Source organism: Micromonospora sp. NPDC050397 (assembly GCF_044901685.1).
In the GTDB taxonomy this organism is placed as follows: domain Bacteria; phylum Actinomycetota; class Actinomycetes; order Mycobacteriales; family Micromonosporaceae; genus Micromonospora_G.
Genome location: NZ_JBJDPS010000011.1, coordinates 1 through 56,316, shown reverse-complemented (window position 1 = coordinate 56,316; position 56,316 = coordinate 1). Strand labels below are relative to the sequence as shown.

The following is a 56,316-nucleotide window of genomic DNA, read 5'->3' as shown; positions in this document are numbered from 1 at the left end:
CAGCGCCAGGTCCTTGTAGAACTGCGACCGGTCGTTGACCAGACCGCTGCGCAGTTCGTCGAAGACGGAGACGGGCAGCCCCTCGGGATTGTCCGGGGTCTGCAGCATCAGCGGCGGTACGGCGGAGATCAGGACCGCCTTCGCCACCCGTCCGGTGCCGTGGCGACCGATGTAGCGGGCCACCTCACCACCCCCGGTGGAGTGGCCGACCAGCGTGGCGTCGTTGAGGTCGAGTGCCTCGATGACGGCCGCGAGGTCGTCGGCGTACCCGTCCATGTTGTTGCCGTCCGAGGACTGGCTTGACCGTCCGTGCCCACGCCGGTCGTGCGCGACCACCCGGAAGCCGTTCTGCACCAGGAAGAGCAGTTGGCCGTCCCAGGCGTCGGCGCTGAGCGGCCAACCGTGGGAGAAGGTGACGACGGGGCCGGTGCCCCAGTCCTTGTAGTAGATCTCGGTGCCGTCCTGCGTCGTGATCGTGCCCATGGTCGCCGTCCCTATGCTCGAACGAGGTGCGCGACCCTCGGCGGGGGTTGATCCTCATCGCGCCGGCCGTACCCGACTCTAGAACCCCGTGACCTGCTCTGACCCGGCTTCACCGGAACGGACACCGCACGGGACGGTCGTCGCGGGCACCGCCGGGACGCCGACCGGGGGTGCCGCGTACGGCACCCCCGGGGCGATCAGTCCCGCCGGTAGTAGTGGGCGAGCGTGTCGTCGAACCGCCCACCGGCCCGGCAGCAGCGGCCGAAACCGCCGCCCGGAGCCACACGGACAGGGGTCCTTGCCACCCAGCTTCTCGACCAGCTCCTTGTCGACACCGACGACCCGGTGCCCCCGTTTGACCTGCGACTCGCTAGAGGGAACCCCCTGCGGCGCTTGCTGGTCGGCTCAAAAGGACGGCTCGGCGTCGTAGTCGTGGATCACGGTGATCGCCCCCTCACTGGTACGGCATCAGGCAATCGCACGCTAACCATCCACACGAGTTCCGGCGACCGGTTTTTCGGTCCCCGGTCGACGGCTGCGCCCGACCGACGGCGCCCGGGGAAGGGTCGTGGTCCCCGGGGATATATACCCGGTGTATATCCGGAGTGTATGGTGTCACCATGAGCGTACCGATGACCCTCCTTGGCCTGCTCGAACGCGAGCCCAGCCACGGCTACGACCTCAAGCGTGACTACGACACCTACTTCGGCCGGGGCAAGCCGCTGCCGTTCGGCCAGGTCTACTCCACCCTCAGTCGGCTGGCCCGGGACGGCAAGGTCGTGATCAGCGAGGTCGAGTCGGGGGTCGGTGGTGAGCGCAAGCGCTACGTGATCACGGAGACGGGCGCGACCGAGGTCGAGGCGTGGCTGGCCGAACCGGTCGAGGCCGAGCCGCACCTGCAGACCGTGCTGTTCTCGAAGGTCGTACTGGCCCTCATGCTCGGGCGCGACGCCGAGGCGTACCTCGACACGCAACGCGACGCCCACCTGCGGCGGATGCGGGAGCTGACCGAGATCAAGAGGTCCGGCGGCCTGGTCGACGCGCTCCTGGCCGACCACGGCATGTTCCACCTGGAGGCCGACCTGCGCTGGATCGACACCACGAGCGCCCGGCTCGACGCGCTCGCCTCGGCGGTGCGGTCGTGACCCGCGAATCCGGCGACGACCGCCACGTCATCGAGGCGCGGGACGTCGTCCTGTCGTTCGGCCAGACCCCGGCACTGCGCGGGGCCAGCATCGGCGTCGCGGCCGGGGAGATCGTCGCCATCATGGGCCCGAGCGGGTCGGGCAAGTCGACCCTGCTGCACTGCCTGGCCGGGATCCTGGTGCCCGACTCGGGAGAGATCCGGTTTGACGGGCGCCGGGTCGACACCATGACCGAGACCGAGCGCAGCAGCCTGCGCCGGGACCGCTTCGGCTTTGTCTTCCAGTTCGGTCAACTCGTGCCCGAGCTGACCGCCGAGGAGAACGTGGCGCTGCCGCTGCTGCTGGCCGGCGCGCGACGGGAGGGCGCGTTGCGCGAGGCCCGGCCCTGGTTCGGGCGGCTGGGCCTCGACGGGCTGGAGCGGCGCAGGTCCGGCGAACTCTCCGGCGGTCAGGCGCAACGGGTCGCGCTGGCCCGTGGCCTGGTCGCCCGGCCGAAGATCCTGTTCGCCGACGAACCGACCGGGTCACTGGACACGCTCACCGGCGAACAGGTGATGGACCTGCTCGTCGCGGGCGCCCGTGAGCAGGGCACCACCGTCGTCATCGTCACCCACGAGGCCCGGGTGGCCGCCTCCGCCGACCGGCACGTGCTGGTCCGCGACGGCAGGGTGACGTCGCTCGTACCGGACCGGGTGTCGTCGTGATCCGCCTCGGTCTGCGGCTCGCCCTGGCCACCGGGCGTGAGGCTGCCGTACGGCTCACCGTGATCACGGTCGCCGTGGCGCTCGGCGTCGGCCTGCTGCTCGCCACCGTGGCCGGCGTCAACGGGGTCGAGGCCCAGAACACCCGGTACGCCTGGCTGAGCACCACCGCCGACGCGCAGCCGGCGGGCACCACCGCCGACACCGAGCCGGCCGGCGCGGACGCCGCCGACCCGCTCTGGTGGCTGCTCCGGCAGGACTACTTCCACGGGTCGAGCATCGGTCGGGTCGACGTCGCCGCCACCGGTCCCCGGGCACCGGTCCCACCGGGAATACCCCGGCTGCCCGGCCCCGGGGAGTTCTACGCCTCGCCCGCGCTCGACGCGCTGCTGCGTACCACCCCGGCCGCCGAACTCGGCGACCGCTTCGCCGGGCGGCAACTCGGCACGATCGGCCTGGAGGCGTTGCCGTCGCCGGACTCGCTGCTCGCCGTCGTCGGCCGCACGCCCGACGCGCTTTCGAAGAATCCCGGCGCCGAACAGGTCGGCGCCATCGTCTCCGCCGACTGCGCCGACTGCGACCTGGGCGTACGCGGAGCGGGCATGACGCTGCTGCTCTCGGTGGTGGCGGCCGGGCTGATCTTTCCGGTGCTCATGTTCATCGGCACCGCGACCCGGCTGTCGGCGGCCCGCCGGGAGCAACGTTTCGCCGCGATGCGCCTGGTCGGCGCGACGCCCCGGCAGATCTCGGCGGTCGCCGCGGTCGAGTCGGCGGTCGCCGCGCTCGCCGGGACCGTACTCGGGTTCGGGGTGTTCCTGCTGCTCCGGCCGGTGCTCGCCGAGGTCCCCCTGACCGGCGAGCGGTTCTTCCGCGCCGACCTGTCGCTCGGACCGGTCGAAATCGCGCTGGTGGCGCTCGGTGTCCCGGTCGCGGCGGTAACGGTGTCGTGGCTGGCGTTGCGGCGGGTACGGATCTCGCCGCTCGGCGTCACCCGGCGGGTCACGCCCCGCCCGCCCCGGGCCTGGCGCCTGATCCCGCTCGTGCTCGGGATCGGGGAACTCCTCTACTTCGTCGGCCGGCGCCCGCAGACCGCCAACGGCCAGAGTGCGGCGTACCTGTCGGGAATCCTGCTGGTCATGGTCGGGCTGGTCGTCGCCGGACCGTGGCTGACCAAACTCGGCTCCCGGGTGATGGCACGACACGCGACCCGCCCCGCCATGCTCATCGCCGGGAGGCGGCTCGCGGACAACCCGCAGGCCGGCTTCCGGGCGGTCAGCGGGCTCATGCTCGCGCTCTTCGTCACCAGCGTGGCCACCGGCGTGATCACCACGATCGTCGCCGAGCGTGGCGCCCCGCGCGACGGCTCGGTCTTCGCCGCCTCGCTGTCCAAGACCTTCTGGCCGGAGGAACGGGTCGCCGGCCAGCCCGAGCCGTCGGTGGACGGGGTCCTGGACGAGCTGCGGTCGATTCCCGGGGTGCGGGGGGTGACCGTGGTCCACCAGAACCCGGAGGACGGGCGGTCCCAGGAGCCCGGGAGCTACCTGCCGGGGGTGATCTCGTGCGCGGAACTGACCCGCCTGGCGGTGTTCGGCGGTTGCCCGGCCGGCGCGGAGGTGGCCTCGGTCTACCCGGACCTGATCGGCCTGCGGGGACCGTCCGACGAGCCGACCACCTGGCCGGCGGCGGAGGTGGCCGTCGAAAGCCTGTCCGGGCTCCCGGCGGTGTCGCTGGTGGCCCGGACCGACGGGTCGGCCACGGCGATCGAACGGGCCCGGACCGCGATCGAACTCGCCGTCCCGGAGGGCCGGTTCCCGGCCACCACCGGCGAGTTCGAGGCGGACTTCACCCGGACCCTGGTGCAGTGGCAGCGACTCGCGGACGTGGTGGTCGTCGCCAGCCTCTGCATCGCCGGGTGCAGCCTGGCGGTCGCCGTGGTCGGTGGCCTCACCGAGCGTAAGCGGCCGTTCAGCATGCTGCGGCTGACCGGGGTACAGCTCGGCGTACTGCGCCGGGTGGTGGCCCTGGAGAGTACGGTCCCGCTCCTGGTCGTCGCCGTCCTGGCGACCGGTACGGGATTCCTCGCCGCCCACCTGTTCCTCACCTCGCAGATGGACTATTCGCTGCGGGCGCCCGGCGTCACGTACTACCTGATCGTGGTCGCCGGACTGGTCGCGTCGTTGGCGATCATCGGCTCGACCATGCCGCTGCTGGGCCGGATCACCGGTCCGGAGACCGCCCGCAACGAATAGCCGGACGGCGGCGGGGCCCGGACCGTTTCGGGCCCCGCCGCCGTGTCACCCTGTCTCGTCCAGGTGGTCGGCGTAGTGGTCGATCGCCCGCCGGTACGCCCGTACCCGCTCGTCCGCGCTGGTCGCCGCGACCACCTCGAGCAGGGTCCGGACCGCCTCGCCGGACTCGCCGACGTTGTGCAGCGCCATCGCGAGAAACGTACGCAGGGCCGCGTCGTCGGGGAACTCGGCCAGGCCACGCCGCAGCGTCGCCAGCGACTCCCGGTAGCGGCCCAACACCCGGTAGGTACTGCCGAGTCCCAGGTACGCCCCGTGCCGGTCCTCCACCGACAGCCCCGAGCCCCGCAACGCCCGCTGGTAGAACGGGACCGCCTCGGTCTCCAGGCCGGCGCTGTCGTGTGCCCACGCGGCCTGGTAGGCGAGCGCCCCGTCGTGCGGGTGCCGGTCGGTCAACCCCACCAGCAGCTCGCGCGCCGCCGGGGTCCCCTGCTCCCGGAGCCGTACCGCCCGCGCCAGCGTCACCCCGTCCTGGTCTGCCACGTCTGAGCACGCTGCCACACTCCGGCACGGTTTGACCACCTCGGGCGGGCGGTCGGCCCCGGAGCGGCTCGACCGGCCCGTGACATGATTGCCGCCATGGGACAGCAGCAGGACGTCGACGGATCCGACCGGCACAGCGGGTCTGACACCACCACCCACCGTGCCACCGGTGGGAGCGTCGACGCGCGGCTCGCCCTGGCGAACAACCCCACGACGCCCCAGATGACCCTCTACGAACTGGCCTCGGACCCGTCGCCGTTGGTTCGCAAGGCGGTCGCGGGCCGGACGGACGCACCCGCGCAGGCGCTGCGACCGCTCGCCCGGGACCACGACCGGCACGTCCGGGAGGCGGTGGCCCGCAACCCTTCGACCTCCGTCGGCAACCTGCTGCGGCTGGTCAAGGACGCCGACCGGTGGGTCCGCTGGGCGGTCGCCGGCAACCCGGCCTGCGACGCGTCGGTGCGCGCGGCGATGGCGGAGGCGCCGGACAAGGAACTGCGGGGCCTGCTCGCGGAGAGCCGGACGCTGGAGCCGGAACTCGCCGCCGCGCTGATCGACGACGTCTCCCCCGAGGTGCGGGAACGACTCGCGGCGCACACCCAGGACCCCGACGTGATCGCCGCCCTGCTGGCCGACCGGACCGCCCGCGTACGCAAGGGGCTTGCCCGCAACTCGCGGACCAACGCCGAGCAACGTGCCGTCCTGGCCCGGGACCCGGTGGTCGACATCCGGGCGACCCTGGTGCGGACGCTCGAACTCGACGAGGCCAATCTGGGAGAACTGGTCGACGACCGTTCGGTGCAGGTCCGGCTCGCGGTGGCGACCTCCGACCTCGTCCCGCCGCACATCCGGCGGATCATGGAGGACGATCCCGACGAGACGGTGGCGAACGCGGCCCGGGAGCACCACCGCGCACCCGCCGCGTCCGCCGTGGTACGCCCTCCCCGGATCGGTCAGCGCCGTCCCGCGACCGGCCGGGACCGGCCGGGCGGAAACCCTCGTCGGGGTCGCTGACCGGGTCACGCTCCTGACCGGTCACGGTTCCGAGTCGTCGGCGGCTACCGACACCGCACCCGGGCACCGTCCGGTCACGCTCCCGAGTCGTCGGCGGCGGCCAGTCGGGCGGCCCGGAGCCGGAGGTAGTGCTGCTCCGGCAGGCTGGTTGTCCGACCGGCCGCCGCACGGTAGTTCTGCACGGCCGCCTGCCGGTCACCGAGCATCTCGTACAGGTGTGCCCTGGCCGCGTACAGGCGGTGGTGTCCGGCCATTCTCGGGTCGGCGTCCAACGCGGTGAGCGCGTCGAGCCCGGCGGCCGGGCCGTGCACCATCGCGGTCGCCACGGACCGGTTGAGGCTGACCACCGGGCTGGCGAGGTGGCGTTCCAGCACCTCGTACAGGGCGAGGATCTGCGGCCAGTCGGTTTCCCCGGCGGTCGGCGCCTCGTCGTGCAGCGCGGCGATGGCGGCCTGGATCTGGTACGGACCCACCGGCCCCCGGGGCAGCGCGGCGGTGATCAACGCAACTCCCTCGGCGATGGCTGCCGCGTCCCAACGGCTGCGGTCCTGGTCGGCCAGTGAGACCAACTCCCCCGACGGCCCCGTCCGGGCCGGGCTACGCGCCTCGGTGAGCACCATCAGCGCGAGCAACCCGGTGACCTCGCTGTCGGCCGGCAGGATCGCGTGCACCGCTCGGGCCAGTCGGATCGCCTCGCCGGAGAGTTCGACCCGCCGCAGGTCGGAGCCGCCACTGCTGGTGTGTCCCTCGTTGAAGACCAGATAGAGAACGTGCAGTACGGCGTCGAGCCGGCGGGACCGGTCGTCGTCGCCCGGCATCCGGAACGGAATCCCGGAGGTTCTGATCCGCTGCTTCGCCCGACTGATCCGCTGCGCCATCGTCGCCTCCGGCACCATGAAGGCGTGGGCGATCTCGGCCGTGGTCAGACCACCGACCGCGCGCAGGGTCAGGGCGATCGCCGAGGCCGTCGACAGGGCCGGGTGGCAGCACATGAACAGCAGGATCAGCGTGTCGTCACGATCCGCCGTGACCTCGATGTCGGCCGGCGGCGCCAACTGCCGGTCGTCCGGCTCCCGCCGGGCCGCGAGGTCCTCCCGGTTACGCCGCGCCTGCTCGGCGCGTACCAGCTCGATCATCCTGCGGTACGCGACCTGGATCAGCCAGCCCCGTGGGTTGTCCGGCAGACCTTCCTTCGGCCACTGGGTCGCGGCGGCCAGCAGTCCCTCCTGCACCGCGTCCTCGGCCGTGGAGAAGTCGCCGAACCGGCGGGCGAGCACGCCGAGGACCTGCGGCGCCAGCTCGCGCAGCAGGTCCTCGACGTGTCGGTCGTCGGTCAGCGGTCAGATCTCCTGCGGCGGCGCCGACATGATCGGACGTACCTCGATCGGCATGTTCAGCGGGTGACCGCCGGGGCCGGGTGCGGTGGACAGGTACCCGGCGATCTCGACCGCCCGCTCCGGGGTCTCGCAGTCGACGATCCAGTAGCCGGCGAGGAACTCCTTTGTCTCGGCGAACGGGCCCTCGGTCACGACCGGCGCGCCACCGACGCTGGCCCGTACGATCCTGGCCTGGTCGGGCCCGGCCAGCCCCTGCCCGTCGACAAACTCCCCGTCGGCGGCGAGCTTGGCGTTCGCCTCCCCCATGAACCCGATGTGCGCCTGGATCTCCTCCGGGGTCCAGGTGTCGATCGACGGGAAGTCGGCGGTGGCGACACTGAACTGCATCAGCAACATGTACTTCACGTTCTGCTCCTCGAACCCGCGCCCATCGTCGGCGCTCTCGTGGTCAGGTAGAAGCACGCGCCGCCTTCTCGACATCCTCGTACAGGAAATTCCAAAAATCTTTTCCGGGCCGAAAGTGGGCGGCGGTGCCGATCGGCGTTTGGCACACTCGGCGGATGCCCCCGATCGATGATCTTGCCGCCGCACGGTACGCCCGGATGCGCTGGAACACCCCGCTCTCCGAGGAACACGCGGCGCTCCTCCTGCGACGCCTCGGCCTCCGGCCCGGTGTGCACGTGCTCGACCTGGGCTGTGGCTGGGGAGAGTTGCTGCTGCGCGCGGTCGCCACCGACGACACGGGCCGCACGACCGGCGTGGGCGTCGACACGGACGCCGCCGCTCTCGCCCGTGGTCGGGACCTCGCGGAGCGACGGTTGCTCGACGGGCGGGTCAGCTTCGTGGAACAGGAGGCCGGCACCTGGCGGGAACCGGGTGACCGGGTGCTCTGCCTCGGTGCCGCCCACGCGCTCGGCGGCACCGCCGCCGCCCTCGACCGGCTGACCGAACTGGTCCGGCCGGGCGGGCGTCTCCTCTTCGGGGACGCCTTCTGGGAGCGTCCGCCCGGTCCGGCGGCCGTGGAGATCTTCGGCGACGAACTGTCGAACCTGTCCGGACTCGTCGAGCGGATCCGCGGAGCGGGTTGGCGGGTGCTCCACTTCAGCACCACCGACCAGCGAGAATGGGACGACTTCGAGTCCACCTGGCTGGCCGGACGGCAGGAGTGGCTGCTGGCGAATCCCGGCGACCCACGTGCCCCCGAGGTACGCGAGCAACTCGACGACCGGCTACGCCAGTACGTCGACGTCTACCGTGGCGTGCTCGGACTCGGCTATTTTGTACTCGCCCGCTCAGCCGGCTGACGCCACGTCGACCTCACCTCGCCGGCTTCGCGGCGTTGACTTCGCGGCGTTGACTTCGCCGCTTTTGGTGATGACGAGAAGGACAACGGCCCGTCAGCGAGAGATGAACCGGCGGCGACACCCAAATCGAAATCACCGAGCCGTATCGTTTCCGTAGCTTCCTCCAAACCCGAGCCAACTCCCCTTGGCCCGATCGGAAGGAACCGGCGATGCTGCTACGCGACGCGCTGCACCGGCAACGGCTCGGGCTCACCCTGCTGACCGGCGCGGAAGCGCTGGAACGCCCGGTCAGCCGGGTCTGCGTGACCGACCTGCCCGACCCTCGGCGGTACCTCTCCGGTGGCGAGATCGTGCTGACCGGGCTGGTCTGGAGACGCGATTCCACCGACTCGGAGACCTTTGTGGCGGCGTGCGCCGAGGCGGCGGTGACCGCGATCGGCGCCGCTGACGTGGTGTCCGGGTCCATCCCGGACGACTTGGTCGAAGCCTGTCGGCGGCACCGGATGCCACTGTTCGAGGTGCCGGTCGAGGTGTCGTTCCGGGACATCGTCGACGAGGTCAACCCGTCACTCTGGGCGCAACGGGCCAACGGTCTGGCCACCGTGCTCGGCCGGCACCGGGGGTTGGTCGCGGCGATGGCCGCCGGTGCCCGGCTGGTCGACCTGCTGCCGCCGGCCGCCGCCGAGCTGGGCGTCGACTGCTGGGTGCTGACCCCGACCGGCCGGCTCGTCGCCGGCACCACCGGCATGGCCCCGGCGGACCGCGGCGCACTGGCCCGGATGTTCCTCGCCGCCGGCCGGCTGCCGCTCCGGACCACCGTGGACGGTCGCCCCGTGCTGGTCTCCGGCGTACCTGGTCGCCCGGAGCACCCGCTCACCGCCTGGCTGCTCGCCTGCACGCCGTCCGACCGAGCCCGTTTCGCCGGACCCACGCGGGCCGAGGCTGATGCCGATGCCGGCACGCCGTCCGACCGCGCCCCGTTCACCAGACCCACACGGGCCGAGACCGGCGCCGGCACGCCGCCCGACCAACCTCTGCTCGCCCCACCCACACGGGCCGAGACCGGCGCCCGCACGCCGCCCGACCAACCCCTGTTCACCGAGCCCGCGCGGGTCGGCGCCGAGACCGACGGCGGCTGGCCGAGCACGGCGCAGGCGAGCGGGGTGGCTGACGCGGCGGCCGAGCTGGCCGGTCTGGTCGCGCTGGAGCGCGCCCGGGTGGACGAGGGGCTGCGGATCGAGCGGCGGCTGGCCGATCAACTCGGTGCCGCCCTGGCCGGGAGCGAACAGGTCGACCTGCGGAGCCGTCTGCTCTCCTGTGGGCTGCCACCGGAGGCGACCTTCCTGGTGCTGGCGGTCAATCTGACCGGCCCGCGTACGCCACCGGAGCTGCTCGTGACGGTCTGCGCCGAACTGGTCGGGGCGGCGGCGGAACGCTTCGCGGTGACCGACGCGGGTCTGCCGGACACCGTACTCGCGGTGCTGGCCGTCCCGCCGGAGGGCGGATCAGCCGCCGTCGAGACGATCCGCGCCGGAGTGGACGGGTACGACCCGGGGCTGGGCAACGGACGGCTGGCGGTCGGAGTGAGCGGACCGGCGACGGGACCGGGCGCGTTGGGTGGCGCGGCCGAGGAGGCGCGGCACGCGTTGCGTACCGCCCTTGCCGGAGGTGAGCGGACCAGCGTGGTCGGTGCCGACGAACTCGCCTCGCACCTGCTACTGCTCGCCGGTGTACCGGCCGACACCCGCCGGGCGTTCCAGCGGCGGTTACTCGCCCCGCTGCTGGCGTACGACCGTACGCACAACGCCAACCTGCTCCGTACCCTCGACTCGTTCCTCGCCTGCGGCGGATCGTGGACGCGCTGTGCCGCCCTGCTGCACCTGCACGTCAACACGTTGCGCTACCGGATCGGCCGGATCGAACAGCTCACCGGGCGGGACCTGTCCCGGTTCGAGGACCGGGTCGACTTCTTCCTCGCCCTCCGCCTCCCCCGCTGAGGGGTAAGGAAGGGCCCCTTATTAACGCATAGCGTTAATAAGGGGCCCTTCCTTACCCCGGTGGGCGTGGATGCGGCCGTGGGTTTGGGAGAGGCGGTCGCCGTTGCCGCCCCAGCGGGTGGCCACGATCTCGGCGGCGATGCTGACCGCGGTCTCCTCCGGCGTACGGGCACCGAGGTCGAGCCCGATCGGAGAGGCGAGCCGGGCCAGCGCCCCGTCGCCCACTCCCGCCTCGCGCAGCCGGGCCAGCCGATCGGTGTGGGTACGCCGGGAGCCCATCGCGCCCACGTAGGCCACCGGCAGGTCGAGTGCCACCCGCAGCACCGGCACGTCGAACTTGGAATCGTGGGTCAGTACGCAGACCACGGTGCGCTCGTCCAGCCGGCCGGCGCCGGCCTCGGCGGCCAGGTAGCGGTGCGGCCAGTCGACCACCACCTCGTCGGCGTCGGGAAACCGGCGGGCGGTGGCGAAGACCGGCCGGGCGTCGCAGACCGTCACCCGGTAGCCGAGGAAGGTGCCGATCCGAGCCACCGCCGCGGCGAAGTCGATCGCCCCGAAGACGATCATTCGGGCCGGCGGGGCGTACGCGTTGAGCAGCAGGGTCAGCCCACTGCCCCGGCGTTGCCCGTCGGTGCCGTAGTGCAGCAGCCCGGTACGGCCGGCGGCGAGCAGCCCGCGCCCGTCGTCGCTGGCCGCGTCGTCGAGCCGCCGGGAGCCGAGCGAGCCGGTACGCCGGTCCGGCCAGAGCACCATCCGCCGGCCGAGCCGTCCGGGCGGCCCGGCCACGCAGGTGAGCACGGCCACCGGGGTCCGGCCGCTGATCGCCGCCGCCACCTCGGCGAGATCCGGGAAGCTGTCCCGGTCGACCCGCTCCACGAAGATCTCGATGCTGCCGCCGCAGGTGAGCCCCACGGCGTACGCGTCGTCGTCGGCCACGCCGTAGCGCTGTGACCTGGGCGGGCCACCGACGATCACCTCCTGGCACAGGTCGTAGACGGCGGCCTCGACACAGCCGCCGGAGACGCTACCGACGGCGGTGCCGTCCGGGCCGACCAGCATGGTCGCGCCGGGCTGACGGGGAGCGCTGCGCCAGGTGGCGGTGACGGTGGCCAGGGCTACCGGTGCGTCCGCGCGCCACCAGCGGACCAGGTCGTCCATCACCTCACGCACGGCACCGTCGCCTCTCGCATGCCACCGCCGCCCGACGCAGAGCGCTGGTGTGACTCAGCCACCGCTCGCCGCCACGCTCGGATCGGGCGACCGCGCCGGCACGACGGGGGTACGCCGATGACGTGCGAGGTCGGCCGGGGTGTCGAGATCGGTGTCGTCGGCGATGTCCGCGCAGGGGACCACGCGTACCCGCTCGGCGTTGCGGCGCAGGTAGAGCCGCGCCCCGGCGTCGCCGTCGGCGAGCGTGGCCACCCCGTCCCAGTGCGCCCGGCCGAGCAGGACCGGGTGGTTACGCCGGTCGGCGTACCCGGCGACGGCGAGCGTCTCCGGAGCGGCCAGGGCGACCAGCCGACGGACGGCCTCGGCGGTGACGCCCGGCATGTCGACCAGGAGTACGAGCGTGGCCACGGCCGGGCTGTCCCGCAGGGCGCGCAGGCCGGCGCGGAGCGACGAGCCGAGTCCGGTGGCCCAGTCCGGGTTCTCCACCGGCACCACGCCGGTCAGGTCGGCCGCCTCCCGTACGGCGTCGGCACCGGCACCGAGCACCGCGAGTACGGGTCCGCAGCCGCCGCCACGGGCCGTCGCCACCGCGCGGTCGAGCAACAGGTGGCCGTCGAGTGTGACCAGCGCCTTGGGGCCGCCGTACCGCCGCCCGGCACCGGCGGCGAGGACCAGCGCGGCGACCGGCCGGGTCCCGTGTGTCGGCTCACATCCCACGCTTCGCAGACTAGTTCGACACCAAAGACCTGTCCGTTATTACCGATACGTCAAATATGAGAACTATATACATCATACTTTCGGCTAGCGTGTCGGTAGCTAAACAGGTTATGGTGGCTGCACTGATCGGCTCTTGGCGAAACCGAAAAGCTGACAGCGAACACCTGAACACGGCGAACAACAGCGAACAGCGACACAGCGAAAACCGAGCACCACGAGCGAACGATTGAGCAGAGCACTTGTCTTGTCCGCGGACGAGGTGCAGGGAGGACCACCATGACCGCGCCAACCACCACAGCGCAGGACACCGCTACCACCGCAGCCGCCGGGCCGGCGCCGAAGCTCGACCCGAACGCGCTGACCGACTCGGCCACCGACCTGCTCCTGGCGATGGCCGCACTACCGGCACACCACCCGTCCCGACCCGCGTTGCGCGATCGGGCGATCGAAGCCTGGCTGCCGCTGGCCAACCACCTCGCCCACCGCTACGGCGGACGCGGCGAACCCACTGACGACCTCGCCCAGACGGCCGCCGTCGGGCTCATCAAGGCCGTCGACAAGTACGACCCCAGCCGCGGCGTGGACTTCGCCGGCTACGCCATCCCCACCATCATCGGTGAGCTCAAGCGCCACTTCCGCGACCGCACCTGGGACATCCGGGTGCCGCGACGGCTCCAGGAACTACGGCTGAGCATCTCCGAGGCGAACAGCAGCCTGTTGCAGACCCTCGGCCGCTCGCCGACCGTCGCCGACATCGCGGCCCACCTGAAGGTGACCGAGGAAGAGGTCCTCGAAGGACTCGAGGGTGCCCGCGCCTACAACGCCGTGTCGCTGTCCACCCCGACCGGGGACGGCGAGCGCGCCACCGAACTCGGTGACATGCTCGGCGGTGAGGACCCCGACTTCGAACTCGCCGAGCTGCGCACGACCCTCGGCCCCGCCCTCGCCACCCTGGACGAGCGCGAGCAGAAGATCCTCACCCTGCGCTTCTACGGCAACCTCACCCAGTCCCAGATCGCCGAACAGATCGGCGTGTCCCAGATGCACGTCTCCCGACTGCTCGCCCGCGCGCTGACAAAACTGCGCGGACAGCTCAGCGAGACGTACTGATCCTTGGGGGAGGTTCCGGCGTTCCGCCGGATGTCAGGGGGCCGGGCCGGCGACGGCCCGGCCCCCTGGTGTCGTACCGATCGGTCATCCGCCGGCTGACCGATCGGCCGTCATCCCCCCGCCGGCCGCCACATCGGCCAGAACGGGGTGCCGTCCGGCAGCCGGAACGGCTCACCGGCCCGGTAGCCGTGGCGGGCGTACAGATCCCGGCTGTCCGCGCTGCTCGCGTCGAGGTACGCCGGCATTCCCCGCTCGTCCAGCCAGGTGTGCCGGTGCCGGAGCAGGGCCGAACCGAGCCCGGTGCGCTGCCGGTCCGGCGCGACGGCGAGGAAGGCGAGGTGGTGGTGCGGCTGGTGCGGATGGTTGGCCTCGAACAGCTCGTCGAGCAGCCGGAACCGGTCGGACCACTCGCCACACGCGGCCACCAGGCGCTTGTCGTAGTCCGTCGGGGGCGGCAGCGTTTCACCGACGGCCGGCAGCCAGACCGCGACCGCCCGCCGGTCGGCGGTGGTCTCGACCAGACCCCATTCGAGCGCGTGCTCGACCAGGATGTGGAAGTCCTCGGCCAGGATCCGGCGCCGGGCACGCACGTCCGGCACCAGCCAGGCACAGGCGGCCAGCGGCTGGAACGCCTCCGCGACCAGTTCACCCAGCACCCGCGCCTCGGCCGGCTCGGCCCGCTCGATTACCGGTGCGCTCATCGCCGTACCTCCGAGGCGACCGGGAGACGGTCCTGGGCGGCGGCCGGGGTCAGACCGCCGGTGGCGCTCTCCGGCCCGAGCCCGATCGTCCGGTAGACCTCCGGACGGCGACCGCGCAACACCACCGCCCAGATCACACCGAGGATCGCGGCGGCCGGGTAGACGGCCGGTAGCGCCCAGCGCAGGACCGAGTCGGGGGCGACGCCGAGCAGGATGGCGAAGTTGTCCAGCGCGATGATGACGATAGTGGCCAGGGCGACGGTGGCGAGCCCGGGTGCGAGCACCCGGTGCCACACGCTCTCGCCGGAGGGGTCGCGGGCGAAGAAGGCGATCACGGCGACCGAGGTCGTGGTGATCAGGAGCAGTACGCCGAACCCGCCGGCCGTGCCGCCCCAGTAGAAGAGCTGGACCAGCGGGTCCCAGCCGGCGACCGCGTAGGTCGCGATGACCAGCAGCCCGAGGACGCTCTGCGCGATCGAGGCGGCCCGGGGCGCACCGGTACGCGGCGCGGTCCGGCCGAAGACCGCCGGCAGCACCCGCTCCCGACCGAGCGCGAACGTGTACCGGGCGGTGGTGTTGTGGAACGAGATCATCGCGGCCAGCACCGAGGTCAGGAAGAGCACCTGGCCGATGCTGACGAAGGTGCCGCCGAGGTTGCCGTCGGCGAGCACGAAGATCAGCCCGACCTGCTCGGTCTGGGACGCCTCGACGATGTTGCCGGGGCCCGTGGCGACCGTCATCGCCCAGGCGCTGAGGGCGTAGAGGCCGGCGATGATCACGACCGAGAGGTAGGTCGCGACCGGGACGGTCCGCTTCGGGTCCTTGCTCTCCTCGCTGAACACCACCGCCGACTCGAACCCCGTGAAGCCGGTCGTGGCCAGCACCAGGATCGCCCCGACCCCGGGCACAAAGAGGTTCTCCGGGGCGAGTGTCTCCAGGCTGATCTGCCCGCCGGCCGGGCTGAGCAGGTCGGCCAGGTCGAAGGCGAGGATGATGGCGATCTCGGAGAGCAGCAGTACGGCCAGGACCAAGCCGTTGATGTCCACCCGCAGTACGCCCAGACCGGCGACCACCGCCCAGGCGACCAGGGCGATCACCCACCAGGTCGGGTTCTGCCAGCCGAAGAACTGTTCGAGCACGGGGGCCGCCGCCGCGCCGACCGCCCCGTAGAGCCCGACCTGTAGCGCGTTGTACGCGATCAGGGCGACCCAGGCCGCGCCGACCCCGGCCGGGCGCCCGAGCCCACGGGTGACGTACGCGTAGAACGCCCCCGCGTTGGCGGTGTGCCGGGCCATCGCGACGTAGCCGACCGAGAAGAGCGCCAGCACCGCCCCGATCAGCAGGAAGGCCAGCGGGATGCCGGTCACGCCGGTCACCGCGAAACCGGTGGTGACCACACCGGCCACCACGGTCAGCGGCGCGGCCGCCGAGAGCACGAAGAAGACGACGGAGGGGATACCGAGCCGGCCACTGGCCAGCGCGGACGAGACGTTGCTCGGACGGGGCGGTGCGGAGGGAGGGGCCATCGGTTCTGCTCCGGGGGGTGAGGGGAACAAGGTGGCCGGACCGGGTTCGCCCGGGGCGATCGGGTACGCCGGTCAGGGGCGACCGGAGAGGACGGCGGCCCCCACAGCCGCCTCGGTGTGCCGGGCCAGTTCGCGCATTGGTGGTGGTAGCCCGTCGACGAGCTGGTCGAGCCGCTGCCGAACCCCGGGTTCGATGCCCCAGAGGGCCTCGCGCAGCAGGTTCGTCGCGGCCAGCAGTGCGAGCAGCAGCACGTCCGCCAGGGGTGGCGGCTCGGCCCGCCCGAGTGCCGCCCGCAGCCGGGTGGCCGGCCAGGCGGCGGCGTTCATGTCGGCGGGTCGGTAGACGACGGTGGTACGCAACAGCCTCCTGGCCTCCTCCCGCCGTACGGTGCCGGCGCGGGCGAGCCGTTCGCCGACCGACTCGGCCGCGCTGTTGCCCAGGAAGAGCAACCAGGTGCGCACCGACCGGTGCTCCGGCTCCCCCACGAGCTGGTCGAGCACGGTGTGGGCCAGCGCGTCGTGCGGCGGTCGCCGGTCCACCACGGTGACCACGCCCGCGTCGATCACGATCTGGCGGGCCAGCAGCAGCTCGCCGAGCAGCCCGGCGGCCAGCCCCAACCCGGTCGCGGACGGGTGCAACCGGGACCTTCCCTTGGCGTCGTCGTGCGCGATCAGGAAGAACTCGTCAGCGAGCAGCACGACTCTCCCCTTTTTTGATCGATCGCCTGTGGACGGTCCACATCGGAGGGACGGGTCTTTGATCGACGCCGGAGAAAGAATGCACCGGGCGGCGGATGCAATGCAACTCCCGGATTCGATCGGTTTCACGACGGGCCACCCGGACGACCGGCGCCGACGTGCGAGACTCGGCCCCGTGACCGCCAGCCCGACCGTGCGTCGACGCCGTATCGCCCGCGAGCTCCGCCAGCTCCGTGAGGCCGGAGGGATGACCCTCGACCAGGCCGCCCGCCGACTGGACATGTCCAAGAGCAACCTGTCCCGGATCGAGAACGCGCAGATCGGGATCAAACCCCGGGACGTCCGGGCCGCCCTCGCGCTCTACCAGGTGACCGGCGAGGAGGCCGAGGCACTGATCGAGATCGCCCGGGGTGCGCAGCAGCGCGGCTGGTGGCAGAGCTACAGCGACGTACTGCCCGACTGGTTCGAGTTCTATGTCGGGCTGGAGGCCGAGGCCGCCTCGTTGCGGACGTACGAGGCCGAAGCGGTGCCGGGTCTGCTCCAGACGGAGGAGTACGCGCGGGCGATCTACCTGCTGACCGCCGGGGACAACGGGGTGGACCGCAAGGTGGCCGCCCGGCTGCAACGCCAGGCGCTGCTGCACCGCGATCCGTCGGTCGAGCTGTCGGTGGTCCTGAACGAGGCGGTGCTGCTCCGGGGGGTCGGCGGGCCGACGGTGATGAGCCGCCAACTGGACCACATGATTACCGTGAGTGAGTTACCGAACGTCACTCTCCAGGTACTTCCGTTCACCGCCGGCGGGCACCCCGCGATGACCACGCCGTACGTCATCCTCGGCTTCGCCGAGGCCGCCGACGGGTCCGTGGTTTACCTGGAAAACCTCACGATGGGGCTGGCTCTGGAGGAAGCCGATCATGTGCTCGGGTATACCCTGCTGCACGAGAAGCTGTGCCGGATGGCGCTGACTCCGGAGGAGTCGCGGACCCGTATCCGGGAGGCTTCTCGTAACTATATGTGATCAATCCGGTGGGTCATCGGGGGAGACGAGGGGTGCCAATGACGGGACTCGACCTGGCTAGGGCCGACTGGCGTACCAGCCGCCGCAGCAGCGGCAACGGCAACTGCGTCGAAGTGGCCATCCTCGACGGCGCGGTGGCGGTCCGGGACACCAAAGACCGGCCCGGACCGGTGCTGCTCTTCTGTCCCGCCGGCTGGACCGCCTTCGTCGCGGGCGCCGGGACCGGCTCCCTCACCCGAGCCGACTGAACCAACTGAACCGTCTTCGGGCGGCACCGGCGCCGGTGCGACACTGGCCCGGTGCTACCCGAGTCCGTCACCGACGACCTGCCCGTGCGCCACGTGCTGCCGGAGCTGCTCACCGCGCTGCGCGACAACCGCACGGCGGTGCTGGTGGCACCGCCCGGCACCGGCAAGACCACGCTGGTGCCGCTGGCGCTGACCGACGAGGTCGACGGCCGGATCGTGGTCGCCCAACCGCGCCGGATCGCCGCCCGCGCCGCCGCGCGGCGGATGGCCGCGATGCTGGGCGAGGCCGTCGGGGGCACCGTCGGCTATGCCGTACGCGGAGAGCGGCGGGTCGGCGCGCGGACCCGGATCGAGGTGGTCACCACCGGCCTGCTGGTGCAGCGCCTCCAGCACGACCCGGAGCTGGCCGGGGTGGGTGCGGTGCTGCTCGACGAGGCACACGAGCGCCACCTCGACTCCGACCTGGCACTCGCCTTCGCGGTCGAGGTACGCGCCGCGCTCCGCCCCGACCTCTGGCTGCTGGCGATGTCGGCGACGGCCGAGGCGGAGCGGCTGGCCGCCGTACTGGGCACCACCGCCGGCCGTCCGGCACCGGTGGTCGAGGCGTCGTCGGCCCTGCACCCGGTCGACGTGGTGTGGGCGGTGCCGGCCCGGCCGGTCGACCCGCCGCACGGGCTACGGGTCGATCCGCGCCTGCTGGACCACGTGGCGTCGACGGTTCGCCGGGCGTTGCGCGAGGTGGACGGCGACGTACTGGTCTTCCTGCCCGGTGCCGGCGAGATCGGCGGTGTCACCAGCCGCCTCTCCGGGTCGCGGGGCGAGGTCGACCTGGTGCCGCTGCACGGCCGCCAGTCCGGCGCGGAGCAGGACGCCGCGCTGCGTCCGGGCACCCGGCGACGGGTGGTGCTCGCCACCACCGTGGCCGAGACCAGCCTCACCGTGCCCGGGGTACGGGTGGTGGTGGACGCCGGGCTGAGCCGGGTGGCCCGTACCGACCTGGCCCGCGGCCTGGGTGCACTGGTCACGGTGCCGGTCTCCCGCGCGGCGGCCACCCAGCGGGCCGGACGGGCCGGGCGGGAGGCACCCGGCCGGGTCTACCGGTGCTGGCCGGAGGCGGTCCACGAGCGGTTGCCGGCGCAGCCGGAGCCGGAGATAGCAACCGCCGACCTGACCTCGTTCGCGCTCCAGCTCGCCTGTTGGGGTCGGCCGGACGGCACCGGCCTGACCCTGCCCGACCCACCGCCGGAGGCCGCCATGCAGGTCGCCCGGAGCACGCTCACCGCGTTGGGCGCGGTCGACGCGGACGGCCGGGTCACCACCCGGGGACGTTCCATCGCGGCGGTCGGTGCCCACCCCCGCCTGGCCCGCGCGCTGCTGGACGGGGCGGACACGCTCGGCGCCCAACGGGCCGCCGAGGTGGTGGCGCTGCTCTCCGAGGACTCCGTGGTGGGGCGCGACGACGACCTGGCGGCGGTTTGGCGGCGGCTGCGCGGCGGCGCCGACCCCGGCACGACCGCCCGCTGGCGGGCCGAGGTGAAGCGGCTGCGCTCCGCCGCCGATTCCCCGGAGACCGGCGACGCCCGGTCCGGGCGGGACGGCGACACCGGGAGCCGACGACTCACCGACGACCTCGCCGCCGGGCTGCTGGTCGGACTCGCCTACCCGGAACGGCTGGCCCGGGTACGGCAACGGGGCGGCACAACGTACCTGATGGCCGGCGGGACCGCCGCGGACCTGGCCGCCGGCTCGACCGTGACCGGCTCGACCTGGCTGGCGGTCGCGGTCGCGGACCGCGCGCCGGGTCGGCGGGGCGCCCAGATCCGCCTCGCCGCGGTGATCGACGAGGCGACCGCCCGGGAGGCGGGCGAGCCACTGCTCCGGCACGACCAGGAGGTGGCCTGGTCCGGCAACGACGTGCTGGCCCGGGACGTGGAGCGGTTGGGAGCACTGGTCCTGGCCGAACGCCCGCTGCTCGAACCGGATCAGGAACTGGTCACGGCGGCGCTGCTGGAAGGACTCCGGAAGGTCGGACTCGGCCTGCTCGACTGGACCGACGAGGCCGAGTCGACCCGGCTGCGGCTGGCTTTCTGCCGGCACGCGTTCGGCGACCCGTGGCCGGTGGTGGAGAACGAGGCGCTGGTGGCCGCCGTGCCGCAGTGGCTCGCGCCGGAGTTGGCCGGGGCGCGCCGACGGGCCGACCTGCGCCGGGTCAACCTGGCCTCGGCGCTGCGTCGGCTGGTGCCGTGGGCGGAGGCGGCCCGGCTGGACGAGCTGGCGCCGGAGCGGATCACCGTGCCGAGCGGGTCGCGGATCCGGGTCGACTACACCGACCCGGGAGCGCCGGTGCTGGCGGTGAAGTTGCAGGAGACCTTCGGCTGGCCGGACGTACCCCGGCTGGCCGACGGGCGGGTGCCGGTGCGGCTGAGCCTGCTCTCCCCCGCCGGGCGACCGGTCGCGGTCACCAGCGATCTGGCCTCGTTCTGGGAGACCGGCTATCCCCGGGTACGCAGCGAGCTGCGTGGCCGCTATCCCCGTCACCCGTGGCCGGACGACCCGCGTCGGGCCAAGCCGAGCGGACGGGTCAAACCACGGGGCACCTGAGCCGCCGTCACTCGTCCGGTCCTGTCACTCGTCCGGTCCTGTCACTCGATTGGTTCGTCACTCCTCCGGCTCGTCGACGACGTCGGCGATCACCACGGTGATGTTGTCCGGGCCGCCGGCCCGCAGTGCCAGGTCGACCAGTCGCTTCGCGCAGCCGTCCCGATCCGGGTACGTCGTCAGGGCCTCGGCCAGCGAGTCGGCGCGGACCACGTTGGACAGCCCGTCCGAGCAGAGCAGCCACCGGTCACCCGCCTCCGGCCGCGACGTCGAGTACGCGGGGTTCGCCGGCTCGCCCTGCAACGCCTGGGTGACCACGGCCCGGCGCGGGTGACTGCGTGCCTGCTCCGCGGTGATCATGCCCTCGTCGACCAGCAGTTGCACGAACGTGTCGTCCCGGGTGACCTGGGTGAGCGTTCCCGCCCGCAGCAGGTAGGCCCGCGAGTCCCCGATGTGGGCCAGGCCGAGGCTGGTGCCGGTGGCGGAGAAGAGCAGGGCGGTGAGGGTGGTGCCCATGCCCTGCCGGGTCGGTTCGACCTCGACCGCGGCGCGGATCCGTACGCTGGCCTCGCCGATCGCCTCACTCAGCGCCGCCAACAGTTCCCCGTCCCCGGTCGGCCGGTCCACCGGGGCGATCGTCTCGATCGCGATACGGCTGGCCAGGTCACCGGCGGCCATGCCGCCCATGCCGTCCGCGACGGCGACGAGCCAGGCGCCGGTGTGCACGGAATCCTGGTTCCCGCTCCGGATCAGTCCACGATCGGTCAGCGCCGCGGCACGCAGCTTGAGGGTCATGGCACGCAGCCTGCCAGGAAGGGGGCCACAATGTCTCTAGTAGATCACCCGAGCCAGCTCACAAAAGCCGTGAATTAACTTTGCGTAATCGATGCATCACTCGTACGTGTCGGCGACACCGCCTCTGATCGTCCGACCGGCACAGCGAGGATCCGCCTCCACCGGCTGCCGGCGCGGGATCGCCCACTCCAACGCCGTCTCCTCCACGTGCCAGCCGCGCACCCGCACCACGCTGTACGGCGCCCGCTCGAGCTCCGGACAGAGCGTCTGCGACCAGGCCCGGTCGTTGCGGACGAACCGGACCACACCCCGCTCGTCGAGCAGCGTGGTGTTCCGGTCGTCCACGCTGATGATCCGACCGATCAGCACCGTCGTCCCGGGCACCTCCCCGACGCCGCCCGGCGTGGCCGGATCGGCCGGCGTGGTCGGCGTGGCCGGATCGGTCGGCGGGAGGATCTCGACCGCGACGACCGGCAGGATCGGTGCCCGCAGGAAGATCGCCCCGAGCAGGAACGGCGCGGTGATCGCCGCCGCGACCAGCACCCAGCGGGTCAGCGGTGGGGCGACCCGACGTGGGATCGGGCCGGTCAGGAAGACGGCCAGCAGCGGCGGCAGCGCCAACAGCGCCAACGTCACCGTCTCGCCGGCCCGCGCCGCGGCGAGCAGCGCCGGGGCCAGCCAGATCTCCGCGAGCAGTGCCGCGAAGAGCGGCAGGACGACGCAGACCAGGCGCGTACGCAACCGGTCGTCGGGGTGCCGGCGCCGGGTGCGCAGCCCGAGGACGGCCAGCCCCAGCATCAGCAGACTGGGCAGGAACCGGAACTGCCAGGTGAGCAGGGCCAGCAGCACCGCCATCACGAGCACCCAGCCGGGGATCCGTACGGTCGTCCGGGCCAGCAGCGAGCGCTCCGGGTCGAACCGCTCCGGCGCGCTGACCCAGAGCAGCGTGCCGAGCGTCGCCACCACCAGCACCACCAGCGGCAGCACCCAGACCAGTGTGATCAGCAGGGCACTCAGCAGGCCGAGCGGGCTGACGTACTGGACCAGGAGCAGCATGGTGGAGAGGTCCTGCCGGCTCAGGTGCCAGAGCCGCAGCACCAGCAGGAGCAGTGGGAACGCCGGTACCACGGTGAGCAGCCAGTGCTGGGCCTGGCGGGCGCTCAGCGATCGGTCGCCGACACCGTCCACGGCCGGATCGCCGCCGTCTCCCAGGGCCACCGCCGCACCTCCACCTCTTCCACGTTCGGCTGCTGGGCGACCGCGACCTGTTGGGGCAGGTTGACCGGCTGTTCCGGACGCAGGTGCCTCTCGAACGCGTCCTCCCACCGGCGGTCGGCCGGGTCGGTCAGCGAGTCGTGGAGCGAGAGGTTGACCAGATCCCGGAGGGCCTCGTTCTCGCCGGTGTTGACGCCGTACTTCTCCGTCGGGTCCAGGCCGATGTCGTGGTGCCGCAGTTGCTGCGGATACTTCGCGACAAACCCGGCCAGGATCGCGGCGTCGGTGGTGACCGCCTCCACCTGACCCGCGAGCAGCACGTCGACACACTCGCTGATCCGCTTCTTGCTGACCAGTCGCACCCCCGCCCGGGAGGCGGCCGACTCGCTGGTGGCGGTGGAGAGACTGCACACCGGCTTGTCGCGCAGGTCGTCGAGGGTGTCCACCGGACCCTCGTGGTCCCATCGGGTGATCACCGACTGCTCGGTGGTCAGGTACGGCGCGGAGAAGCTGACCCCGGTGAGGCGTTCCCGCTCCTCGGTGATGCTGTAGGAGGCGATCACCAGGTCGACGGTGACGAACCTGCCGTCGTCCGTACGCGCCTGCATCTTGGCCCGGTCCTCGCTCTCGATGGCGAGGAACCGTACGGCGTCCTGCCGGAACCCGAGGTCCGCCGCGATCATCCAGGCGACGTCGATGTCGAACCCGGAGAAGACACCGGTCTTCGGATCGAGTTGGGCGATGCCGGGCTGGTCGTCCTTCACCCCGACGAGCAGTTCCTGCTTGCCGATGATCCCGGCGTCGCGCAGCAGGTCCCGCTGCGACGGCGGGCCGGTCAGCACCACCGTGGTGATGATGGCGGCCACCGCCACCACGATGCTCAGCAGCACCGCCACCAGCCGTACGCCTCGGGCCACCGACGCACGGCGCTGACCGGTTTCCTGCTCGGTCACCCTGTCCCCCCGATCTGCGCGGCCGGAACTATCCATCTTGGCTCATCGGCGATGGTCCGGACAGCCGTCGCGCCGCGCGCCACCTGTCGGCTAACCGATCCTGTCGTCGATGGTGACCGGGGCACGCCACGCCCGGCACGATACCGATCCATCCAGGATCGCCGATTGACAGGCCGGAAACGGACTGGCAACATCGCTGCTGTACTGGGAGCGCTCCCAGGTCCGGCGGCCCGGTGCCGCCGCCAACCGGAGCGCCCTCGACACTCTCGCCGCGGGACCGGCCGAGTCGGCGTCACCGCGGGCACGCACCCCACCGGAAGGAAGCCCCGTGACCCGACCCCGACGCCACCGGCGGGCCGTCGCGCTCCTCGCCGCGAGCGCCGTCGCCCTCACCGTCCCCGTCCTGACCCCCGCCGCTCCGGCCGTGGCCGCACCCACCGAACACATCGTCAACGGCACCTTCGACAGCGGCACCGCGCCCTGGTGGGCGACGGAGAACATCACCCTCTCGGTGGTCGACGGCCAGCTCTGCGCCCAGGTCCCGGGTGGACTGGCCAATCCGTGGGACGCCAGCCTCGGACACAACGAGATCCCGCTGGCCGACGGCGCCGCCTACGCGCTCGCGCTGCGCGCCAGTGCCAGCGCGCCGGTCACGGTGAAGGCCAACGTCCAGCTCAACGAGGCGCCGTACACCACGGTGCTGGCCCGGGACCTGGCGCTCACCCCGGGCGGCCAGAGCTTCGGGTACGACTTCACCGGCACCCTCGACTCGACCAACGGGACCCTCACCCTCCAACTCGGCGGCAGCGCCGAGCCGTTCACGTTCTGCCTCGACGACGTATCGCTGACCAGCGACGACAGCGGCGACCCGCCGGACGATCCGGCCGGGCCGGAGCAGCTCACCAACGGCGACTTCGCCAACGGCAGCGACGGCTGGTACACGTACGGGACCACCAGCAGCGGGGTGCAGGACGGGCGGCTCTGCTCGGTCGTCCCCGGCGGGCTGGTCAACCCGTGGGACGGCGGCGTGGGGCAGAACGACGTACCACTGGTCGCCGGGTCGGAGTACACGCTCGCCTTCGACGCCTCGGCCACTCCCGGCGCCACGGTGCGGGTGGCGGTGCAGCTCGGCACGGAGCCGTACACCTCGTTCTTCGCCGCGGACGTGCCACTGACCACGGAGCCGCAGCGGATCACGCGGACCTTCACCGCCACCGCCGACACCGACTTCGGCCAGGTCGCCTTCCAGGTCGGCGGCAACGCGACCGGCTACACCCTCTGCCTGGACAACGTCTCGCTGCGCGGCGGCGAGGAGGAGCCGCCGTACGTGCCGGACACCGGGCCCCGGGTACGGGTGAACCAGGTCGGCTACCTGCCCGGCGGCCCGAAGAACGCCACCGTGGTCAGCGAGGCGACCGAACCCCTGCCCTGGCAGCTCAAGTCCGGCGCGGGCACGGTGGTCGCCCAGGGGCTCGCCACCCCGCGCGGCCTGGACGCCGCCTCCGGCCAGCGGACGCAGAGCGTCGACTTCTCCGGGTACCGGACCGCCGGCACCGGCTACACCCTGGTCGCGGACGGCGAGACAAGTCACCCGTTCGACATCTCGAGTAACCTCTACCAGCGGCTGCGCTCCGACTCGCTCCAGTTCTTCTACGTCCAGCGCAGCGGGATCGCGATCGACGGCGAACTGGTCGGCGCGGAGTACGCCCGGCCCGCCGGCCACCTCGGCGTCGCCCCGAACCGGGGGGACACCGACGTGCCGTGCCAGCCCGGCGTCTGCGACTACCGGCTGGACGGCCGGGGCGGCTGGTACGACGCCGGTGACCACGGCAAGTACGTGGTGAACGGCGGCATTGCCACGTACCAGCTCCTGAACACGTTCGAACGGACCAAGACGGCGCCCACCGGCGGTGCCGGTGCCGGCCTCGCCGACGGCACGCTGCGGGTGCCCGAGCGCGACAACGGGGTGCCGGACATCCTCGACGAGGCCCGCTGGGAGCTGGAGTTCCTGCTCCGGATGCAGGTGCCGGCCGGCAAACCGAAGGCCGGCATGGCCCACCACAAGCTGCACGACCAGAACTGGACCGGGCTGCCGCTCGCCCCCGAGGCCGATCCGCAGCTACGCGAACTGCACCCGCCGTCGACCGCCGCGACCCTCAACCTGGCCGCGACCGCCGCCCAGTGTGCCCGGCTCTACGCCCCGTACGACCGGGCCTTCGCCACCCGCTGCGGCACCGCGGCCCGAACCGCGTACGCGGCGGCCAAGGCCAACCCGGCGGTGTACGCCAGCCCGACCGACGGCAACGGCGGTGGCGCTTACAGCGACGCCGACGTCAGCGACGAGTTCTACTGGGCCGCGGCCGAGCTGTACCTGACCACCGGCGCGGCGAACTACCTGGCCGATTTGACCGGCTCGCCGCACCACACCGGCAACGTGTTCGACCCGAACGGGTTCGGCTGGGGCAGCACCGCCGCGCTGGGCCGGCTCGACCTGGCCACCGTGCCGAACGGGCTGGCCCCGCAGGAGCGGGACCGGATCCGGGCCTCGGTGGTCACCGCCGCCGACGCCTATCTGACCACCCTCGCCGGCCAGGCGTACGGGCTGCCGCTGCCGGGTGGGCCGGGCAGCTACTTCTGGGGCGGCAACAGCAACATCATCAACAACGCGGTGGTGCTCGCCACGGCGTACGACCTGACCCGGGACATCCGCTACCGCGACGGCGCGGTGCAGGGGATGGACTACATCTTCGGCCGCAACGCGCTCAACCAGTCGTACGTGACCGGCTGGGGCGAGAAGGCGTCCCGCAACCAGCACAGCCGGATCTTCGGCAACCAGTACGACCCGACCCTGCCGAACCCGCCGGCCGGTTCGATCGCCGGTGGCGCCAACGCCAGCCTGGAGGACCCGTTCGCGGCGGGGCTGCTGCGCGGCTGCGCCCCGATGTTCTGCTACGTGGACGACATCGCCTCGTACGCGACCAACGAGGTGGCGATCAACTGGAACTCGGCACTGGCCTGGATCGCCTCGTGGCTCGCCGACCAGGGTGCCGCCGCCGCACCACCGGCCGCCACCTGCCGGGTCACGTACGTCAACTACGGCGCCTGGCACGGCGGTGGCGGCTTCACCGCCCAGGTCACCATCACCAACACCGGCACCACCCCGATCAACGGCTGGACGACCCACTTCGCCTTCACCGGCGACCAGCGGCTACGCGAGGCGTGGATGGCGCGGGCGACCCAGTCCGGCGCGACGGTCACCGCCAGGAACGAGACCTACAACGGACGGATCGCCCCGGGCGGCAGTGCCACCTTCGGCCTGAACGCCACCACAGCCACCGGCGGCGCCAACCCGTCGCCCGGCCTGTTCACGGTCAACGGGGTGGCCTGCACCTGAGCGGACGAACCCAGCCGGCGGCGGGCTCGGATCACGGTCGGGCGTGTCGCGGACCGAAAGTGGTAACTCGACAAAGTTCTACATGTTTTTCGATGTGGCTACATCGAAAAACATGTAGAACGTCGAGAACTCACACACCTCCGGCCGGCCGGCGGCCGAAACCAAAAACGAGACGGACGACCGGTTCGGGTCCACACTCGGGGCATGACGGTGTCGAGGGACGAGCCGGTGCTACGCACCAGGTGCGCAACCATGCCGGTGCACCGCCGGCTGCTGGACACCCGGGAGGGTTACGCCACCGCCGCCGCCGAGATCGAGAACTTCACGTTCCACCAGTGCCGGCGCGGCCGGTCCCGGCTCGACCAGGTGGTACGGATCCCGGTGGTGGCGCACGTGGTCTGGCGCGAGGAGACCGAGAACATCGGCGACGAGCAGGTACGCAGCCAGCTCGCCGTACTCAACGCCGACTTCCGGTGTCACAACGAGGACGTGGCCGGCGTACCCGAGGTGTGGCGGCCGATGGCTGCGGACGCCGGGGTGGAGTTCTTCCTGGCCTCGACCGATCCGGCCGGCGCGCCGACGACGGGCATCACCCGCACCCGTACCACGGTCACCGCCTTCACGCCGGAGGACGACGCGGTCAAGGCGGCGGCCACCGGCGGCGCCGACCCGTGGCCGGCGCAGCGTTACCTGAACATGTGGGTCTGCCAGCTCGCCGGTGGGGTGCTCGGCTACGCCCAGTTCCCGGGCGGGCCGGCGGCAACCGACGGGGTGGTGCTGCTGCACTCCGCGTTCGGCACCACCGGCACCGCGGTCGCCCCATTCGACGGGGGCCGGACCTGCACCCACGAGGTCGGGCACTGGCTCAACCTGCGGCACATCTGGGGTGACGACGGGGACGGCTGCGGCGGTGACGACCTTGTCGCCGACACGCCCAACCAGGCCGGTCCGAACTACGGCCGCCCCACCTGGCCGAGGGTGACCTGCGACAACGGGCCGGACGGGGACATGTTCATGAACTTCATGGACTACACCGACGACGCCGCGATGGTCATGTTCACCGCCGGGCAGGTCGCCCGGATGGCGACCACCCTGGCCGGACCCCGGTCCAGCCTGGCCGTGGGTGCCAGACTGACGGGATGACGCAGCCACCACCCGGGCAACCGCCCGAGGCGCTGTTCCGACGTTGGGTGCACGTGCGCGAGGAGGACGACGCCGACGTACGCGTCTACCGTCCCGCCGACCGTCCCGTCCCACCGGCCCGGGGACGGGACGGGATCGAGTTCCGCCCGGACGGCACCTTTGTCGACTACCTGCCGGGGCCGACCGACGCGACGAGCCGAGCGCCGGGACAGTGGCGTACGGACGCCGACGACCGGTTACGGCTGACCGGTCCGGCGGGGCGGGGCGACTCCCTGTTCCACCTGGTGACCGTCGACGACGAGATGCTGCGGCTGCGCCCGCTCGGCGACCAGCCGGAGCCGTGACCCCGGCCGGACCGGTGGTGGCGGGTCAGCCGACCTGCTCGTCCGGGTAGCACCAGCGCCAGGACTCGCCCGGCTGGAACGACTGGATCACCGGGTGGCCGGTGCTGTGGAAGTGGGCCGTGGCGTGCCGGCGCGGCGACGAGTCGCAGCAGCTCACCCGCCCGCAGGTCAGGCAGAGCCGGAGGTGCACCCAGTCGCTGTGGCCGCCCTCCAGACAGTCCTGGCAACCGTCGGTGCTCTGCGGCTCCGGCTGACCGGCCTCGGCCAGGTGTGCGCAGCTCATCGCTCTCCCTCGCGTCGCAACAACGACTCTTCCAGATCAAGATCGCGGTACGCCCGGACGAGCACCTCCTCGGTGATCCGTCCCTCGTCGCGGGCGACCCGGAACACCTCGCGCTCCGCGTCGATCATTTCCTGCCGGAGACGACCGTACGCCTGCGACGGGGTTTCCCGCTCGGCGCCCCCCAGCCGCTCCCAGGCGCTGTTGCTGCGCTCGTCGACCACCAGACGGAGTCGCTCGACCACCGAGGGCGGGGCACCCTCGGCCGCCGCCTCCAGCCGTTCCCGGGCGGCCCGACCGGCCTGCTGCTGCACCGCCGCCTCGGCCAACGCGTCCTTCGCCGGGTCGTCGGGGGGCAGCCGCAGCCCCCGGGCGACCATCGGCAGCGTCGCGCCCTGCAACCCCAGGGTCACCACGATCACCGCGAACGCCAGCCAGACAAAGAGATCACGAGGGTAGTCCAGGCCGTCACCGGGCAGCGGCAGCGCCAGCGCCGCACCCAGGGTGACCACACCACGCATCCCGGCCCAGGACAGGATCGTCGAGACCCGGGCCGGCAACGCCGTGCCGCGCCGACGCACCCCGGGCACCAGCCCGACCAGCATGCTGGCCGGGAGGATCCAGAGGAACCGGGTGACAAAGACGGCGACCAGCACCACCACGGTCACCAGCACCATCGTGCCGATCTCGGTGTCCAGCCTGCTCAGCAGGTCCCGCAACTGGAGCCCGACGAGCAGGAAGACCAACCCCTCCAACAGGAAGGTCACCAGCCGCCAGAACGCCATCGTCTGCAGCCGGGAGCCGGCCGAGAGCAGCACCGGCAGCTTGTGCCCCAGTGCCAGCCCGACCACCACCACCGCGACCACCCCGGAGGCGTGCACCTCCTCGGCGGCGAAGACCACGACGAACGGGGTGAGCAGGGAAAGTGTGTTGTCGATCAGCGGGTCTTTGATCCGCTTGTGCAGATAACCGACGACCACCGCGCCGATCACCCCGATCACCAACCCGCCACCCGCCGTGACCAGCACCTGCCCGGCGACGCCCCAGGCGTCCAACCCACTGCCGACCGCCGCGAGGGTGGCCACCCGCAGCAGCACCAGGGCGGTGGCGTCGTTGATCAGACTCTCGCCCTCGAGAATGGTCACCACCCGGTGCGGCAGGCCGATCCGGCGCGCCACCGCCGTGGCCGCGACCGCGTCCGGCGGCGCGACCACCGCGCCGAAGGCCAGGCAGATCGCCAGCGGTACGTCCGGCAGCACCGCGTGCACCGCGAAGCCGACCACAACCGCGGTGAAGAGCACCAGGCCGACGGCGAGCAGCAGGATCGGCCGCAGGTTGTACCGGAACGCCGGCACGGAGGTCTGGATCGCGGCGACGTACAGCAGTGGGGGCAGAATGCCGACCAGCACGAGTTCGGGATCGAGGCGTACCAGCGGGAAGCCGGGCACGAAGGAGAGCGCCACCCCGAGCACGAGCAGCACGATCGGTGCGAGCAGACCGAATCGGCGGGCCAGGGCGGCGCCCAGGGTCGCGATCGCCAGGAACAGGACGACCTCGAAGAGTGGCTCCATGCGGCACAGCGTAGGGGTTCACCGCGGGCGCACTGATCATCACACCGGGCGTACGTCCGACCCGTTACACCGAACCCGACACCCCGTACGGGAACGACTACTCGCTGTGCGATCCGGCTCCACCGGAGGCCACTCCCTCGCCCACCCAGACCGTCTTGGTGTTGCAGAACTCCCGGATGCCGTGCGCCGAGAGTTCCCGGCCGTAGCCCGAGTTCTTCACCCCGCCGAACGGCAGCTCGGGAAACGAGGTTGTCATTCCGTTGATGAAGACGCTGCCCGCGTCCAGGTCGGTCGCGAACCGCTCCTGCTCGGCCGGGTCGCGGGTCCAGGCGTTGGAGCCCAACCCGAAGTTGGTCCCGTTGGCCAACTCGATCGCCTGCTCGTACGACTCCGCCCGGAACAGGCCGGCGACCGGGCCGAACACCTCCTCCGTCCACATCCGCATGGTCGGGTTCAGGTCGGTCACCACGGTCGGCGGGTAGTACCAGCCGTCGCCGTCCGGCCGCTGACCACCGCAGAGCACCCGCGCCCCCTTGCGTACCGCGTCGTCCACCTGTTCCTCGACGTCGAGCCGACCCTGTTCGGTGGCGAGCGGGCCGACGTCGGTGTCGGGATCCATCGGGTCGCCGACGGTCAACGCGTCCATCCGGGAGGCGAACGCCCGCGCGAAGGAGTCGAAGACGTCGGTGTGCACGATGAACCGTTTCGCGGCGATGCAGGACTGCCCGTTGTTCTGGCAGCGGGCGGTGGTGGCGGCCTCGGCGGCCAGCTCGATGTCGGCCGATGGCATCACCACGAACGGGTCGCTGCCGCCCAACTCCAGCACGGTCTTCTTGATTTCCTGCCCGGCGGTCCGGGCCACCGCCCGACCGGCCCGTTCGCTGCCGGTCAACGTGGCCGCCCGGACCCGCGGATCGGCCAGCACCTGCCCGACCGCCTCGGCGCCGACCAGGAGCGACTGGAACGCCCCGGCCGGGAAGCCGGCGCGACCGAACAGGTCGCCCAGGTAGAGCGCGCTCTGCGGCACGTTGGACGCGTGTTTGAGCAGTCCGACGTTGCCCGCCATCAGGGCCGGCGCGGCGAAGCGCATCACCTGCCAGAGCGGGAAGTTCCACGGCATCACCGCCAGCACCGGCCCGAGCGGCTGGTAGCGGGTGAACGCCCGGGTGGCGCCGACCGCCGCCGCGTCGGCCGGCTCGTCGGCGAGCAGGCGCTCGGCGTTGGCGGCGTAGAAACGGCAGGCGGCGGCGCACTTGGCCACCTCGGCGCGGGCCGAGACGAAGGTCTTGCCCATTTCGACGGTCATCAGTCGGGCCAGTTCGTCGCACTCGCCCAGCAACAGGTCGGCGGCGGCGTTCAACCACCGGGCGCGGTCGGCGAAGGTGGTGGCGCGCAGCGTACGGAACGCCTCGTCGGCCCGGCCGATCGCCTCGTCGACCTGTTCCGGCGACATCGGGTCGTAGGTCTTGAGCGTCTGTCCGGTAGCCGGGTTGATGGTGGCGATCGACATCTCGTACCCCTTGTTACTCGAAGAGCGAGTGGTTCGTGCCCGGCGGTTCCTCGCGGCGGCGCTGGGCCCGCCGGCGCATGATGATCACCAGGTCGACGACGGCCACGGCGGCGAGCGCGAAGAGGATCACCGCCGGCACCCAGTGCCCGGTGAGCGCCACCAGCACCCCCAGCCCGGCCGAGACCACCAGCCCGAACGAGGCCAGCACCAGCCGGAGGTTGAGCGCGCTGTACGGGTGCCCGACCGTCCCCTTCGCCCCGGAGGGCTGCGATTTTCCGGCCATCTGGTCGAACTACCCCGTCGCTCCGGCGACTAACCTGCCGACCCGCTCCGACGCCGCCCGTTCCGCTTGTCCGTCTCACCACGGCGGGGTAGAACGAGATCATGACGAGTGATCCCACGGTCCCCGAGAGTCACGCCGACCTGCTCGAGCGCCCGCTCTTCACGCACCTCGCGACGGTCCGCCCGGACGGCTCGGCACAGAGCAGCGTGATGTGGTTCGCCTGGGACGGCCGGCGGATCCGGATGACCCACACCAGCGGCCGGCAGAAGTACCGCAACCTGCGCCACGAGCCCCGGGTCGGTCTCTCCGTCGCCGACCCCGAGGACGCGTACCGCTCGCTGGAGATCCGGGGCGTGGTGGAGAGCATCGAGCCCGACGACGAAGAGGCTTCCTTCTACCGCTTCCTCCAGGATCGGTACGGTCACGTCTCCGAGATCGTGGACGCGCCCGCCCGGGTCGTGGTGACCATCCGGCCGACCGGGTTCGTGGCCGTGGTCGGCGGCTCGATCACCTACCGCACCCCCTGATCCCCGAGCCCGGTGGGCCGGGAATGGCACGGTACGGATGTTCCCGGCCGTACCGGCATCAGCGTAGAGTGACCACACCCGTGCTTTCCGCCAAAGAAACGGGGGAAGCAGTGCCTCGTCGCTGGACCACCACCGCGGTTGTCGTCGTGCTCGCCCTCGCCGCCCTCGCCTGCGAGAGCGGTGGCGGCGGTGGCGGGATCGGGCAGCCCAGCGCCGGACCGCCACGGCCGTCCGCCACGGCCCGGCCGGACCTGCCCGCGTCGATGGCGGCGCTCGGCGACTCGATCAGCAGCGGTTTCGGCACCTGTCTGGTGCTCGCCAACTGCCAGCGCAACTCCTGGTCGTCCGGGGACGGCCTGCGCGTGGAGAGCCACTACCGCCGACTGCTGGAGGCCAACCCGGCCATCCGGGGCAACGGGCACAACCACGCGGCGGCCGGCGCGCGGGTCCGCCAACTGGCGGACCAGGCCAGCGCGGCGGTGGCGGCCGGGGCGGACTACGTGACCGTGCTGATCGGGGCGAACGACGCCTGCCGGGGTCGGATCGAGGAGATGACCGAGGTGAGCGACTTCCGGGCCGAGGTCGACCGGGCGCTGACCGTGCTGAAGCAGGGTCGCCCGAAGGCCCGGGTGCTGGTGGTGAGCATCCCCGACCTGTACCGGCTCTGGGAGATCGGGCACTCCGAGTCGCAGGTGGTCCGGGCCTGGAACCGGGGCGTCTGCCCCGCCCTGCTGGCCAACCCCACGTCGACCGCCGCCGCCGACGCGAGCCGCCGCTCGGCCTTCCGGGCCCGGATCGACGCGTACAACAAGGAACTCACCGCCGCCTGCCGGGCGTACGGCTCCCGTTGCCGGCACGACGGCGGCGCGGTGCACCGGGTGCGGTTCAGCCTGGACATGCTCAACCGGTTGGACTACTTCCACCCGGACGTGGACGGCCAGGCCAAACTCGCCGAGGTGACCTGGGGCTCCTCCGGTTTCACCGGTTGACCGTCGGTCTTCACCCGTCGGCCGGCGGACGGCGGCGGTGACTAGGGCTGGCGCTGCGGCGGTGCGGCGATCGCCCGCGGGGCGTACAGGGCGACGGTGCGGCGGGCCAGGTCGCTGGTGGCGGACGAGTTCGCCCAGGTCCCCAGGATGATCGCGGCACCCGGGATCACCTTGGCGAAGACCCGTTTCGCGGCCCGCACCCCGGCCATCTTGGCCAGCCGTACGCTCAGCCGCAGCACCGCCTGGCGCAGCGGGGTCCGGGACCCCCGGAACAGCGATCCGGCCCGTTCCCGGCCGGCCGCCACACCGAGCGCCAGTCGCGCGGTCTCGGCCACCTTGTGCACCTTCTGCAGGACCAGCAGGTCGGTGGCCCGGTCCGGGTGTTGCGGGTCGAGACCGTACGCGGCGGCGATGTGCAGCACCATCCGGGCCTGGGTCCAGGCCAACACCCCGACGTCGATCACCGCGCCGGGCAGCCCGGCGGCACCGGAGACCGCTCCGGAGAGCCGGGCCCGGGCGACGAACTTCCTGGTCGCGAGTTGGGCCAGCGCGTCCCGGTCGAGCCCGGGTTGGCTGGCCCGGGTGGACTCGGCCCAGGCCCGAGCCTCGGGGCCGAGCCGGCGGACCGCCTCCAGGGCCAGGTGCTCCGGCGCGTACTGCGGATCGTCGCGCATCCGGTCCCAGAGGCCGGCCGGCGGTGCCGCGGTCGGCTCCTGCGCGCCAGGCTGGTCGGTGCCGACGGGCTGGCCGCCGGGCTGGTCAGGGTCGGTCACGGCAAACTCCGGGGGCTCGGTGGGAGTCGGGGAAAATCAGCGGCGACCGTTGAACCGGCCGAGCAGCCGTCGCAACCGCTGCTGGTTGCCCGGCTTGGCCAGCTCACGGCGGCCCCGGTCGACCAACTGCCGCCCCCTGGGTGACTGGAGGAAGGCTCGGACCCGTCGCACCAGTGATGACATCGTGTACCCCTCTCGTCGTCTCTCAGTTGTACCCACCCCGGTCGACCCGCACACCGGAATCGGTCCGAAGCCCGTCCACAGTGGTCAGCGCGGTCATTCAGCTCGGCCGATGCCCTGGGCCGTACGGGCGGTCTGCCGCGAAGCCGGCTGCGGTAGCGTCTTCCGGTCGTGAACGGTCGCGCAACGCGTACTGGAGGACAGCTTTGACCGGGTCAGGCGACGAGGAGCCCGTACCGCTGCGGATCGGCGGCTGGCTTCCGCCCAGCGGGCGGCCCGCACGACCGGAGGAGGCGGCGGCGACGGCCCTGCTTCCCGTGATCAGGAGGACGGATCCCGAACCCACGGGAGCGGGGACCGAGTCCGACGGGTCCCGTGCCGGGCGGGCGCGGCGACGCGACAGCCGGCGGTGGCGGGTCACCGCACTCGTGGCGGTGGCGACCGTGGCGACCGCTGTCGGCGTACCACTGCTGGCCGGCGGGAACGCGGACCCGGCCGACCCCGACCGGCAGGCCCAGCCGGCACCGCCCCGATTTGGTGGCTCGGCGGACCCGGCGGCGGACCCGGCGGCCACGGCGGCGGTCGACGGGTCGACCACCGCCGGCAGCAGCGCGGCAGCGAGCCGGGGCGGCTCCCGCTCCACGACCACGACGACCAGCCCCGGCGGTGGTCCGGCCGCGACCACCGGCGCACCCGGTACGTCGGCCGCACCGCCACCGTCGAAGCAACCGAATCAGCCGAACGCGCTCCCGCCCGCGGCTCCACCGTCGGTGTTCGGCACGTCCGTGGAGGCCGAGGGGCCGGCGGCGGAACGCCGGGGCCGGGCCAGGACCCGCTCGGTCGCGGGCGCCTCCGGCGGCACGGTGGTGACCGGAATCGGCGACGGGTCCGGCAACACGATCCGGTTCTCCCGGATCGAGGTGCCGGCCGCCGGCCGGTACACGGTGACCCTGTACTACGTCAGCGACCGGGACCGGTCCGGCACCCTCACCGTGAACGGCGGGCGGAGCACGGTGTCGTTCGCCGACACCGGCTCCAACGACGGGCCGGTCGGTGCGGTGTCGATCACACTCTCGCTGCGGGCCGGCGCGAACAGCATCGAGCTCGGCGACCGGCGGGAGCGGGTGGCGGACCTGGACCGGATCGTGGTCACCGGTTCCGGCGGCTGATCATCTTCTGGACCGTTCGGGCTAACACGGCTCGGCCGATCGGCTTTCAGAGCATCGGACGATAGGGCAGATTCCCTGGCCGCAGGCGGCGACGAAGGGGCGGCGAGACCGGCCGGAGCCGCCCCGATCGGCCTGGCGAGGGCGGTTCGACGCCCCGCGCGCCCGGCTAGAACACCCGATCCCGAGGCATGCTCGAGGGGGGTGACGGAGTCGGCCGACGGAATGCACCAAGATGGCGGGAGCGTTGCGTACACCGAGGTGACGTCTGTCGTAGGCGCATCCCGTTGAGGAGGTCCTGACCGGTGCTCGATCCGCACGAGCTCTACCAGCTCACCGACGACCTGCCCGAGCTGGGTCAGCCGGTGTTGATCCAGGCGCTGACCGGCTTCGTCGACGCCGGCAACGCGACCCGGCTCGCCCGGGAGCAGCTCCTGTCGACGCTGGAAGGTCGGCCGATCGCCACCTTCGACATCGACCAGCTACTCGACTACCGCTCACGCCGGCCCACGATGATCTTTGTCGAGGACCACTGGGAGTCGTACGAGGAACCGAAACTCGAACTGCACCTGCTGCGCGACGATGCCGAGACGCCCTTCCTGCTGCTCACCGGCCCCGAACCGGACCTGCAGTGGGAACGGTTCACCAGTGCGGTGATCGCCCTCACCAGCCAGCTCGGCGTACGTCTGACGGTCGGCCTGAACTCGATCCCGATGGCCGTGCCGCACACCCGGCCGACCGGGGTCACCGCGCACGCCACCCGCCCCGAGCTGATCAGCGGGCACGAGCCCTGGCTCCAGCGGGTGCAGGTGCCCGGTGGCGCGGGACACCTGCTCGAATTCCGGCTCGGCCAGGTCGGCCGCGACGCGGTCGGGTTCGCCGTACACGTGCCGCACTACGTCGCCCAGTCGGAGTACCCGGCCGCCGCCGAACTGCTGCTCAGCTCGATCTCCCGGGCCACCGGGCTACTGCTGCCGACCGAGGGGCTGCGGACCGCCGCCGAGCTGGTCCGTACCGACATCGACCGCCAGGTCGCCCAGACCGACGAGGCCGGCGCGCTGGTGCACGCCCTGGAGGAGCAGTACGACGCCTTCGCCCGTGGTCGCGGCGCTCCCAGCCTGCTCGGCGGCCAGCCCGGGGCACTGCCCACCGCCGACGAACTCGGCGCGGAACTGGAACGCTTCCTGGCCGAACAGCAGGGCCGCCCCGGGGACACCCCCGGCGCCTGAACCGACCCGTTACCTCCCGGCCGGTGACGGCCCACACCGCCGGCCGGGAGGCACCGGACGCCGCGACCCACCGTCCGCAGGCGCGGCAAGATGCACCTCCGGCCGCCGGATGCGGCAGGCTGTGCACATGCGGCTGGCTACCTGGAACGTCAACTCGGTCAAGGCCCGACTCCCCCGGCTGCTTGCCTGGCTGGCCGACACCGCCCCGGACGTGGTCTGCCTCCAGGAGACGAAGTGCCCCGACGGCGCCTTCCCGGTGGCCGAGGTCGGCGAACTCGGCTACACGGCCGCGAGCCACAGCGACGGCCGCTGGAACGGCGTGGCGATCCTGTCCCGGGTCGGGCTCGACGACGTGGTGGTCGGCTTCCCCGGTGAGCCCGGCTTCCCCGAGCCGGAGGCGCGCGCGCTCGGCGCGACCTGTGCCGGCGTCCGGGTCTGGTCGATCTACGTACCGAACGGGCGCACCCCGGACTCGCCGCACTACACGTACAAGCTTGCCTGGCTGGCGGCACTCCGGGACGCCCTCGCCGCCGAGGTGCGCCCGGACCGGCCGCTGACCGTCTGCGGCGACTACAACGTGGCCCCGACCGACGCGGACGTCTGGGACCCGGCGCTCTTCGTCGACTCGACCCACGTCACCCCGGCCGAGCGGCAGGCCCTGGCCGAGTTGCGCGCACTCGGCCTGACCGACGTGGTGCCGACCCCGATGAAGGGGCCACACCCGTACACCTACTGGGACTACCGGGCCGGCATGTTCCACCAGAACAAGGGCATGCGGATTGACCTGGTGTACGCGACCGCCGACTTCGCCGAGAGCGTCACCTCGGCGTACGTGGACCGGGAGGCCCGCAAGGGCACCGGCCCCTCCGACCACGCGCCGATCGTGGTCGACACCGCCCCGGCGAAGACCGGCACGATCAGTGGGCAGGCCCGCCGGGCGTCCGACCCTGAGGGTTTGTGACCCGGGGACCGGGTACGGGACGGGCCCCTCCCGGGCGGCGGCGAGTAGTCGACGGCGTCGATCCATGATCGGCGACGGCAGTGGACGACAGGGCGGCGACGCGGGCAAGACCTGGAGCTCCGTACGGTGCCGACGGCTGTCCCGCGACCGGTGAGGCGGTCGGCTGGGCTCGCCCGCCTGGTCCATGGTCAGGGGTCACCGTGGTCGCGTCGGGTGTGCCGAGGGGCTGGGCTGGCCGCAGTTGGGCGAGGCGGCCGAGCGAAATCGCGAACGCGCTGTCGGGCGCAAGCCGAGCGGCCTCGCGATTAAACTGGTGGAGGGCATTCGGATGGGCCGCTGCCAGATAGCTCGCCAAGCCGTGCCCGTTGTAGATGAGAGAAATCGCTTGTGTGATCTGGGGGTCGGCGTTTATTCGCGGATCGTTCTCCTTCTGTCGAAGCGCCGCGCTCAGGTACTCGAACGTCCGCTGGTCGCACTTCGCGCCCTCCTGATCGAGTGCCCGCACGAACGGACCGCCCGGATCAAGGGCATCGACCCCACGCCGGATCGTCTTCAAGCCCGCTACGTCGACGTGTCGAGCCACCTCCTTCGCAGCGATGTCCGCAGCAGTGATCCGTTCGACCACCGCTCGAAACTGCACGAACTGTCCGGTTCGCAACTGGTTGACCACGGTCCTCGCGAGTTCCTTGTCCTCCTCGACGAGCTGCTGGCGGTCCTCCTCCAGCAGTTGCTCGGCCAAAACTCGGTCCTGGCTCAATTGCCGGAGATTCTCTCGCCCCTGGCGCAGGACCTCGTACTGCTCCGCGTTGCTTTCGAGGGCAACATCCCGGACCACCTCCGCGTAGATCGCCTGGGCGCGCCTACGGCGTTCGCGTTCCGCATCCGAGCGACTCATGCGTCCTCCGACTCACCAGTTGAGATCGTCCTTTGACAGGGCCGACGCGGAAAGGCGGGTTCGGGTTCACCGGACGCACACCGCCCGGGGCGCGGGGTGTCCGGGTCGGAGCGCATAGGCTTGGTGTCATGGCAGTCGTGAAGATCAACGCTATCGAGGTTCCGCCGGGCGCGGGCGAGGAACTGGAGCGGCGCTTCGCCGCCCGCAAGGGCGCGGTGGACAACCAGCCCGGCTTCCTCGGTTTCGAGCTGCTCCGCCCGGTCGGCGGGGAGACCCGCTACTTCGTCTACACGAAGTGGGAGAGCGAGGAGGCGTACCAGGCGTGGGCCAGCGGCCCCGCCCGCGAGGCGCACGCCCAGGCCAACACCCCCTCCGCCGACCGCCCCAAGCCGGTATCGACCGGCGCCAACCTCCTGGAGTTCGAGGTCGTCCCCCTCCCCTGAGCCCCCCACCACTGCGTCGATCTAGGGAAAATCCCCCTCGATGATCTTCGAACGGGTGGATCTGCCCTAGATCGACGAGGGAGGGGTCAGGGGTCGCGGGTGTCGGTCAGGGAGGCGAAGGCGACGATGTTGTCGGCGTAGCCGGTGCTGCCGCCGACCCATTCGCCCCCGCAGGTGATCAGGCGCAGCGCCGGGCGCTCGTACGAGCCGTAGATCCGCTCCTGCGGCAGCTCGGACTTGTCGAAGTGCTCGACCGAGTTGACCTCGAAGACGGCCACCGAGCGGTCCTGGCGGGTCACCTCGATCCGGGCGCCGGGACGGAGTTTTGCCAGGTCGTGGAAGACCGACGGACCGTCCCTGGTGTCGGCGTGCCCGACGATGATCGAGGGTCCGAACTGTCCCGGCGTCGGGCCCCGGTCGTACCAGCCGGTCTCGTTGTGTTTCTCCAACGCGGGCACCGCGATCGACCCGTCGTCGGCGAGCCCGACCCGGTGCACCGGGGCCAGTACGTCGATCGAGTCGATCTTCAACCGGATCGGTGGACTCGGCTCCATCACCGGGAAGTCGTGCGGTGGTGGCCGGTCCTCGCCGCTGGCCAGGGTGGGCCAGAGGCTGCCGCCGGAGCGGCCGAGTCCGGCCCCGGTGGCGAAGACCCCGACCAGCACCAGGACGATCGCGAGCGGTCCGACCCAGCGGCGACGGTCACGTACCGCCGGGCGACCCGCGCGGGGCGTGGGGGCCGGCTGGTAGCGCCGGGGCTCGGGCCAGAACCAGCGGGCGGGTCTGTGGTCACGGTCACGCCGCGCCCGGCTGCTCGGCCCGTCCGTCGCCGGGCGGGCCCCGACGGTGGACCGGGCGCCGGCCGCCGGGCGGGACGTGCCGGTCGAACGAGACGCGCCAGCCGAGCGGGTCCCGCCACGGTCGCCGCCCCGCCAGCCGGGCGGGCCCGGCGGACCGGAGACCGGCCGGGCGGTTGCCGGGGCGGACGAGGTGGGCGGCGCGGGGCGGCCGCCGACCCGGGGACCGGGCGTCGGCCGGGGCGTGGGCTCGGGTCGGCCGCTGGGACTCGGACGGGCCATCGGCGTACCGGGTCAGGACGCGTGCCGGCCGCCGGCCGGCGACGGACCGTTGCGGCGGCGCAGGGCGACCATCCCGAGTACGGCACCGAGCAGCGTGACCGCTATCCCCCCGCCCAGCAGCAGGTCACCGGTGTCCGGGCCGGCGGAGCCACCGAACCCGGTCGCCGGACCGCGCTTGGGCCAGCCACCCGCCACCACGTTCAGGTTGGTCGAGGCGTTACGGCCGTCCGGGCAGTTGAGCCTGACCCGGAACCGGTCGGCCTGGGTGCCCTCGGGCACCAGCGCAGCTGCGGTCAACAGCCCGTCCTGCGGCTGGGCGGTGACCGTGCCGAAGGCCGGCGACTCGACCGTCGCGGGCTCGGTGTTGTCGCTGCAACTGGCCCGGATGCCGATCATGTGACCGGCCTCGACGGTGGTCGGGGTGACCTGGACGTAGACATCCCCGGCCAGGGCCGGCGCGGGAGTGAGCAGCACACCGGAGAGGGCGAGCACGAAGGCGGGAACGAGGACGACTGCCGGCGGCGGGCGTCGGCGCCGTACGCCAGCGCGTCGAAACGAGAATCTCACGATCCCTCCCGGCACCCGTCGGGGCAGCACCGGGCGGGCGTCACCTGGCCTGCCGTACGAAAGGAATTCTCTCATTCGGTGATGGCGAGCACACGCGTCCGATCTCGCCGATCGCGTAGGCTCACGTTCCTGTGACCTCCACCGACCAATCCCGTACCGATGCCGGGTCCGAACGGCACCCGGCCGGGATCCGCACCTTCCACCCGCGCCGGGGCCGGCTCAGCGGGCGGCACCTCGACGCGCTGGACCGCCTCTGGTCCGACTACGGGCTGATGGTCCCGGACCCGATCGAGGCACCGGTGGACCTGTCCACCCTGTTCGGTCGCCGGGCCCCGGTGGTGCTGGAGATCGGCTTCGGAATGGGCGACGCCACCGTGGCGATGGCCGCCGCCGACTCTGGCCGAGACTATCTCGCGGTCGAAGTGCACACGCCCGGAATCGCCAACCTGCTCGCGGTCACCGAGCGGCGGGCGCTGACCAACGTACGAGTGGCCCGGGGCGACGCGGTCGAGCTGCTCCACTGCCTGCCCGAGGCGGCGCTGGACGCCGTACACGTCTTCTTCCCGGACCCGTGGCCGAAGGCCCGGCACCACAAGCGTCGTCTGATCCAGCCCAGCCACGTGGAACTGCTCCGCTCTCGCCTGGCGTCGGGCGGCACCCTGCACTGCGCCACCGACTGGTCGGAGTACGCCCAGCAGATGCGGCAGACGCTGACCGACGACCCGGGGCTGGTCAACGCGTTCGACGGGTACGCTCCCCGACCCGCGCACCGGCCGGTGACCAAGTTCGAGCGGCGCGCCGTCGCCGCCGGCCGTCCCGTCTTCGACCTGATCTTCCACCGCCGCTGAGAGCGGGCCCTCTGCCGCCGGAAACGGCTCTTCCGGCACCGCTGATCGGGCGGCGCCGGTCGGATTGGCGTTGGCGGGGTGATCCAGGCACCATTGACCGGCCATGACGCTCACCGATCAGCTGCCGGGCAGCGCCGACCCAGACCTGCTCTTCGACGCCTTCGCCAACTGGGCCAAGGATCAGGGGCTCACCCTCTACCCGCACCAGGAAGAGGCGCTGATCGAGATCGTCTCGGGCGCCAACGTCATCCTGAGCACACCGACCGGCTCGGGCAAGAGCCTGGTCGCCACCGGCGCCCACTTCGCCGCGCTCGCCGACGACCGGGTCAGCTTCTACACCGCGCCGATCAAGGCCCTGGTGTCGGAGAAGTTCTTCGCGCTCTGCGACATCTTCGGCGCGGAGAACGTCGGGATGCTGACCGGCGACGCGAGCGTCAACGAGGACGCGCCGATCATCTGCTGCACCGCCGAGATCCTGGCGAACATCGCGCTGCGCGACGGCGAAGAGGCCGACGTCGGCCTGGTGATCATGGACGAGTTCCATTTCTACGCCGAGCCGGACCGGGGCTGGGCCTGGCAGGTGCCGCTGATCGAGCTGCCCCAGGCGCAGTTCGTGCTGATGTCGGCCACGCTGGGCGATGTCAGCCGGTTCACCGATGACCTGACCCGGCGTACCGGGCGGTCGACCGCCGTCGTGAAGAACGCCGAGCGGCCGGTCCCGCTGCTCTTCTCGTACGTCACCACGCCGCTGCACGAGACGCTCGAAGAGCTGCTCACCACCCACCAGGCGCCGGTCTACGTCGTGCACTTCACCCAGGCGGCGGCCCTGGAACGGGCGCAGGCGCTGATGAGCATCAACGTCTCGACCCGGGCCGAGAAGGACGCGATCGCCGCCGCGATCGGCAACTTCCGGTTCACCGCCGGCTTCGGCCGTACCCTGTCCCGGCTGGTCCGGCACGGCATCGGCGTCCACCACGCCGGCATGCTGCCGAAGTACCGCCGACTGGTGGAGACGCTGGCCCAGGCCGGTCTGCTGAAGGTCATCTGCGGTACGGACACCCTCGGCGTCGGCATCAACGTGCCGATCCGGACGGTGCTCTTCACCGCCCTGTCGAAGTACGACGGGGTGAAGACCCGCCTGCTCAAGGCGCGCGAGTTCCACCAGATCGCCGGGCGAGCCGGGCGGGCCGGCTTCGACACCATCGGCCGGGTGGTGGTGCAGGCCCCCGAGCACGTGATCGAGAACGAGAAGGCCCTCGCCAAGGCGGGCGACGACCCGAAGAAGCGGCGCAAGGTGGTGCGCAAGAAGCCGCCGGAGGGCTCGATCGGCTGGGGGCAGCCGACGTACGAGCGGTTGATCGAGGCCGAGCCGGAGACGCTGACCTCCAGCTTCATGGTCAGCCACTCGATGCTGCTCAACGTGATCAGCCGGCCGGGTGACGCGTTCGCCGCGATGCGGCACCTGCTCACCGACAACCACGAGGACCGGGCGGCCCAGCGCAGGCACATCCACCGGGCGATCGCGATCTACCGGGCGCTGCTGGCCGGTGGTGTGGTGGAACAGCTCGACGAGCCGGACGCCTCCGGCCGGCGGGTCCGGCTCACCGTCGACCTCCAGTTCGACTTCGCACTCAACCAGCCGCTCTCCCCGTTCGCGCTGGCCGCGATCGAGCTGCTGGACACGGCCGCGCCGACGTACCCGCTGGACGCGCTCTCGGTCATCGAGTCGACCCTGGACGATCCGCGCCAGATCCTCTCGGCCCAGCAGTTCAAGGCGCGTGGCGAGGCGGTCGCGCAGATGAAGGCCGACGGCATCGAGTACGAGGCCCGGATGGAGCTGCTCAACGAGGTCACCCACCCGAAGCCGCTGGCCGAACTGCTCGACGCCGCGTACGAGATGTACCGGCAGGGGCACCCGTGGGTCGCCGACCACCAGCTCGCGCCGAAGTCCGTGGTCCGCGACATGTACGAGCGCGCGATGACCTTCGTCGAGTACGTCTCCTTCTACGGGCTGTCCCGGTCCGAGGGGCTGGTGCTGCGCTACCTCGCCGACGCGTACAAGGCGGTCAAGCAGACCGTGCCGGAGGACGCGAAGACCGAGGAGCTGGTGGACCTGATCGAGTGGCTCGGCGAGTTGGTCCGCCAGGTCGACTCCAGCCTGATCGACGAGTGGGAGCGGCTGCGCAACCCGGCCGAGGAGGGCGTCGAGACGGTGGTCGACCTGCGCCCACCGGCGGTCACCGGCAACCTGCGCGCGTTCCGGGTGCTGGTCCGCAACGCCATGTTCCGCCGGGTGGAGCTGGCCGCCCTGCGCCGCTTCGACGAGCTGGGCGAGCTGGACGCCGAGGGCGGCTGGAGCGCCGACGACTGGGCCGACGCGCTGGAGCCGTACTTCGAGACGTACGACGAGATCGGCACCGGCCCGGCCGCCCGTGGCCCCGCCCTGCTCCTGCTCGACCAGCAGCGGGACCGGTGGACGGTCCGGCAGATCTTCGACGACCCGAACGGCGACCACGACTGGGGCATCAGCGCCGAGATCGACCTGGCCGCCTCGGACGAGGCCGGCGCGGCGGTCGTCCGGATCACCGAGGTCGGCCAGCTCTAGACCACCGAAAAATCGGCCGTACGGGAAGCGATATTCGCTGTCCGGTACGGCCGTTTTCGGCTGGGCGCAGCGGTGCCAGTCGATTAGAATGGGTGTACTAATCCGGCTCCTGACCTGGGAGGACAGCCGTGACTGCGCCCGCCTCCAGTGCGCCGCTCGCCACCACCGTGCCCGCCGCCGCCCAGCCCGCCGCCCCCGTCCTGCCGTACGCCACCCTGCTCGCCTTCTCCCGTTACGTGGACCGGACCGGACCGGCGAAGGCGACCTTCGTCGGCGGCCTGCGCAAGCAACGGGCCAGCCGCTCCGGCTTCAACCCGCACGGTCAGTTCGTCAAGGCCCTCAAGGCCGACCTGGCGTTCCACACCGGCGGCACCCACCTCAACCAGGTGCCCGACCTGGTCAAGCCCCGCTGGCGCCCGCTCTACCAGGCGCTGGTCCCGGGCGCGCTGACCTACCTCGCCTCGCTCGGCGACCCACGCTCGATCGAACTGGCCCAGACCCACGACGCGCTCGCGCTGCTCGGCGGACTACCGGTGAAGATCAACCCGCAGTTCGGCCTGCGTTACGCCGACGGCCGCGCCGAGGCGGTCCGGCTGCACTTCGACGAGGCGCCGCCGAGCGGCGAACTGGTGCTCGCCACCCTGCACCTGATGGCCCGGCACATGGACCAGGTCCTACCGCATGCCGAGCCGGTCCTGGTCGACCTGCGCCGGGGCATCACCCACCGGCCGGACCCGGCCGTCCGCGCCGACCAGGTCGAACGCTGGCTCGCCGGTGAGGCCGCCGCCTTCAGCGCCATCTGGTCCACCGCCGCCTGACCGCTCCCGCCAAAACACGACCAGAACAGCGGCCGTCCGGATCCGGACGGCCGCTGTCGTGGGATGACGGCGGGTTCCTACAGTGGCTACATGATCAATACCCTGGCGGTCTTCCTCGGGACCTGCCTGCTGCTCGCCATGGTGCCCGGTCAGGGCGCGGTGGTGATTCTCCGGCAGGCCGTCGGGGAGGGCCGCCGATCCGCCCTCATGACCATGCTCGGCAACGAGACGGCCCTGGTGGTCTGGGGAGTTGCCGCCGCCCTCGGGCTGACCGCGCTGATCACCGCCTCGCAGGTCGCGTACGACACGATGCGGATCGTCGGCGCGGGCGTACTGATCTTCCTCGGCGTACAGGCGTTCCTGTCGGTCCGGCGGGGGCAACCGGCGCTGGGCGTACCCGAGGGGTCTTTTGCGGTCCGCTCGACCGGGTGGCGCTCCTACCGCGCCGGCCTGGTCGCCAACCTGACCAACCCCAAGGCCGCCGTCTTCGCCATGTCGTTCCTGCCGCAGTTCGCGCCCCGGGGGCTGCCCACCCTGCCGACCGTGGTGGGGCTGGCGGTGCTCTGGGCGGTGATGGACGCGATCTGGTTCACCGGGGTCATCTGGTTCGTCGACCGGGCGAAGGGCCTCTTCGCCCGGTCGGCGGTCCGGCGCCGGCTGACCCAGGTCTCCGGCGCCGTCCTGATCGCACTGGGGCTACGCCTCGCGACGGAGTGACCGGCCTCGCGCCCGGACCACACCTGCGACGCGGTGACCGGGCAGGCGGGAACACGAACCGGCCGGCACCGAGCGATGGCTCGGTGCCGGCCGGTGGTGCCGCGACGGTGGTCCAGGCGACGGTGGTTCAGGCGGCGGTGACGTACTTCTCGATGTCGTCGAGGATCTTGCCGGCGGCGGTGACCCCGATGCCGGTCATCCAGGTCTCGTCCGAGACGGTGTACGTCTTCCCGGCCTTGACCGCGGAGAGGTTGCGCCACAGGTTGCCGCCGGTGATCTGGGTCTGCTGGGCGACCGCCTTCTCGCCGAACGCGGTGACGAAGATGATGTCGCCGTCGACCTCGCTGATCCGCTCCGGGCTGACCTTGTCGAACCGCTTGTCGTCCTTGTCCTTCAGGAGCTGCCGTTCGGTACGGCCGAGGCCGACGTCACCGAGCACGATGCCGGAGAAGGAGTCCGGGCCGTACACCCGGATCTCGGTGGCCCGGAACCGGACGATGGAGATCTTCTTCGCGGCCGGGTCGCCGATCTTGGTGCCGACCTCCTTGGCCCGCTTCTCGTAGCCGGCCATCAGGTCCTTGGCTTCCTGCTCCTTGCCGAGCGCCTGACCGTCGAGGAGGAAGTTCTCCTTCCAGGTGATGCCGACCTTGTCGGTGAAGACGGTCGGGGCGATGGTGCTCAGCTCGTCGTAGAACTTCTCCTGACGGAACTTGCTGCCCATGATCAGGTCGGGCTTGAGCGCGGTGATCGCCTCGAGGTCGGGCTCGTTGATCAGACCGACCGTCTTGATCGAGGCGACCTTGTCACCGAGGTAGGTCGGCAGTCCCTCCGACTCGGCTGCGGTGGTGGCGCCGACCGGCACGATGCCGAGCGACAACGCACTGTCGATCTTGTCGCTGTCCAGGACCACGACCCGCTGGGGGTGGACCGGGACCTGGGTGGTGCCCATCGCGTGGACAACGGGGTGCGTCTGCTCCTCGGTCGCGCCGGCCACCGGGTCGCTCTTGGCGCATCCGGTGAGGCCGACACCGAGGGCGACGACCGCGGCGAAGGTGGCGGCGGTACGGCGCATGGGTGTTCCTTTCGATTCGATCACAGGGGTACGAAGTCCGACGGGTCTCGCCCGGTCACGCCGGAACGGCGCTGGTCACACCGGCCGGGGAGGGTGTGGTGAGCGCGGGCACCACCAGCGGGGCGCCGCTCACCGGGCAGGGCACGACCACACAGTCGAGCCCGAAGACGTCACGAACCAGGTCCGCGGTGAGGATCTCCCGGGGCGGGCCGGCGGCCACCACCGCGCCGTCGCGCATGGCGACCAGGTGGTCGGCGTACCGGGCGGCCTGGTTCAGGTCGTGCAGGACCGCGACCACGGTCCGGCCCCGCTCGGCCCGGAGCTTGTGCAGCAGGTCCAGGATCTCCACCTGGTGGGCCAGGTCGAGAAAGGTGGTCGGCTCGTCGAGCAGGAGCGCCTCGGTCTGCTGGGCCAGGGTCATCGCGATCCACACCCGCTGCCGCTGGCCACCGGAGAGGGTGTCCACCGGGCGGTCGGCCAGGGCGTCGACCGCGGCCAGCGTCATCGCCTCCCGGACCGCCTCGGCGTCCTGCGGCGACCACTGGCGCCACCAGCTCTGGTGCGGCTGCCGCCCGCGACCGACCAGGTCGGCGACGGTCAGCCCCTCCGGCACCAGTGGGCTCTGCGGCAGCACGCCGAGTCGCCGGGCGACCTCGCGGGTGGGCAGCTCACGGATGGCCGTACCGTCCAGCAGCACCGTGCCGGCGCGCGGCGTGAGCAGCCGGGCCATGGTGCGCAGCAGGGTGGACTTGCCGCAGGCGTTCGGCCCGACGATGACGGTGAAGGCGTTTGTCGGCAGGTCGAGGTCGAGTCGGTCGAGCACGGTCCGCTCGTCGTACCCGGCGACGAGTTCACGGGTGGACAACATCACGAATCCTTCCGGCGACCACGGACGAGCAGGAAGAGCAGGTAGGGCCCACCGATCGCGGCGGTGAGCACGCCCGCCGGCAGTTGGGTGGGTGCGAACAGGCGCCGACCGGCCAGGTCGGCCAGGACCACCAGCAGCGCCCCGACCAGGGCGGCGGAGAGCAGCGGCGGCCGTTCGGTGCGGACCAGCCGGCGGGCCACCTGGGGGGCGACCAGCGCGACGAAGTCCACCGCGCCGACCTGCGCGGTCACCATGGCGGCGACCACGACACCGATGCTGGCCAGGCCGACCCGGCGGGCCGTCGGGCGCAGCCCGAGCCCCCGGGCGGTGTCGTCGTCGAGGGCGCTGGTGTGCAGCGCCCAACCGGCCCAGAGCAGCACCGGCAGGAGCAGCAGCAGGGTGAGCGCGATCCAGCTCGCCTCGGCCCAGCCCTTGCCGGCGAGGGTACCGATCAGCCAGATCTGCGCCCGCTGTCCGTCGATCGGGTCGGCGGAGAGCATGACCACCTCGGTCAGGGCGCGCAGCCCGACCGCCACCGCGACCCCGGCCAGGACGAAGCGCTGTGCGGCCAGGCCGTGCCGGGCACCGAGGGCGAACACGGCCGCCGCCGCGAGCAGCCCACCGGCGAGCGCGGTCGGGGCGATGATCGCGGCGGAGGCTCCGGTGGTCAGCGCGACGGTGGCGACCAGACCGGCGCCCTGGGTGATGCCGATGACGTCGGGGCTGGCCAGCGGGTTACGGGCCACGCTCTGGATCAGTGTGCCGGCGACACCGAACGCCGCTCCGGCGGCCACCGCGAGCACCGTACGGGGCAACCTGAGCTTCTCCACCACCACGTCGTACGGGGTGTCGGCGAACAGCGAGCGCAGCACGTCCGCCGGGGCGACGTAGGGCGTACCGAGCGAGAGGCTCAGCACCATCGCACCGGCGAGCAGGACCAGCAGCAGCGCCGCGACCAGGATGCTGCGACGACGGACGAGCAGGCGGACCGGACCGACCCGCAGCGGCGAACGTCCGGGCAGCAGGTTGGCGTCGGTCGGCCGGACCCCGACCGGGCGCGGCGCGGGGTCGGTGGAGACGGTCGCCGGTCCGCCGCCCGGAGCCGGCGCCGCGGTGGGGGCGGTCACGCGGTCACCACCCGGGCACGGCGGACCAGGACGGCCAACAGCGGCGCGCCGAGCAGCGCGGTGATGATCCCGGCCGGCACCTCGCCGGGGGTGATCAGACGCCCGACGATGTCCGCGCCGAGCAGCAGCGACGGGCCGAGCAACACCGAGACCGCGAGGGTCCAGCGCTGGTCGACGCCGACCAGGGCGCGGGCCAGGTGCGGCACGGCGAGCCCGACGAAGGCGATCGGCCCGGCGGCGGCGACCCCGGCACCGGTGAGCAGCACGGCCGCCGCCCCGCCACCGATCCGGATCAGGCCGACCCGGTTGCCCAGGCCCCGGGCCACGTCGTCGCCGAGGGCGAGCGCGTCCAGGCCCCGCGCCACCATGGCGGCGAGCAGCAGGCCGGCGAGGACGAAGGGGGCGACCTGGACGGCGATCGAGGCGTCCCGGCCGACCAGGCCGCCGACCACCCAGAACCGGTACTCCTCGAAGGTGTACGCGCTGGCCGAGAGGAGCCCGATGGTGACCGCGCCGAGGCTGGCGTCGAGTGCCGCGCCGACCAGGGCGAGGGTGACCGGGCTGGCACCGTCGCGGGTACGGGTCGCGATGCCGAAGACGAGCAGCCCGGAGAGGAGTGCGCCGATGATGCCGAACCAGACGTACCCGGTCAGGGTGGTGACGCCGAACGCGGCGATGGCGGTGACCACGCCGAGCGAGGCTCCGGCGCTGATGCCGAGGATCCGAGGCTCGGCGAGCGGGTTGCGGGTGAGGGCCTGGAGCAGTACGCCCGCGACGGCGAGCGCCGCGCCGACGGCGAGCCCGAGGGTGGTACGCGGCAGCCGCAGGTCACGCACGATGGTGCTGGCCTCGCCCCCGTCCGGGGCGACCAGCGCGTGCCACACCTGGGCGGGCGCCAGTGGCTTGCTGCCGAGCGCCAGGCTCGCCACCACCAGCAGGCCGAGCAGCACCAGCGCACCGACCACCACCGGGACCCGGGGCAGCCCGGACCGTCGGGATGGGTCGACCACCGCCCTCGGTGGTGTCACGACGTCGTGCACCAGCTCTCACCTCCCCGCTTTCCCGCTTAGGATCGCCTTACCTTAGGAGTTGACCCTCGGTGGACCTAACAAGAGATGACCGATCTCACCGTCGGCCGCCCCGCGCGCCCTAGCCTGGAGACATGCGCTTCGAGCACCACACGGTCGTCCTGGTACGCCGCGCGGCTCGGCCACCGGAGCTGCCCCCGGCGGCCGGGACCCGGTTGTGGCAGGCCCACCGGGCGCATCGGGACGGCCTGGTGGAGCAGGGGCACGTGATCGCGGCCGGACCGCTGGCCGGGGCGGACGACCCGGACGCGGGCGAACTCTGCGTGTTCGTGGTCGCACCGGAGGTCGCCGAGCGGCTGTACGACAACGACCCGGCGGTGAGTGCCGGCCTGCTCACGGTCGAGGTGCTGACCTGGGCCGTACCGGAGGGCAATGTCCGGTTCCACGGCGTGGCACTGCCGCCGACCCTGCTCGATCCCGGCCCCCGGTGACCCGACGAATCGACGGGCATCGCCGCGATCCGCATCGGGGTCCACTGTGTAGTCGCAAGGAACCCCTGTCATACAAGGGATTTTGATCGAACGTGAGCGACTCTTGTATTCATGCCGATGCCGGCGGATGATCTGGATCATGGGTTTCGACCGGAACCCGTGCGGGCCGGAGCCAGGTCGCTCCGGGACAAGGAAGGACCACCGATGATCCGTCGCGTACTCCTCGCCGCAGCCATCGCCGTCGCCGCGCTCGTCGTCGTGCCAGGCACGCCCGCGCAGGCGCGCGCCTGCAAGGCCGACCACGACTGCTACACCGCTTTCTACTCCGACTCGTCCCACACCACCCTGGTCGGCGCGCTCTCCGAGAGCTGCGACGGCACCCGTTCGATGTGGGGACGACGCTCCGGCTACCTGACCTTCTCCGAGTCCCCCTGCTGATCGGCCCGCTCCACGCGACGCCACCGGCCGGGCCGGCGCACGTGGCCCGGCCGGTACCCGGCAGCCCGACGACCCGAGCGAGCGGAACGCGGGTCCGGCGGAGCGGCGGGTGGCGTCGCCTCCGTTGCGGCAGGCTGGCGTCATGGGGGTGGACATCATCTACGAGCCGCACGCGACCACCACCGACGACGAGGCCGGACGGGCGACCGGCTGGCTTCCCGGCAAGCTCTCCATGGACGGGCTGCGGTACGCGCGGGCCCTCGGCGAGCGGCGCCGGGGCGAGGGGCTGTCGGCGGTCTTCTGCTCCGACCTGTACCGAGCGGTGGCCACCGTGCAACAGGCGTTCGGCGGCTACCGGATCCCGATCCACCGGGACACCCGGCTGCGCGAGTGTGACTTCGGCGACCTCAACGGCGCACCGGCGGCCGAGGTGGCCGCACGGCAGGCCGACCACCTCGACCAGCCGTTTCCGAACGGGCAGAGCTACCGGCAGGTCGTCGACCAGATGCGGGGCTTCCTGCACGACCTGGTCGCCGCCTGGGACGGCCACAGGGTGCTGCTGGTCGCCCACCAGGGCAACCGGTGGGCACTGGAACACCTGCTCGACGGGCGCCCCCTGGCCGACCTGGTCACCGCCCCGCCCGACTGGCGGGCAAGCGGCAGGTACGCGTTGCCGAAGGGTTGGGCCGGTGGACAGACGGCCGGCGGGCGGCTCGACTGAACGCCCGGCGGGGACCGGTGGGGGGATAACCACGGGCGCCCGGCGGCGGCGCTGCCTATCCTTGGCGACGACATGCAAACACCATCCGCCCGCGCGCTGCCCGATCCGATCCGCGAGGCGCAGGCCCGCCTGCCCGAACTGATCTTCCGTGACCGGCGCCGGCTCCAGCGCCGGCTCGACGGCGTACGCCGCATCCGCGACCCGCACAAACGCGAACTCGCCGCCGAGGAGATCGCCACTGACCTGGCCGGCGCCGAGGAGCGCCTGGTCAAGCGTCGGGCCGCCGTGCCGGTGATCACGTACCCGGCCGGCCTGCCGGTGAGCGAGAAGCGGGACGACATCGCGGCGGCGATCCGGGACCACCAGGTGGTGATCGTGGCCGGCGAGACCGGCTCGGGCAAGACCACCCAGTTGCCGAAGATCTGCCTGGAGCTCGGTCGGGGCGTACGCGGGCTGATCGGGCACACCCAGCCCCGCCGGCTCGCCGCCCGTACGGTGGCCGACCGGATCGCCGAGGAACTCGGCACCGAGCTCGGTGGCGCGGTGGGTTACAAGGTGCGCTTCACCGACCAGGTCGGTGACCGGACCCTGGTCAAGCTGATGACCGACGGCATCCTGCTGGCGGAACTCCAGCAGGACCGGATGCTGCACCAGTACGACACGCTGATCATCGACGAGGCGCACGAGCGCAGCCTCAACATCGACTTCATCCTCGGTTACCTGCGGCAGCTACTGCCCCGGCGCCCCGACCTGAAGGTGATCATCACCTCGGCCACCATCGACCCGCACCGCTTCGCCCGACACTTCGCCGGCCTCACCACCGCCCCCACCGACGCCCTACCGGAAGGCACGGCGGATGCCGGGCCGGCGGCCACTGGGGAGGGCCTGCCGCCGGTGGTGGAGGTCTCCGGGCGTACCTACCCGGTCGAGGTCCGCTACCGGCCGCTGGTCGAGGTCGGCGAGGAGACCGACGACGGCGACAACGTACGTGACCAGGTCCAGGCGATCGGTGACGCGGTCGAGGAGTTGGCCGCCGAGGGGCCGGGCGACATCCTCGTCTTCCTCAGCGGCGAGCGGGAGATCCGGGACACCGCCGACGCGTTGGGCCGGCTGGTCCAACAGAAGCCGAGGCTGCGCGGGACCGAGATCCTGCCGCTCTACGCCCGGCTCTCCACCGCCGAGCAGCACCGGGTGTTCCAGTCGCACGCCAACCGGCGGGTGGTGCTCGCCACCAACGTGGCCGAGACGTCGCTCACCGTGCCCGGCATCAAGTACGTCATCGACCCCGGTACGGCCAGGATCTCCCGCTACAGCCACCGGCTCAAGGTGCAGCGGCTGCCGATCGAGGCGGTCTCCCAGGCGTCGGCCAACCAGCGCAAGGGCCGCTGCGGGCGTACCTCGGACGGAATCTGCATCCGGCTCTACGACGAGTCGGACTTCCTGAGCCGGCCCGAGTTCACCGAGCCGGAGATCCTCCGGACCAACCTCGCCTCGGTCATCCTCCAGATGACCGCGATCGGGCTCGGCGACATCGCCGCGTTCCCGTTTGTCGACCCACCGGACCGGCGCAACATCACCGACGGGGTCAACCTGCTGCACGAACTCGGCGCGCTGGACCCGAGCCAGACCGACCTGAACCGGCGGCTCACCCCGCTCGGCCGCAAGCTGGCCCAGCTCCCGGTGGACCCGAGGCTGGCCAGGATGGTGCTGGAGGGCGAGACCAACGGCTGCGCCACCGAGGTCATGGTGATCGCCGCCGCGCTCTCCATCCAGGACCCGCGCGAGCGGCCGGTCGACAAGCAGGCCCAGGCCGACCAGGCGCACGCCCGCTTCGCCGACCCGGAGTCGGACTTCGTCACCCTGCTCAACCTCTGGCGGTACCTGCGCGAACAGCAGACCGCGCTCTCGTCGAGCGCGTTCCGCCGGATGTGCAAGGCCGAATACCTCAACTACCTCCGGGTACGCGAGTGGCAGGACATCTTCAGCCAGCTCCGCCAGGTGGCCCGTACGCTCGACGGCGGCAACCCGCGCGGCCAGCGACCGGGCCGTGGTCGCCCGGAGCGTCCCTCCCCCGCCCGGCCGGTGGCCGAGCCGGAGCCGGCGGAGGCGACCGAGGTCGCCGCCGAGAGCGAACCGGCGGTCGATCCCCGGCGGATCCACCAGTCGCTGCTCGCCGGCCTCCTGTCCCACGTCGGCGTGAAGGACCTCCAGGCCGCCGGCAAGGGCTCGGGCACACCGGAGCGGGGCAGCCGGTCGGAGTACCTCGGCGCCCGGGGGGCCAAGTTCGCCGTCTTCCCCGGCTCCGCGCTCTCCCGCCGTCCCCCGCTCTGGGTGATGGCCGCCGAACTGGTCGAGACGTCCCGGCTCTGGGGCCGGGTGGTGGCCAAGGTCGAGCCGGAGTGGGTCGAGGCGTTGGCCCAGCACCTGGTCAAGCGGAGCTACAGCGAACCGCACTGGGAGAAGCGGCAGGCGTCGGTGGTGGCCCAGGAGAAGGTCACCCTGTACGGCATCCCGCTGGTCACCAACCGTAAGGTCAACTTCGGCCGGATCGACCCGGAGCTGTCCCGGGAGCTCTTCATCCGACACGCCCTGGTCGAGGGCGACTGGCAGACCCCGCACAAATTCTTCCACGCCAACCGCGAACTGCTCGACCAGGTCGAGGAGTTGGAGCACCGGGTCCGGCGACGCGACATCCTGGTCGACGACGAGACCCTGTTCGACTTCTACCAGCAGCGCATCCCGGCCGAGGTGGTCTCCGGCAGGCACTTCGACACCTGGTGGAAGCGGACCCGACGGGAACAGCCCGACCTGCTCACCTTCGACCGGCAGATGCTGGTCAACGCGGGTCGCGACGGCGTACGGGAGACGGACTACCCGGACGCCTGGCACTCCGAGGGGTTGGCGCTGCCGCTGACGTACCGGTTCGAGCCGGGCACGAACACCGACGGGGTGACCGTCGACATCCCGCTGCCGATGCTCAACCAGGTGCCGGCGGAGAGCTTCGAGTGGCAGGTGCCCGGCCTCCGCGAGGAGGTGGTGATCTCGCTGATCCGGTCCCTGCCGAAGGCACTGCGCCGCAACTTCGTCCCGGTGCCCGACTATGCGCGGGCGGTGCTGGCCAACGTCCGGCCCGGGCCGGAGTCGCTGGTCGACGCGCTCACCCGGGAGCTGCGCCGGATGACCGGGGTGACCGTGCCACGCGAGGCGTGGGACCCGGAGAAGCTGCCGGCCCACCTGCGGGTCAACTTCCGGGTGCTGGACGACGAGAACAAGCCGGTCGGGCAGGGCCGCGACCTGGCCGCGCTGCAACGCCAGCTCAAGACCGAGGTACGCCAGACCGTCGCCGCCGCCGCACCCGAACTCGAACACCACGGGCTGCGGGAGTGGAGCATCGGCACGCTGCCGCGCACGCTCGAACGGATCCGGGGCAGCTACCGGGTCACCGCCTATCCGGCCCTGGTCGACGAGGGTGAGAGTGTCGGCGTACGGGTCTTCGACTCCGAGTCCGAGCAGCAGCAGGCGATGTGGGCGGGCACCCGTCGGCTGCTGCGGCTCACCGTCGCCTCCCCGGTGAAGTTCCTCCAGGGCCGGCTGAGCAACGAGGCGAAGCTGGCGCTCAGCCGCAACCCGCACCGCAACGTGATCGACCTGCTCGACGACGCGGCGGGGGCCGCGATCGACAAGCTGATCGTTGACGCGGGCGGACCGGCCTGGGACGCCGAGGGCTTTGCCGCACTGCGCGACCACGTCCGGGCGAACCTGGTCGACACGGTGGTCGAGGTGGTGGCCAGGGTGCAGCGGGTGCTCAGCGCGGCGTACGCGGTCGAGCAGCGGCTGGGGCGTACCACCAGCCTGACCCTGGTGGCGGCGCTGGCCGACATCCGCGCGCAGCTCTCCGCCCTGGTGCACCGGGGTTTTGTCACCGAGACCGGGTACGCCCGCCTGGCCGACCTGCCGCGCTATCTCACCGCGATCGAGCGGCGGCTGGACCGGCTGCCGCAGGATCCGACCCGGGACCGGAACCAGCTCGCCCGGATCGTCCAGGTGCAGCAGGAGTACGACCAGATGCTCGCCGCCCTGCCCCCGGCACGACGCGGCGACGACGCGGTACGGCAGATCCGGTGGCTGATCGAGGAGTTGCGGGTAAACGTCTTCGCCCAGGCGCTCGGCACCCCGTACCCGGTGTCGGAGCAACGCATCTACCGGGCGATGGACCTCGCCGAGGGACGCTGACCCGTCGATCGGCACCTCGACCGCGAGGCGCGTCGGGTCAACTCCGACCGGGTGGCGGCGCGGAGCTGTCCCGCCGTATCAGCTCCGCCGGCACCTGTTCGACCTGGTGCGGACCGGGTTCCCCGAGGGCGAGGGTCATGGCGCGGGCGCCCATGTCGGCGAGGGGGAGGCGGACGGTGGTGAGGGTGGGGGTGACGTCGCGGGCGATGGGCATGTCGTCGAAGCCGGTGACGCTGATCTGTTGGGGGACTTTGATGCCTCGGGAGCGCAGGAGGGCGAGGGCGCCGATGGCCATGGTGTCGTTGAGGGCGGCGATGGCGGTGAGGTGGGGTTGGGTGTCGAGGAGGGTGGCGGTGGCGGTGGCGCCGCTGTCGCGGTCGAAGTTGGCGTAGGTGATGTGTCGGGTGGGGAGTTTGTGGCCGTGGTCGCGGGCGGCGTGGCGGAGGCCGGTGAGGCGGTCGGTGGTGGTGGTGAGGTGTTTGGGGCCGGCGATGAC

General features: G+C 72.0%; 54 protein-coding genes (1 of these 54 only partly in view). 28 read left to right on the top strand and 26 right to left on the bottom strand.

What is annotated here, in order from left to right; all coding sequences use genetic code 11:
- Both ACI2K4_RS27505 and ACI2K4_RS27500 read right to left on the bottom strand, forming a co-directional pair.
- Window positions 1–483, bottom strand: partial view of an alpha/beta fold hydrolase gene (locus ACI2K4_RS27505; RefSeq protein WP_404515466.1) — the 5' portion only. 339 nt of this gene lie to the left of the window's left edge; the window shows 483 of its 822 coding nt (coding positions 1–483); its start codon is at window positions 481–483; its stop codon lies beyond the left edge, outside the window.
- Between the two features lie 78 nt (window positions 484–561).
- Window positions 562–792 carry an SEC-C metal-binding domain-containing protein gene (locus ACI2K4_RS27500; protein WP_404515675.1) on the bottom strand — a complete coding sequence of 77 codons (231 nt, stop codon included), beginning with the start codon at window positions 790–792 and terminating at the stop codon, window positions 562–564.
- Between the two features lie 311 nt (window positions 793–1,103).
- Between ACI2K4_RS27500 and ACI2K4_RS27495 the strand changes: the two genes are divergently transcribed.
- From ACI2K4_RS27495 to ACI2K4_RS27485, 3 genes are read left to right on the top strand one after another with little or no spacing between them, the layout of a single operon-like run.
- Entirely contained in the window at window positions 1,104–1,628 is a 525-nt protein-coding gene (locus ACI2K4_RS27495; protein ID WP_404515464.1) for a PadR family transcriptional regulator, read from the top strand.
- Complete coding sequence (locus ACI2K4_RS27490) at window positions 1,625–2,332, top strand: ABC transporter ATP-binding protein (protein WP_404515463.1); 708 nt, start codon at window positions 1,625–1,627, stop codon at window positions 2,330–2,332. Before ACI2K4_RS27495 ends, ACI2K4_RS27490 begins: the two co-directional genes overlap by 4 nt.
- Entirely contained in the window at window positions 2,329–4,578 is a 2,250-nt protein-coding gene (locus tag ACI2K4_RS27485) for an FtsX-like permease family protein (protein WP_404515461.1), read from the top strand. Before ACI2K4_RS27490 ends, ACI2K4_RS27485 begins: the two co-directional genes overlap by 4 nt.
- Window positions 4,579–4,623: 45 nt before the next feature.
- Here the strand turns inward: ACI2K4_RS27485 and ACI2K4_RS27480 are convergent, their stop codons facing one another.
- Window positions 4,624–5,118, bottom strand: a complete 495-nt coding sequence (locus tag ACI2K4_RS27480; protein WP_404515460.1) for a tetratricopeptide repeat protein — start codon at window positions 5,116–5,118, stop codon at window positions 4,624–4,626.
- Window positions 5,119–5,214: 96 nt separating this feature from the next.
- Here ACI2K4_RS27480 and ACI2K4_RS27475 point away from each other — a divergent pair, with 96 nt between their 5' ends.
- Window positions 5,215–6,132 carry a hypothetical protein gene (locus ACI2K4_RS27475; RefSeq protein ID WP_404515459.1) on the top strand — a complete coding sequence of 306 codons (918 nt, stop codon included), beginning with the start codon at window positions 5,215–5,217 and terminating at the stop codon, window positions 6,130–6,132.
- Window positions 6,133–6,206: 74 nt separating this feature from the next.
- On the opposite strand, the gene ACI2K4_RS27470 is transcribed toward ACI2K4_RS27475, so the two are convergent.
- A complete protein-coding gene (locus tag ACI2K4_RS27470; protein ID WP_404515673.1) occupies window positions 6,207–7,469 on the bottom strand; it encodes an RNA polymerase sigma factor in 1,263 nt (420 codons plus the stop codon).
- A gap of 3 nt (window positions 7,470–7,472) precedes the next feature.
- Complete coding sequence (locus ACI2K4_RS27465) at window positions 7,473–7,931, bottom strand: YciI family protein (RefSeq protein WP_404515457.1); 459 nt, start codon at window positions 7,929–7,931, stop codon at window positions 7,473–7,475.
- Between the two features lie 98 nt (window positions 7,932–8,029).
- On the opposite strand from ACI2K4_RS27465, the gene ACI2K4_RS27460 reads away from it, so the two are divergent.
- Together ACI2K4_RS27460 and ACI2K4_RS27455 are read left to right on the top strand one after the other, a co-directional pair.
- The gene (locus tag ACI2K4_RS27460; RefSeq protein ID WP_404515456.1) at window positions 8,030–8,773 is read left to right on the top strand and encodes an SAM-dependent methyltransferase; all 744 of its coding nucleotides are present in this window, start codon (window positions 8,030–8,032) and stop codon (window positions 8,771–8,773) included.
- 209 nt (window positions 8,774–8,982) lie between these two features.
- Window positions 8,983–10,770, top strand: coding sequence for a PucR family transcriptional regulator (locus tag ACI2K4_RS27455; protein WP_404515454.1), 1,788 nt, complete (start codon window positions 8,983–8,985; stop codon window positions 10,768–10,770).
- A 21-nt stretch (window positions 10,771–10,791) separates the two neighbouring features.
- Here ACI2K4_RS27455 and ACI2K4_RS27450 read toward each other — a convergent pair whose 3' ends face one another.
- Together ACI2K4_RS27450 and ACI2K4_RS27445 are read right to left on the bottom strand one after the other, a co-directional pair.
- Window positions 10,792–11,940 (bottom strand): XdhC family protein, encoded by a 1,149-nt coding sequence (locus tag ACI2K4_RS27450; protein WP_404515452.1) that lies wholly within the window; start codon window positions 11,938–11,940, stop codon window positions 10,792–10,794.
- A 54-nt stretch (window positions 11,941–11,994) separates the two neighbouring features.
- Window positions 11,995–12,657, bottom strand: a complete 663-nt coding sequence (locus ACI2K4_RS27445) for an NTP transferase domain-containing protein (RefSeq protein WP_404515450.1) — start codon at window positions 12,655–12,657, stop codon at window positions 11,995–11,997.
- 276 nt (window positions 12,658–12,933) lie between these two features.
- Here ACI2K4_RS27445 and ACI2K4_RS27440 point away from each other — a divergent pair, with 276 nt between their 5' ends.
- Window positions 12,934–13,767, top strand: coding sequence for a SigB/SigF/SigG family RNA polymerase sigma factor (locus ACI2K4_RS27440; RefSeq protein WP_404515449.1), 834 nt, complete (start codon window positions 12,934–12,936; stop codon window positions 13,765–13,767).
- Window positions 13,768–13,877: 110 nt separating this feature from the next.
- Here the strand turns inward: ACI2K4_RS27440 and ACI2K4_RS27435 are convergent, their stop codons facing one another.
- The 3 genes from ACI2K4_RS27435 to ACI2K4_RS27425 form a co-directional block, all read right to left on the bottom strand.
- Window positions 13,878–14,468 carry a GNAT family N-acetyltransferase gene (locus ACI2K4_RS27435; RefSeq protein ID WP_404515448.1) on the bottom strand — a complete coding sequence of 197 codons (591 nt, stop codon included), beginning with the start codon at window positions 14,466–14,468 and terminating at the stop codon, window positions 13,878–13,880.
- Window positions 14,465–15,994 (bottom strand): APC family permease, encoded by a 1,530-nt coding sequence (locus tag ACI2K4_RS27430; protein WP_404515447.1) that lies wholly within the window; start codon window positions 15,992–15,994, stop codon window positions 14,465–14,467. Before ACI2K4_RS27430 ends, ACI2K4_RS27435 begins: the two co-directional genes overlap by 4 nt.
- A gap of 72 nt (window positions 15,995–16,066) precedes the next feature.
- Entirely contained in the window at window positions 16,067–16,693 is a 627-nt protein-coding gene (locus ACI2K4_RS27425) for a GPP34 family phosphoprotein (protein ID WP_404515446.1), read from the bottom strand.
- 175 nt (window positions 16,694–16,868) lie between these two features.
- Between ACI2K4_RS27425 and ACI2K4_RS27420 the strand changes: the two genes are divergently transcribed.
- Genes ACI2K4_RS27420 through hrpB form a run of 3 tightly spaced genes read left to right on the top strand, consistent with a single transcriptional unit; the run spans window position 16,869 to window position 20,560 of the window.
- Entirely contained in the window at window positions 16,869–17,711 is an 843-nt protein-coding gene (locus tag ACI2K4_RS27420) for a helix-turn-helix domain-containing protein (protein ID WP_404515445.1), read from the top strand.
- Window positions 17,712–17,749: 38 nt separating this feature from the next.
- Entirely contained in the window at window positions 17,750–17,959 is a 210-nt protein-coding gene (locus tag ACI2K4_RS27415) for a DUF397 domain-containing protein (RefSeq protein ID WP_404515443.1), read from the top strand.
- Window positions 17,960–18,010: 51 nt separating this feature from the next.
- Window positions 18,011–20,560 (top strand): ATP-dependent helicase HrpB, encoded by a 2,550-nt coding sequence (hrpB, locus tag ACI2K4_RS27410; RefSeq protein ID WP_404515442.1) that lies wholly within the window; start codon window positions 18,011–18,013, stop codon window positions 20,558–20,560.
- 57 nt (window positions 20,561–20,617) lie between these two features.
- Here the strand turns inward: hrpB and ACI2K4_RS27405 are convergent, their stop codons facing one another.
- From ACI2K4_RS27405 to ACI2K4_RS27395, 3 genes are all read right to left on the bottom strand, one after another.
- A complete protein-coding gene (locus tag ACI2K4_RS27405) occupies window positions 20,618–21,352 on the bottom strand; it encodes a PP2C family protein-serine/threonine phosphatase (RefSeq protein ID WP_404515441.1) in 735 nt (244 codons plus the stop codon).
- A gap of 96 nt (window positions 21,353–21,448) precedes the next feature.
- Complete coding sequence (locus ACI2K4_RS27400; RefSeq protein ID WP_404515440.1) at window positions 21,449–22,570, bottom strand: hypothetical protein; 1,122 nt, start codon at window positions 22,568–22,570, stop codon at window positions 21,449–21,451.
- Complete coding sequence (locus ACI2K4_RS27395; protein ID WP_404515439.1) at window positions 22,513–23,520, bottom strand: transporter substrate-binding domain-containing protein; 1,008 nt, start codon at window positions 23,518–23,520, stop codon at window positions 22,513–22,515. Before ACI2K4_RS27395 ends, ACI2K4_RS27400 begins: the two co-directional genes overlap by 58 nt.
- A 328-nt stretch (window positions 23,521–23,848) precedes the next feature.
- On the opposite strand from ACI2K4_RS27395, the gene ACI2K4_RS27390 reads away from it, so the two are divergent.
- The 3 genes from ACI2K4_RS27390 to ACI2K4_RS27380 all read left to right on the top strand — a co-directional run bounded on the left by ACI2K4_RS27390 (window position 23,849) and on the right by ACI2K4_RS27380 (window position 28,401).
- Window positions 23,849–26,914 carry a glycoside hydrolase family 9 protein gene (locus tag ACI2K4_RS27390; protein ID WP_404515438.1) on the top strand — a complete coding sequence of 1,022 codons (3,066 nt, stop codon included), beginning with the start codon at window positions 23,849–23,851 and terminating at the stop codon, window positions 26,912–26,914.
- A gap of 204 nt (window positions 26,915–27,118) precedes the next feature.
- Window positions 27,119–28,057 carry a zinc metalloprotease gene (locus tag ACI2K4_RS27385; protein ID WP_404515437.1) on the top strand — a complete coding sequence of 313 codons (939 nt, stop codon included), beginning with the start codon at window positions 27,119–27,121 and terminating at the stop codon, window positions 28,055–28,057.
- On the top strand, window positions 28,054–28,401 hold the full coding sequence (locus ACI2K4_RS27380) for a hypothetical protein (protein WP_404515436.1): 348 nt from the start codon (window positions 28,054–28,056) through the stop codon (window positions 28,399–28,401). The genes ACI2K4_RS27385 and ACI2K4_RS27380 overlap by 4 nt, the downstream gene beginning before the upstream one ends.
- 25 nt (window positions 28,402–28,426) lie before the next feature.
- Here ACI2K4_RS27380 and ACI2K4_RS27375 read toward each other — a convergent pair whose 3' ends face one another.
- From ACI2K4_RS27375 to ACI2K4_RS27360, 4 genes are all read right to left on the bottom strand, one after another.
- On the bottom strand, window positions 28,427–28,684 hold the full coding sequence (locus tag ACI2K4_RS27375; RefSeq protein WP_404515435.1) for a UBP-type zinc finger domain-containing protein: 258 nt from the start codon (window positions 28,682–28,684) through the stop codon (window positions 28,427–28,429).
- Window positions 28,681–30,252, bottom strand: coding sequence for a Na+/H+ antiporter (locus ACI2K4_RS27370; protein ID WP_404515434.1), 1,572 nt, complete (start codon window positions 30,250–30,252; stop codon window positions 28,681–28,683). The genes ACI2K4_RS27375 and ACI2K4_RS27370 overlap by 4 nt, the downstream gene beginning before the upstream one ends.
- Window positions 30,253–30,349: 97 nt before the next feature.
- Window positions 30,350–31,762 carry an NADP-dependent succinic semialdehyde dehydrogenase gene (locus tag ACI2K4_RS27365; RefSeq protein ID WP_404515433.1) on the bottom strand — a complete coding sequence of 471 codons (1,413 nt, stop codon included), beginning with the start codon at window positions 31,760–31,762 and terminating at the stop codon, window positions 30,350–30,352.
- Between the two features lie 13 nt (window positions 31,763–31,775).
- Window positions 31,776–32,045 (bottom strand): DUF6343 family protein, encoded by a 270-nt coding sequence (locus tag ACI2K4_RS27360; protein ID WP_404515431.1) that lies wholly within the window; start codon window positions 32,043–32,045, stop codon window positions 31,776–31,778.
- A gap of 101 nt (window positions 32,046–32,146) precedes the next feature.
- Here ACI2K4_RS27360 and ACI2K4_RS27355 point away from each other — a divergent pair, with 101 nt between their 5' ends.
- The gene (locus ACI2K4_RS27355; protein ID WP_404515430.1) at window positions 32,147–32,572 is read left to right on the top strand and encodes a PPOX class F420-dependent oxidoreductase; all 426 of its coding nucleotides are present in this window, start codon (window positions 32,147–32,149) and stop codon (window positions 32,570–32,572) included.
- Window positions 32,573–32,682: 110 nt separating this feature from the next.
- Window positions 32,683–33,561, top strand: coding sequence for a GDSL-type esterase/lipase family protein (locus ACI2K4_RS27350; RefSeq protein ID WP_404515429.1), 879 nt, complete (start codon window positions 32,683–32,685; stop codon window positions 33,559–33,561).
- Window positions 33,562–33,602: 41 nt separating this feature from the next.
- Here ACI2K4_RS27350 and ACI2K4_RS27345 read toward each other — a convergent pair whose 3' ends face one another.
- Complete coding sequence (locus tag ACI2K4_RS27345; RefSeq protein WP_404515427.1) at window positions 33,603–34,334, bottom strand: EcsC family protein; 732 nt, start codon at window positions 34,332–34,334, stop codon at window positions 33,603–33,605.
- A gap of 36 nt (window positions 34,335–34,370) precedes the next feature.
- The gene (locus ACI2K4_RS27340) at window positions 34,371–34,517 is read right to left on the bottom strand and encodes a hypothetical protein (protein ID WP_404515426.1); all 147 of its coding nucleotides are present in this window, start codon (window positions 34,515–34,517) and stop codon (window positions 34,371–34,373) included.
- Between the two features lie 203 nt (window positions 34,518–34,720).
- Here ACI2K4_RS27340 and ACI2K4_RS27335 point away from each other — a divergent pair, with 203 nt between their 5' ends.
- From ACI2K4_RS27335 to ACI2K4_RS27315, 5 genes are all read left to right on the top strand, one after another.
- Window positions 34,721–35,683 (top strand): hypothetical protein, encoded by a 963-nt coding sequence (locus tag ACI2K4_RS27335; protein ID WP_404515425.1) that lies wholly within the window; start codon window positions 34,721–34,723, stop codon window positions 35,681–35,683.
- Between the two features lie 302 nt (window positions 35,684–35,985).
- Window positions 35,986–36,909, top strand: a complete 924-nt coding sequence (locus ACI2K4_RS27330) for a proteasome assembly chaperone family protein (protein WP_404515423.1) — start codon at window positions 35,986–35,988, stop codon at window positions 36,907–36,909.
- Between the two features lie 127 nt (window positions 36,910–37,036).
- The gene (locus ACI2K4_RS27325; RefSeq protein WP_404515422.1) at window positions 37,037–37,870 is read left to right on the top strand and encodes an exodeoxyribonuclease III; all 834 of its coding nucleotides are present in this window, start codon (window positions 37,037–37,039) and stop codon (window positions 37,868–37,870) included.
- 241 nt (window positions 37,871–38,111) lie between these two features.
- Window positions 38,112–38,801: a hypothetical protein gene (locus ACI2K4_RS27320; protein ID WP_404515421.1), complete on the top strand. Its 690-nt coding sequence runs from the start codon at window positions 38,112–38,114 to the stop codon at window positions 38,799–38,801.
- Window positions 38,802–38,893: 92 nt separating this feature from the next.
- On the top strand, window positions 38,894–39,208 hold the full coding sequence (locus ACI2K4_RS27315; RefSeq protein WP_404515420.1) for an antibiotic biosynthesis monooxygenase family protein: 315 nt from the start codon (window positions 38,894–38,896) through the stop codon (window positions 39,206–39,208).
- Between the two features lie 86 nt (window positions 39,209–39,294).
- On the opposite strand, the gene ACI2K4_RS27310 is transcribed toward ACI2K4_RS27315, so the two are convergent.
- Together ACI2K4_RS27310 and ACI2K4_RS27305 are read right to left on the bottom strand one after the other, a co-directional pair.
- A complete protein-coding gene (locus ACI2K4_RS27310) occupies window positions 39,295–40,287 on the bottom strand; it encodes a class F sortase (protein ID WP_404515419.1) in 993 nt (330 codons plus the stop codon).
- Window positions 40,288–40,299: 12 nt separating this feature from the next.
- Entirely contained in the window at window positions 40,300–40,854 is a 555-nt protein-coding gene (locus ACI2K4_RS27305) for a hypothetical protein (RefSeq protein WP_404515418.1), read from the bottom strand.
- Between the two features lie 131 nt (window positions 40,855–40,985).
- Between ACI2K4_RS27305 and trmB the strand changes: the two genes are divergently transcribed.
- The 4 genes from trmB to ACI2K4_RS27285 all read left to right on the top strand — a co-directional run bounded on the left by trmB (window position 40,986) and on the right by ACI2K4_RS27285 (window position 45,842).
- Window positions 40,986–41,702 (top strand): tRNA (guanosine(46)-N7)-methyltransferase TrmB, encoded by a 717-nt coding sequence (trmB, locus tag ACI2K4_RS27300; RefSeq protein WP_404515416.1) that lies wholly within the window; start codon window positions 40,986–40,988, stop codon window positions 41,700–41,702.
- Between the two features lie 103 nt (window positions 41,703–41,805).
- Window positions 41,806–44,307, top strand: coding sequence for a DEAD/DEAH box helicase (locus ACI2K4_RS27295; RefSeq protein ID WP_404515414.1), 2,502 nt, complete (start codon window positions 41,806–41,808; stop codon window positions 44,305–44,307).
- 167 nt (window positions 44,308–44,474) lie between these two features.
- Complete coding sequence (locus tag ACI2K4_RS27290; RefSeq protein ID WP_404515671.1) at window positions 44,475–45,125, top strand: hypothetical protein; 651 nt, start codon at window positions 44,475–44,477, stop codon at window positions 45,123–45,125.
- Window positions 45,126–45,215: 90 nt separating this feature from the next.
- On the top strand, window positions 45,216–45,842 hold the full coding sequence (locus tag ACI2K4_RS27285) for a LysE family translocator (protein WP_404515413.1): 627 nt from the start codon (window positions 45,216–45,218) through the stop codon (window positions 45,840–45,842).
- A 127-nt stretch (window positions 45,843–45,969) separates the two neighbouring features.
- Here the strand turns inward: ACI2K4_RS27285 and ACI2K4_RS27280 are convergent, their stop codons facing one another.
- From ACI2K4_RS27280 to ACI2K4_RS27265, 4 genes are read right to left on the bottom strand one after another with little or no spacing between them, the layout of a single operon-like run.
- The gene (locus tag ACI2K4_RS27280) at window positions 45,970–46,914 is read right to left on the bottom strand and encodes an ABC transporter substrate-binding protein (RefSeq protein WP_404515412.1); all 945 of its coding nucleotides are present in this window, start codon (window positions 46,912–46,914) and stop codon (window positions 45,970–45,972) included.
- A gap of 55 nt (window positions 46,915–46,969) precedes the next feature.
- Window positions 46,970–47,782 (bottom strand): ABC transporter ATP-binding protein, encoded by an 813-nt coding sequence (locus ACI2K4_RS27275; protein ID WP_404515411.1) that lies wholly within the window; start codon window positions 47,780–47,782, stop codon window positions 46,970–46,972.
- A complete protein-coding gene (locus tag ACI2K4_RS27270) occupies window positions 47,782–48,909 on the bottom strand; it encodes a FecCD family ABC transporter permease (RefSeq protein WP_404515410.1) in 1,128 nt (375 codons plus the stop codon). The genes ACI2K4_RS27275 and ACI2K4_RS27270 overlap by 1 nt, the downstream gene beginning before the upstream one ends.
- Window positions 48,906–49,949 (bottom strand): FecCD family ABC transporter permease, encoded by a 1,044-nt coding sequence (locus ACI2K4_RS27265; protein ID WP_404515409.1) that lies wholly within the window; start codon window positions 49,947–49,949, stop codon window positions 48,906–48,908. Before ACI2K4_RS27265 ends, ACI2K4_RS27270 begins: the two co-directional genes overlap by 4 nt.
- Before the next feature lie 122 nt (window positions 49,950–50,071).
- On the opposite strand from ACI2K4_RS27265, the gene ACI2K4_RS27260 reads away from it, so the two are divergent.
- The 4 genes from ACI2K4_RS27260 to hrpA all read left to right on the top strand — a co-directional run bounded on the left by ACI2K4_RS27260 (window position 50,072) and on the right by hrpA (window position 55,820).
- Window positions 50,072–50,428 (top strand): YciI family protein, encoded by a 357-nt coding sequence (locus ACI2K4_RS27260; RefSeq protein ID WP_404515408.1) that lies wholly within the window; start codon window positions 50,072–50,074, stop codon window positions 50,426–50,428.
- Between the two features lie 204 nt (window positions 50,429–50,632).
- Window positions 50,633–50,866, top strand: coding sequence for a DUF6289 family protein (locus ACI2K4_RS27255; RefSeq protein WP_404515407.1), 234 nt, complete (start codon window positions 50,633–50,635; stop codon window positions 50,864–50,866).
- 142 nt (window positions 50,867–51,008) lie between these two features.
- Window positions 51,009–51,587: a histidine phosphatase family protein gene (locus ACI2K4_RS27250; protein WP_404515406.1), complete on the top strand. Its 579-nt coding sequence runs from the start codon at window positions 51,009–51,011 to the stop codon at window positions 51,585–51,587.
- Between the two features lie 72 nt (window positions 51,588–51,659).
- The gene (gene hrpA / locus ACI2K4_RS27245) at window positions 51,660–55,820 is read left to right on the top strand and encodes an ATP-dependent RNA helicase HrpA (protein WP_404515405.1); all 4,161 of its coding nucleotides are present in this window, start codon (window positions 51,660–51,662) and stop codon (window positions 55,818–55,820) included.
- A 37-nt stretch (window positions 55,821–55,857) separates the two neighbouring features.
- On the opposite strand, the gene ACI2K4_RS27240 is transcribed toward hrpA, so the two are convergent.
- Window positions 55,858–56,316: LacI family DNA-binding transcriptional regulator (locus tag ACI2K4_RS27240; RefSeq protein ID WP_404515404.1), on the bottom strand; the 459-nt coding region annotated here is incomplete at its 5' end.

Excerpts from the sequence above, each read along its gene's own strand:
- ACI2K4_RS27365 (WP_404515433.1), bottom strand. The coding sequence starts at position 31,762 with ATGTCGATCGCCACCATCAACCCGGCTACCGGACAGACGCTCAAGACC.
- ACI2K4_RS27285 (WP_404515413.1), top strand. The coding sequence starts at position 45,216 with ATGATCAATACCCTGGCGGTCTTCCTCGGGACCTGCCTGCTGCTCGCC.
- ACI2K4_RS27250 (WP_404515406.1), top strand. The coding sequence starts at position 51,009 with ATGGGGGTGGACATCATCTACGAGCCGCACGCGACCACCACCGACGAC.
- ACI2K4_RS27370 (WP_404515434.1), bottom strand. The coding sequence starts at position 30,252 with ATGGAGCCACTCTTCGAGGTCGTCCTGTTCCTGGCGATCGCGACCCTG.
- ACI2K4_RS27325 (WP_404515422.1), top strand. The coding sequence starts at position 37,037 with ATGCGGCTGGCTACCTGGAACGTCAACTCGGTCAAGGCCCGACTCCCC.
- ACI2K4_RS27315 (WP_404515420.1), top strand. The coding sequence starts at position 38,894 with ATGGCAGTCGTGAAGATCAACGCTATCGAGGTTCCGCCGGGCGCGGGC.
- ACI2K4_RS27385 (WP_404515437.1), top strand. The coding sequence starts at position 27,119 with ATGACGGTGTCGAGGGACGAGCCGGTGCTACGCACCAGGTGCGCAACC.
- ACI2K4_RS27430 (WP_404515447.1), bottom strand. The coding sequence starts at position 15,994 with ATGGCCCCTCCCTCCGCACCGCCCCGTCCGAGCAACGTCTCGTCCGCG.
- ACI2K4_RS27380 (WP_404515436.1), top strand. The coding sequence starts at position 28,054 with ATGACGCAGCCACCACCCGGGCAACCGCCCGAGGCGCTGTTCCGACGT.
- ACI2K4_RS27435 (WP_404515448.1), bottom strand. The coding sequence starts at position 14,468 with ATGAGCGCACCGGTAATCGAGCGGGCCGAGCCGGCCGAGGCGCGGGTG.
- hrpA (WP_404515405.1), top strand. The coding sequence starts at position 51,660 with ATGCAAACACCATCCGCCCGCGCGCTGCCCGATCCGATCCGCGAGGCG.
- ACI2K4_RS27495 (WP_404515464.1), top strand. The coding sequence starts at position 1,104 with ATGAGCGTACCGATGACCCTCCTTGGCCTGCTCGAACGCGAGCCCAGC.
- ACI2K4_RS27260 (WP_404515408.1), top strand. The coding sequence starts at position 50,072 with ATGCGCTTCGAGCACCACACGGTCGTCCTGGTACGCCGCGCGGCTCGG.
- ACI2K4_RS27360 (WP_404515431.1), bottom strand. The coding sequence starts at position 32,045 with ATGGCCGGAAAATCGCAGCCCTCCGGGGCGAAGGGGACGGTCGGGCAC.
- ACI2K4_RS27355 (WP_404515430.1), top strand. The coding sequence starts at position 32,147 with ATGACGAGTGATCCCACGGTCCCCGAGAGTCACGCCGACCTGCTCGAG.
- ACI2K4_RS27275 (WP_404515411.1), bottom strand. The coding sequence starts at position 47,782 with ATGTTGTCCACCCGTGAACTCGTCGCCGGGTACGACGAGCGGACCGTG.
- ACI2K4_RS27415 (WP_404515443.1), top strand. The coding sequence starts at position 17,750 with ATGACGGGACTCGACCTGGCTAGGGCCGACTGGCGTACCAGCCGCCGC.
- ACI2K4_RS27440 (WP_404515449.1), top strand. The coding sequence starts at position 12,934 with ATGACCGCGCCAACCACCACAGCGCAGGACACCGCTACCACCGCAGCC.
- ACI2K4_RS27340 (WP_404515426.1), bottom strand. The coding sequence starts at position 34,517 with ATGTCATCACTGGTGCGACGGGTCCGAGCCTTCCTCCAGTCACCCAGG.
- ACI2K4_RS27405 (WP_404515441.1), bottom strand. The coding sequence starts at position 21,352 with ATGACCCTCAAGCTGCGTGCCGCGGCGCTGACCGATCGTGGACTGATC.
- ACI2K4_RS27280 (WP_404515412.1), bottom strand. The coding sequence starts at position 46,914 with ATGCGCCGTACCGCCGCCACCTTCGCCGCGGTCGTCGCCCTCGGTGTC.
- ACI2K4_RS27460 (WP_404515456.1), top strand. The coding sequence starts at position 8,030 with ATGCCCCCGATCGATGATCTTGCCGCCGCACGGTACGCCCGGATGCGC.
- ACI2K4_RS27455 (WP_404515454.1), top strand. The coding sequence starts at position 8,983 with ATGCTGCTACGCGACGCGCTGCACCGGCAACGGCTCGGGCTCACCCTG.
- ACI2K4_RS27375 (WP_404515435.1), bottom strand. The coding sequence starts at position 28,684 with ATGAGCTGCGCACACCTGGCCGAGGCCGGTCAGCCGGAGCCGCAGAGC.
- ACI2K4_RS27475 (WP_404515459.1), top strand. The coding sequence starts at position 5,215 with ATGGGACAGCAGCAGGACGTCGACGGATCCGACCGGCACAGCGGGTCT.
- ACI2K4_RS27310 (WP_404515419.1), bottom strand. The coding sequence starts at position 40,287 with ATGGCCCGTCCGAGTCCCAGCGGCCGACCCGAGCCCACGCCCCGGCCG.
- ACI2K4_RS27295 (WP_404515414.1), top strand. The coding sequence starts at position 41,806 with ATGACGCTCACCGATCAGCTGCCGGGCAGCGCCGACCCAGACCTGCTC.
- ACI2K4_RS27255 (WP_404515407.1), top strand. The coding sequence starts at position 50,633 with ATGATCCGTCGCGTACTCCTCGCCGCAGCCATCGCCGTCGCCGCGCTC.